The organism is Paenibacillus sp. 276b, from assembly GCF_900107875.1.
GTDB lineage: Bacteria > Bacillota > Bacilli > Paenibacillales > Paenibacillaceae > Paenibacillus > Paenibacillus marchantiae.
Map to the genome: position 1 here is coordinate 634388 of NZ_FNRR01000001.1, position 57671 is coordinate 692058.

General features: G+C 47.4%; 49 protein-coding genes (2 of these 49 running past the window's edge). 31 read left to right on the top strand and 18 right to left on the bottom strand.

Going from position 1 to position 57671, the window contains the following annotated elements; all coding sequences use genetic code 11:
• Window positions 1-775: the 5' portion of a CPBP family intramembrane glutamic endopeptidase gene (locus tag BLV50_RS02915; protein WP_090805751.1), read on the bottom strand. Its footprint begins 35 nt before the window's first position; only the first 775 of its 810 coding nucleotides appear in the window; its start codon is at window positions 773-775; the stop codon falls past the left edge of the window.
• Between the two features lie 487 nt (window positions 776-1262).
• On the opposite strand from BLV50_RS02915, the gene BLV50_RS32400 reads away from it, so the two are divergent.
• The 10 genes from BLV50_RS32400 to BLV50_RS02960 all read left to right on the top strand — a co-directional run bounded on the left by BLV50_RS32400 (window position 1263) and on the right by BLV50_RS02960 (window position 11870).
• Window positions 1263-1403: a hypothetical protein gene (locus BLV50_RS32400; protein ID WP_177031105.1), complete on the top strand. Its 141-nt coding sequence runs from the start codon at window positions 1263-1265 to the stop codon at window positions 1401-1403.
• A 43-nt stretch (window positions 1404-1446) separates the two neighbouring features.
• The gene (locus BLV50_RS02920) at window positions 1447-1905 is read left to right on the top strand and encodes a VanZ family protein (protein WP_090805754.1); all 459 of its coding nucleotides are present in this window, start codon (window positions 1447-1449) and stop codon (window positions 1903-1905) included.
• A 120-nt stretch (window positions 1906-2025) separates the two neighbouring features.
• Window positions 2026-3717, top strand: a complete 1692-nt coding sequence (locus BLV50_RS02925) for a glycoside hydrolase family 13 protein (protein ID WP_063563388.1) — start codon at window positions 2026-2028, stop codon at window positions 3715-3717.
• Between the two features lie 89 nt (window positions 3718-3806).
• On the top strand, window positions 3807-4499 hold the full coding sequence (locus tag BLV50_RS02930) for a metal-dependent hydrolase (protein WP_064638869.1): 693 nt from the start codon (window positions 3807-3809) through the stop codon (window positions 4497-4499).
• A 240-nt stretch (window positions 4500-4739) separates the two neighbouring features.
• Window positions 4740-6092 (top strand): C4-dicarboxylate transporter DctA, encoded by a 1353-nt coding sequence (gene dctA / locus BLV50_RS02935; protein WP_090805756.1) that lies wholly within the window; start codon window positions 4740-4742, stop codon window positions 6090-6092.
• Between the two features lie 312 nt (window positions 6093-6404).
• A complete protein-coding gene (treC, locus tag BLV50_RS02940; protein WP_090805758.1) occupies window positions 6405-8126 on the top strand; it encodes an alpha,alpha-phosphotrehalase in 1722 nt (573 codons plus the stop codon).
• A gap of 29 nt (window positions 8127-8155) precedes the next feature.
• Complete coding sequence (gene treP, locus BLV50_RS02945) at window positions 8156-10168, top strand: PTS system trehalose-specific EIIBC component (protein ID WP_090805761.1); 2013 nt, start codon at window positions 8156-8158, stop codon at window positions 10166-10168.
• A 274-nt stretch (window positions 10169-10442) separates the two neighbouring features.
• Entirely contained in the window at window positions 10443-11297 is an 855-nt protein-coding gene (locus BLV50_RS02950) for a chemotaxis protein (RefSeq protein ID WP_090805763.1), read from the top strand.
• A 29-nt stretch (window positions 11298-11326) separates the two neighbouring features.
• Window positions 11327-11590, top strand: coding sequence for a YkgJ family cysteine cluster protein (locus BLV50_RS02955; RefSeq protein WP_090805765.1), 264 nt, complete (start codon window positions 11327-11329; stop codon window positions 11588-11590).
• 76 nt (window positions 11591-11666) lie between these two features.
• Window positions 11667-11870: a hypothetical protein gene (locus BLV50_RS02960; protein WP_064638863.1), complete on the top strand. Its 204-nt coding sequence runs from the start codon at window positions 11667-11669 to the stop codon at window positions 11868-11870.
• A 74-nt stretch (window positions 11871-11944) separates the two neighbouring features.
• On the opposite strand, the gene BLV50_RS02965 is transcribed toward BLV50_RS02960, so the two are convergent.
• The 3 genes from BLV50_RS02965 to BLV50_RS02975 all read right to left on the bottom strand — a co-directional run bounded on the left by BLV50_RS02965 (window position 11945) and on the right by BLV50_RS02975 (window position 14420).
• Window positions 11945-12280, bottom strand: coding sequence for an AbrB family transcriptional regulator (locus tag BLV50_RS02965; protein ID WP_090805768.1), 336 nt, complete (start codon window positions 12278-12280; stop codon window positions 11945-11947).
• 26 nt (window positions 12281-12306) lie between these two features.
• Window positions 12307-13638 (bottom strand): MFS transporter, encoded by a 1332-nt coding sequence (locus BLV50_RS02970; protein ID WP_090805771.1) that lies wholly within the window; start codon window positions 13636-13638, stop codon window positions 12307-12309.
• 77 nt (window positions 13639-13715) lie between these two features.
• Complete coding sequence (locus tag BLV50_RS02975) at window positions 13716-14420, bottom strand: O-methyltransferase (protein WP_090805774.1); 705 nt, start codon at window positions 14418-14420, stop codon at window positions 13716-13718.
• Window positions 14421-14558: 138 nt separating this feature from the next.
• Here BLV50_RS02975 and BLV50_RS02980 point away from each other — a divergent pair, with 138 nt between their 5' ends.
• The gene (locus BLV50_RS02980) at window positions 14559-15455 is read left to right on the top strand and encodes a LysR family transcriptional regulator (protein WP_072732565.1); all 897 of its coding nucleotides are present in this window, start codon (window positions 14559-14561) and stop codon (window positions 15453-15455) included.
• A 27-nt stretch (window positions 15456-15482) separates the two neighbouring features.
• Here the strand turns inward: BLV50_RS02980 and BLV50_RS02985 are convergent, their stop codons facing one another.
• Both BLV50_RS02985 and BLV50_RS02990 read right to left on the bottom strand, forming a co-directional pair.
• The gene (locus BLV50_RS02985; protein ID WP_256337834.1) at window positions 15483-16208 is read right to left on the bottom strand and encodes a YoaK family protein; all 726 of its coding nucleotides are present in this window, start codon (window positions 16206-16208) and stop codon (window positions 15483-15485) included.
• A gap of 134 nt (window positions 16209-16342) precedes the next feature.
• A complete protein-coding gene (locus BLV50_RS02990; protein ID WP_083584560.1) occupies window positions 16343-17212 on the bottom strand; it encodes an alpha/beta hydrolase family protein in 870 nt (289 codons plus the stop codon).
• Between the two features lie 243 nt (window positions 17213-17455).
• On the opposite strand from BLV50_RS02990, the gene BLV50_RS02995 reads away from it, so the two are divergent.
• Window positions 17456-18202 carry a GTP pyrophosphokinase gene (locus tag BLV50_RS02995; RefSeq protein WP_063563616.1) on the top strand — a complete coding sequence of 249 codons (747 nt, stop codon included), beginning with the start codon at window positions 17456-17458 and terminating at the stop codon, window positions 18200-18202.
• 41 nt (window positions 18203-18243) lie between these two features.
• Complete coding sequence (locus BLV50_RS03000) at window positions 18244-19479, top strand: multidrug effflux MFS transporter (RefSeq protein WP_063563401.1); 1236 nt, start codon at window positions 18244-18246, stop codon at window positions 19477-19479.
• Between the two features lie 131 nt (window positions 19480-19610).
• Here the strand turns inward: BLV50_RS03000 and BLV50_RS03005 are convergent, their stop codons facing one another.
• A complete protein-coding gene (locus BLV50_RS03005; RefSeq protein ID WP_090805777.1) occupies window positions 19611-20204 on the bottom strand; it encodes a hypothetical protein in 594 nt (197 codons plus the stop codon).
• A 259-nt stretch (window positions 20205-20463) separates the two neighbouring features.
• Between BLV50_RS03005 and BLV50_RS03010 the strand changes: the two genes are divergently transcribed.
• From BLV50_RS03010 to BLV50_RS03035, 6 genes are all read left to right on the top strand, one after another.
• Window positions 20464-21459 (top strand): iron-hydroxamate ABC transporter substrate-binding protein, encoded by a 996-nt coding sequence (locus BLV50_RS03010; protein ID WP_244552061.1) that lies wholly within the window; start codon window positions 20464-20466, stop codon window positions 21457-21459.
• A gap of 151 nt (window positions 21460-21610) precedes the next feature.
• Window positions 21611-22231 (top strand): flavin reductase family protein, encoded by a 621-nt coding sequence (locus BLV50_RS03015; protein ID WP_090805780.1) that lies wholly within the window; start codon window positions 21611-21613, stop codon window positions 22229-22231.
• Between the two features lie 212 nt (window positions 22232-22443).
• A complete protein-coding gene (locus tag BLV50_RS03020; RefSeq protein ID WP_090805783.1) occupies window positions 22444-23598 on the top strand; it encodes a type III polyketide synthase in 1155 nt (384 codons plus the stop codon).
• 41 nt (window positions 23599-23639) lie between these two features.
• Window positions 23640-25901 (top strand): MMPL family transporter, encoded by a 2262-nt coding sequence (locus tag BLV50_RS03025; RefSeq protein WP_063563405.1) that lies wholly within the window; start codon window positions 23640-23642, stop codon window positions 25899-25901.
• A gap of 210 nt (window positions 25902-26111) precedes the next feature.
• Window positions 26112-27131 (top strand): alpha/beta hydrolase family protein, encoded by a 1020-nt coding sequence (locus BLV50_RS03030; protein ID WP_063563406.1) that lies wholly within the window; start codon window positions 26112-26114, stop codon window positions 27129-27131.
• A 40-nt stretch (window positions 27132-27171) separates the two neighbouring features.
• A complete protein-coding gene (locus tag BLV50_RS03035) occupies window positions 27172-28344 on the top strand; it encodes a rhamnogalacturonan acetylesterase (RefSeq protein WP_090805786.1) in 1173 nt (390 codons plus the stop codon).
• A gap of 138 nt (window positions 28345-28482) precedes the next feature.
• Here BLV50_RS03035 and mnhG read toward each other — a convergent pair whose 3' ends face one another.
• The 6 genes from mnhG to BLV50_RS03065 are packed head-to-tail and all read right to left on the bottom strand — an operon-like array spanning window position 28483 to window position 34391.
• Window positions 28483-28875, bottom strand: a complete 393-nt coding sequence (gene mnhG / locus BLV50_RS03040; RefSeq protein ID WP_062324636.1) for a monovalent cation/H(+) antiporter subunit G — start codon at window positions 28873-28875, stop codon at window positions 28483-28485.
• The gene (locus BLV50_RS03045; RefSeq protein ID WP_063563408.1) at window positions 28859-29143 is read right to left on the bottom strand and encodes a Na(+)/H(+) antiporter subunit F1; all 285 of its coding nucleotides are present in this window, start codon (window positions 29141-29143) and stop codon (window positions 28859-28861) included. The genes mnhG and BLV50_RS03045 overlap by 17 nt, the downstream gene beginning before the upstream one ends.
• The gene (locus BLV50_RS03050; protein ID WP_063563409.1) at window positions 29143-29619 is read right to left on the bottom strand and encodes a Na+/H+ antiporter subunit E; all 477 of its coding nucleotides are present in this window, start codon (window positions 29617-29619) and stop codon (window positions 29143-29145) included. The genes BLV50_RS03045 and BLV50_RS03050 overlap by 1 nt, the downstream gene beginning before the upstream one ends.
• A gap of 6 nt (window positions 29620-29625) precedes the next feature.
• A complete protein-coding gene (locus BLV50_RS03055) occupies window positions 29626-31104 on the bottom strand; it encodes a Na+/H+ antiporter subunit D (RefSeq protein WP_063563410.1) in 1479 nt (492 codons plus the stop codon).
• Window positions 31097-31435: a Na(+)/H(+) antiporter subunit C gene (locus BLV50_RS03060; protein WP_024631879.1), complete on the bottom strand. Its 339-nt coding sequence runs from the start codon at window positions 31433-31435 to the stop codon at window positions 31097-31099. The genes BLV50_RS03055 and BLV50_RS03060 overlap by 8 nt, the downstream gene beginning before the upstream one ends.
• 1 nt (window position 31436) lies before the next feature.
• Window positions 31437-34391, bottom strand: coding sequence for a Na+/H+ antiporter subunit A (locus BLV50_RS03065; RefSeq protein WP_063563411.1), 2955 nt, complete (start codon window positions 34389-34391; stop codon window positions 31437-31439).
• Between the two features lie 303 nt (window positions 34392-34694).
• On the opposite strand from BLV50_RS03065, the gene BLV50_RS03070 reads away from it, so the two are divergent.
• Both BLV50_RS03070 and BLV50_RS03075 read left to right on the top strand, forming a co-directional pair.
• Complete coding sequence (locus BLV50_RS03070; RefSeq protein WP_090807440.1) at window positions 34695-36341, top strand: sensor domain-containing diguanylate cyclase; 1647 nt, start codon at window positions 34695-34697, stop codon at window positions 36339-36341.
• A 52-nt stretch (window positions 36342-36393) separates the two neighbouring features.
• Window positions 36394-36915, top strand: coding sequence for a hypothetical protein (locus BLV50_RS03075; RefSeq protein ID WP_063563412.1), 522 nt, complete (start codon window positions 36394-36396; stop codon window positions 36913-36915).
• Window positions 36916-37013: 98 nt separating this feature from the next.
• Here BLV50_RS03075 and BLV50_RS03080 read toward each other — a convergent pair whose 3' ends face one another.
• A complete protein-coding gene (locus BLV50_RS03080; RefSeq protein ID WP_090805789.1) occupies window positions 37014-38132 on the bottom strand; it encodes a GGDEF domain-containing protein in 1119 nt (372 codons plus the stop codon).
• A 226-nt stretch (window positions 38133-38358) separates the two neighbouring features.
• Here BLV50_RS03080 and BLV50_RS03085 point away from each other — a divergent pair, with 226 nt between their 5' ends.
• The 4 genes from BLV50_RS03085 (at window position 38359) to BLV50_RS03100 (ending at window position 47402) form a co-directional block, all read left to right on the top strand.
• Window positions 38359-45069, top strand: coding sequence for a DUF7507 domain-containing protein (locus tag BLV50_RS03085; protein WP_090805792.1), 6711 nt, complete (start codon window positions 38359-38361; stop codon window positions 45067-45069).
• Window positions 45066-46760, top strand: coding sequence for a DUF11 domain-containing protein (locus BLV50_RS03090; RefSeq protein ID WP_090805794.1), 1695 nt, complete (start codon window positions 45066-45068; stop codon window positions 46758-46760). Before BLV50_RS03085 ends, BLV50_RS03090 begins: the two co-directional genes overlap by 4 nt.
• 162 nt (window positions 46761-46922) lie before the next feature.
• Window positions 46923-47180 carry a YolD-like family protein gene (locus tag BLV50_RS03095; RefSeq protein ID WP_063563416.1) on the top strand — a complete coding sequence of 86 codons (258 nt, stop codon included), beginning with the start codon at window positions 46923-46925 and terminating at the stop codon, window positions 47178-47180.
• 99 nt (window positions 47181-47279) lie between these two features.
• Window positions 47280-47402: a dihydroorotate dehydrogenase gene (locus BLV50_RS03100; protein WP_090805800.1), complete on the top strand. Its 123-nt coding sequence runs from the start codon at window positions 47280-47282 to the stop codon at window positions 47400-47402.
• Window positions 47403-47457: 55 nt separating this feature from the next.
• On the opposite strand, the gene BLV50_RS03105 is transcribed toward BLV50_RS03100, so the two are convergent.
• Window positions 47458-48720 carry an amino acid permease gene (locus BLV50_RS03105; RefSeq protein WP_063563418.1) on the bottom strand — a complete coding sequence of 421 codons (1263 nt, stop codon included), beginning with the start codon at window positions 48718-48720 and terminating at the stop codon, window positions 47458-47460.
• 174 nt (window positions 48721-48894) lie between these two features.
• Here BLV50_RS03105 and BLV50_RS03110 point away from each other — a divergent pair, with 174 nt between their 5' ends.
• The 3 genes from BLV50_RS03110 (at window position 48895) to BLV50_RS03120 (ending at window position 51503) form a co-directional block, all read left to right on the top strand.
• On the top strand, window positions 48895-49398 hold the full coding sequence (locus BLV50_RS03110) for a ferritin (protein WP_063563419.1): 504 nt from the start codon (window positions 48895-48897) through the stop codon (window positions 49396-49398).
• Window positions 49399-49793: 395 nt separating this feature from the next.
• Window positions 49794-50534 carry a polysaccharide deacetylase family protein gene (locus tag BLV50_RS03115; protein WP_072732576.1) on the top strand — a complete coding sequence of 247 codons (741 nt, stop codon included), beginning with the start codon at window positions 49794-49796 and terminating at the stop codon, window positions 50532-50534.
• A gap of 60 nt (window positions 50535-50594) precedes the next feature.
• Window positions 50595-51503 (top strand): hypothetical protein, encoded by a 909-nt coding sequence (locus tag BLV50_RS03120; RefSeq protein WP_072732577.1) that lies wholly within the window; start codon window positions 50595-50597, stop codon window positions 51501-51503.
• A 147-nt stretch (window positions 51504-51650) separates the two neighbouring features.
• Here BLV50_RS03120 and BLV50_RS03125 read toward each other — a convergent pair whose 3' ends face one another.
• The 3 genes from BLV50_RS03125 to BLV50_RS03135 all read right to left on the bottom strand — a co-directional run bounded on the left by BLV50_RS03125 (window position 51651) and on the right by BLV50_RS03135 (window position 54547).
• Window positions 51651-52250, bottom strand: a complete 600-nt coding sequence (locus BLV50_RS03125; protein WP_063563422.1) for a response regulator transcription factor — start codon at window positions 52248-52250, stop codon at window positions 51651-51653.
• Complete coding sequence (locus BLV50_RS03130; protein ID WP_063563423.1) at window positions 52247-53395, bottom strand: sensor histidine kinase; 1149 nt, start codon at window positions 53393-53395, stop codon at window positions 52247-52249. Before BLV50_RS03130 ends, BLV50_RS03125 begins: the two co-directional genes overlap by 4 nt.
• 93 nt (window positions 53396-53488) lie before the next feature.
• Window positions 53489-54547, bottom strand: a complete 1059-nt coding sequence (locus tag BLV50_RS03135) for a Delta(5) desaturase DesA (protein WP_079694478.1) — start codon at window positions 54545-54547, stop codon at window positions 53489-53491.
• 375 nt (window positions 54548-54922) lie between these two features.
• On the opposite strand from BLV50_RS03135, the gene BLV50_RS03140 reads away from it, so the two are divergent.
• From BLV50_RS03140 to BLV50_RS03150, 3 genes are all read left to right on the top strand, one after another.
• The gene (locus BLV50_RS03140; protein WP_064640909.1) at window positions 54923-55762 is read left to right on the top strand and encodes a YitT family protein; all 840 of its coding nucleotides are present in this window, start codon (window positions 54923-54925) and stop codon (window positions 55760-55762) included.
• A 224-nt stretch (window positions 55763-55986) separates the two neighbouring features.
• Window positions 55987-57183 (top strand): ROK family transcriptional regulator, encoded by a 1197-nt coding sequence (locus BLV50_RS03145; protein WP_090805803.1) that lies wholly within the window; start codon window positions 55987-55989, stop codon window positions 57181-57183.
• A 108-nt stretch (window positions 57184-57291) separates the two neighbouring features.
• Window positions 57292-57671: the 5' end (the start) of a sugar phosphate isomerase/epimerase family protein gene (locus BLV50_RS03150; RefSeq protein ID WP_090805806.1), read on the top strand. 586 nt of this gene lie beyond the right edge of the window; only the first 380 of its 966 coding nucleotides appear in the window; its start codon is at window positions 57292-57294; its stop codon lies beyond the right edge, outside the window.

Here is a 57671-nt window from a genome sequence, read left to right on the forward strand (position 1 = left end):
CGCGCCGCTTTTCACGACGAAGGATGATCGGAACCGTGATCACTGCAGCGATCACCAACAACGGAGCTAGTAAACCAGCGATGGGTAACGCCGATGCGCCATTGGCTGAGAAGACGCTCAAGTCCCAGAACCCGTGCAGGAATATGGAGGCCACGAGTGATCCGGTAGACCGCCGAGCAAGATAGAAGATCGAACCAAGGCCAAAAGCGATCACTACCTGGAACAGGGCACCCGCTCCGATACCCCAGAACATGTTCGGCAGGTGGAAGACTGCGAACAACGCTGTTGAGAGCAGCCAGACCCCGGTTTCGCCGAATCGGCTGCGCAGAGCAACGACTAACTGACCTCGGTTGATCATCTCCTCATTGAAGCCAACCATGATACTGCCGAAAATGAGATACAGCCACATGAGGGGGGTGACACGGCTGAAATCGCCGGTCAGCATGTTCACGATCGCGATGACCATCATGATAATCGGCAGAGTCATTGTCCATCGAGAAAGACGCCGCCTTTCAACCAGGCTAGGACGCCACCAACCGTAGATCGTGACCATTGTGATGGTCAGCACCGCACCGCCGGACAGCGGTGCTATATACCAGAGAAGAAGGGTTCGCTCACTCTCACCCACTCGAGTGTAGTCGATGCCGTTGAGCAAGAAGATCGCGTAAAAAACGGCGCTGTAGAGGAAATATGTGAGAACCGCCCATCCTACGCGGGGACGAACCCGAAGGGCAGGGTCCAAAGTTTCTTGCAGCTTGTCCCTATTAATTGACATGATAAACACTCCCACTATACATTAATATTTTTTTTCATTTGCTCTTGTTTTTTTAAGATTCTAACTTCTATTGAGTCAAGATATAGTCCCGCTAAGTCTTTGGAAACAGTGCCGACAATATTGCGGAGTTTAATACAAAGGTTGCGAACGTCCAGCCGTTCATTCCCCCACTTTCAACGAGCACTTTTATGGTTAGGATCATGCGTCCTCCTTCTCGTAAATTTTATTTTCTCTGTGTTAATTCTTCGAATGATCCAGAAATCCAACGGAAGCTACGGTTACGAGGAACATATTTTCAATGCTGCCTCATTTACAATTCTAGTTGCCCAAGTTAAATAGAAGCTAACGAAATGGATAAAAACCAGCTGAATTTTTACTGCTGTAGTTTAGGTTCTGTTTAGGTAACGATGGGGTAGGATGAGGCAGACAGTTGAAGGGCTTGCTCTAGTAAAAAAAACATATTATATTTCCTCTCTTGATGAACAGCATGGAAAATGACAAAAAAGTACTGAAGCCTAGTTATTTTCCCATTGAAATTCCTGGCGGTTTATATGCCGGGTTCACGATGGATGTATGGAAGTTCAAGCCTGAGCAGCTGGACATGAAGATCTATATCCCTTTAAAATAGACCATACCGCTCCGCAGGAAAAAAGGTTGGAGGAATTCAGACAATGAACGAACGTTCGTGGCTCCACTCCAGGTGGATGCTCACAATCGTCGCATGTATGGCATTGTTATATATGTTGATTATGGGTAACTTGCTCTTTGTCAGCGGGAGAACGCCTGGCGTGAATTATCAATATAATCTGGTACCATTAGAGACAATCAAGCCCCTACTTTTCGAAAAGAACAGATATCATACGGAAGCCTGGGTGAAGAATCTGTTTGGGAACATTGTTTTGTTCATCCCGCTTGGGATATGGATTCCCTGGTTATTCCGCAGGTGCCGAAAGTTTTTACCATTTACAGGTATTGTCGTCTTACTTTTGTTAGCTGTTGAGATTACGCAATTGATTACCCGTGTTGGTTCGTTTGATGTCGATGACATTATTTTGAATACAGTGGGTGCCTGGATTGGATACATAGGGTTTGCCTTATTCATCTTCTCACAGAGAAGGACTCGAAAATGAACTGCGAATAGCAGTTAATGATCGGGTCTTTTTGTGTTCATGGATCTTTTCTGTTTATAAGAGGGACATTTCGGATAAAACATACTAACGGGTTATATAGTAAAGAGTGATGAAAGCGAGGTGGTCTATATCGTTTGGTGGAAAGAGAGTGTGGTGTACCAGATCTATCCCAACAGCTTCAAAGATTCGGATGGGGACGGTCAGGGTGACTTGCAGGGGATATATGACAAGCTCGATTATTTGACTGATCTGGGCGTGGATGTAATTTGGATTTGTCCAATCTACGATTCACCTGGTCATGATAACGGATACGATATCCGTGATTATTACTCCATTTTACGTAAGTATGGCACGATGGAGGATTTTGACCGTTTGCTGGCTGAGGCGCACAAGCGCGGTCTCAAGATCATGATGGATCTGGTACTGAATCATACGTCGGATGAACATGCGTGGTTTGCCGAGTCACGTTCATCGAAAGTGAACCCGAAACGGGACTATTATATTTGGCGTTCAGGCAAAAATGGTCAGGTTCCAAACAACTGGGAGTCTTACTTTGGGGGATCTGTGTGGAAGCTTGATCCGGAGACGAATGAATATTATTTGCATCTCTATACAGAACACCAGCCTGACCTGAATTGGAACAATCCACAGATGGCAGAAGAGATGTATGAGATGGTGCATTGGTGGTTGCAAAAGGGTGTGGATGGTTTCCGTTTCGATGCGGTCGCGCATATCGGCAAGGCGGAGGGGTTACCCAGCGCACATAATCCGGATAATCTGCCGGTCGTTCCTGCGTACCAGCTTTTTTCCAACCTCGAGCAGGTGCATTCGATTCTGAATAAACTTAACGACATGATCCTGAAGCCGTATGGTCCAATGACTGTTGGAGAGACTTCCGGGCTTGGACCGGAACAGGCGCTGGCTTATGTTGGGACAGATCGGAATGAGCTCAATATGGTGTTCCAGTTTGAGCATATGTTTGTGGACGCTCAATCATCTGGAATCGGCAAATGGAACTATCGAGAGTGGAAGCTGCCCGAGCTGAAAGAAATTATGAGCCGCTGGCAAACCGTGCTGCATGACAGAGGCTGGAATGCCAATTATATGGGCAATCATGACCAGCCGCGTCCGGTATCCCGTTTCGGTGATGATGGAAAGTACAGGGTGCGCTCTGCCCAGATGCTGGCTACTTGGATGCTCACCCTTGAGGGTACGCCTTACATTTATCAAGGGGAAGAAATCGGCATGACCAATGTTGCTTTCCCTAATATTGAGGATTATCGGGATATTGAAACGATGAATTATTATCGGCAGCATATTGGACAAGGGCGAGCGAAACATGAAGTCATGCAAGCGATCTGGCGCAAGAGTCGTGATAATGCCCGTACACCGATGCAGTGGGATGATACGAAACATGCCGGATTTACCGATGGTGAGCCATGGATTCAGGTGAATGCGAATTATCCTGAGATTAATGTGGAGGATGCCGAACGTGATCCCCAGTCCATTTTGCATTATTACCGTAAACTAATCGCTCTTCGCAAACAACATAAAGTACTTATCTATGGGGAATACGAGCTGCTTTTGCCCAATGATCCCGATATTTATGCCTATACCCGGACGCTGGATGATGAGCAGATGCTTGTTATTCTGAATTTCCGTGAACATGAGCCTGAGATGCAATGGCCTGAGGGTTGGAACGATGAAAATGCCAAGACGGTCATTAGCAATGTCAGCAGACGATATTCCACCGATAAGGGTGCGATACTTCTTCAGCCATATGAAGCACGGGTTTATCGAATGCAGAGATGAGACATCATTTTGCTTTGGCGAAGAGTTTTGAATTATAATATGGGTTGAAAATCAAACCAAACGAACGCATATGTCAGGAGGATACCAAGTTGTTGAATATTACTTACCACGGACACTCCAGTGTACAACTGGGCACAGAAGAGAAGTCGTTGATCATTGATCCTTTCCTGCGTGGCAATGAACTTGCTGTCACCAAACCGGAAGACATCAAGACCGATGCCGTTTTACTGACACATGCACATATGGATCACATTTTGGATGCTGAACCCATCGCCAAGGCTAACAATGCTAAGGTGGTTGCGATTGTGGAACTGGCTACATATATGTCATGGAAAGGCCTGGACACCCTTGGCATGAACATGGGTGGAACGGTGGATCTTGGCTTTGCGCAAGCCAAAATGATTCAGGCTTTCCATACGTCCGGTATCGTACTGGAAGAGGAACAACGGATCATGTACGCAGGATTGCCTGCAGGATATATTATTAACATTGGTGGCAAAACCGTTTTGCATGCCGGAGATACTAGCCTGTTCGGTGATATGAAAATGATTGGTGACCGCCATGATATCGACGTAGCACTATTGCCTATTGGTGGACATTTCACCATGGGACCGGAGGATGCACTGCAGGCTGCTGAATGGTTCAATGCCAAGCTGACGATTCCGGTGCATTATGATACGTTCCCGGTTATTCGTCAGGATGCCGAGAAGTTTGTGGAGCAGCTTGCTTCCAAAGGTCTGGAAGGCCGTGTGCTGGCACCGGGACAATCCCTTACCCTGTAATGCTCTATTAATCACTGTTCAATCATAAAAGCAATACAAAGCTAAAGACGAATATCACGTCAAGATAACTGACGTGATATTCGTCTTTTTTCGGTTTCAAGTTCAATTTAGTACTCCATAGTTGGTCTGAATGACAAAAACCGTGAAATCCCATTGTTGAAGTTCATGCTCAAATGTTATAAAAAATTACACGGAAACCAAATGGAAATCCGAATTGACCTAAAAACAGGGGGAGCGTTCATGTCATTCGTGAAATCATTGTTTTTTCAAATTATTGTAGCGGTTATCATCGGGATTGGTGTAGGCATTCTGTGGCCTGATCTGGGTAGTCTGCTGCAGCCGCTCGGAACAGGTTTTATCAAGTTGATCAAAATGATCATTGCTCCATTAATCTTTATGGTTATCGTGACAGGCATTGCCAAAATCGGTGATCTGAAATCGGTTGGACGCATTGGATTCAAAGCCATTCTGTGGTTTGAAATCGCAACGACGGTTGCCCTCGTCCTTGGACTTGGCACAGCCAATCTGCTTCGTCCGGGTGCAAGCATGAATGTGGACCCCTCGACCCTTGATGCAAGTGGCATCGAAGCCAAAACCAATGGCTCTGAACTGCCGCATGTGGTCGACTTTATTATGAATATTATTCCAACAAGTGTTGTAGATGCTTTTGCACAAAATGCATTGTTGCAAGTGCTGCTCGTTGCCTGTTTGTTTGGGGTAGCCTTGGCAGCAACGGAAAGTAAGGCGAAGGAGAATGTGCTGACGTTGATTGAAAATGTATTGGGAATCTTGTTCCGCATTATTGGGTACATTATGAAACTGGCACCAATCGGAGCATTCGGCGCCATGGCGTACACGGTTGGAGCATATGGGGCATCCACACTCTCCTCCTTCGGTTTGCTGATTATTGCCTGTTACGGAGCAGCGTTACTGTTTCTGGTGATGCTTGCACTGGCTGCCTGGTGGATCACAGGGCTGAACTTTCTGCAATTTGTAAAATATACACGTTCCGAAGTGATGCTTGCGATTGGTACAGGTTCCTCGGAAGTCGTTATGCCCCGCATGATGGACAAGTTGACCAAGGCAGGATGTGACCGTGCTGTCGTCGGTCTCGTTGTCCCGACAGGGTACTCGTTCAATCTGGACGGAGCCTCGATCTACCTATCGCTAGCGACGGTTTTTCTGGCTCAGGCGGTTGGCATTGATCTGACACTGGGACAAGAGATTACGATTTTACTGGTGTTAATGCTTAGCTCCAAAGGTATGGCGGGTGTACCTGGCTCCGCATTCCTTGCTCTGTCTGCTACAGCTGCAGCCCTGAATGCATTCCCAGTAGCGGCTGTTGCCTTACTGCTAGGTGCAGACCGCTTCATGGATACCATGAGAGTATTCACGAATTTGATGGGCAACTGTGTTGCGGCATTTGTCGTGGCGAAATGGGAAGGGCTGTTGGACCAAAAACGTATGCGGGCGGTGCTTTCCGGGGAGATTAGTGCAGAAGAGCTGGAGAGAGAAGAACAAGCATCCTTGTCCTCGGTGAAGTTGAACAAAAGGGAACAGGGAAAAGGAATGGTTTCAATGGACATACTGTAAGAAACAGGAATTAAACGAGATCCGTATGAATTTTTAACTCATCATATCTTTGAATATGAACCGTCTGTTTACCCGCATGAAATCATGGGATAACAGACGGTTTTTTCGTTTAAGATACAGATATCATGGAGTTCTCGAACGCAAGCTTCAAAATAATTGTTACAGAGGAATCATTAATGGGGAATGTGTAGAAGAGGAAAAAGATAGCATATTGAAGTTTCAACTTGTATATACATGTTTAGTTATGTAATATATAAATGGAGTTAGGCCAAGAGAACCACATAAGCAATACAATTTATTGGAGGCGTTAACATGAGTTCAACCAACACAACTTCATCATCGTGGTGGAAGACTTCCACGGTGTATCAGGTATATCCCAAGAGTTTCAACGATACAACTGGATCGGGTACCGGAGACATTCGGGGATTGACCGAAAAGCTGGATTACTTGCAACATCTCGGTATTGATATCGTGTGGCTGCAGCCCGTATATGTCTCTCCACAGCATGATAACGGTTATGACGTAGCGGACTATTATCGGATTAATCCTGATTTTGGTACGATGGAAGATTTTGACGAACTGCTTAAAGGTCTGAAGGCACGTGGCATGAAGCTGATGATTGATATCGTGGTGAATCACTCTTCTACGGATCATGAGTGGTTCCAGCAATCACGTTCTTCCAAGGATAACCCATATCGCGATTATTATATTTGGAAGGACCCTGCTCCGGATGGTGGTGTGCCGAATAACTGGCAATCCAAGTTCGGCGGACCTGCATGGCAGTATGATGAGCAGACAGGACAATATTTCCTGACGTTGTTTGACAAAACACAGGCTGATTTGAATTGGGAGAACGAGCAGGTACGTAAGGCAGTACGGGACATGATCAAGTTCTGGGCGGAGAAGGGTGTAGATGGTTTCCGTATGGACGTCATCAATCTGATCTCCAAGGACCAGCGTTTCCCCGACGATGATGGTAGCGTTTCCCCAGGCGACGGACGTAAGTTCTACACCGATGGACCACGTGTGCATGAGTACATTACAGAGATGTATGAAGAGGTGTTTGGACCACACAATATGGTAACGGTTGGGGAGATGTCCTCCACTACGCTGGAGCATTGCATCAAATATTCGAACCCTGCTTCCCGGGAATTCTCCATGACGTTTAACTTCCACCATCTGAAAGTGGATTATCCGAATGGACAGAAGTGGGAACTGATGCCTTACGATTTTGAAGCGATGAAACAACTGTTTAGTGAGTGGCAGACAGGTATGCAGGCAGGTGGGGGATGGAATGCGTTGTTCTTGAACAACCATGATCAACCGCGGGCGTTGTCTCGTTTCGCAGATGATGGCGATTACCGTGCTGAGAGTGCCAAAATGCTCGCTACGACCATTCATGGCATGCAGGGAACACCTTACGTATACCAAGGCGAAGAGATCGGGATGCCGAATCCAGTCTGGAATGACGTTAGCGAGTTCCGTGATATTGAATCGACCAATATGTACCGACTGCTTCAGGAAGAACGGGGCAAATCCGCCGAGGAAGCATTCCAAATTGTGAAAGAGCGTTCACGGGATAATTCCCGTACACCGATGCAATGGGATGGAAGCGACAATGCAGGATTTACAACGGGTACACCGTGGATCAAAGTGGACGAACGATATCCGTCGATTCATGTGGCCCAGCAGATGGCTGACCCGAATTCGATCTATTATCATTATCGCAAGCTGATTGCTCTACGGAAACAGGTTGGTGTGCTGACCGACGGTCTGTATGAACGTTTGGACGATGCACACCCAGACGTATTCGCATATGCGCGGACCAATGGAAGCGAGACGCTGCTTGTGGTATCCAACTTCAGCAAGCGGGACGTAAAATTTGCTTTCTCTGAAGCCGTCTGGAATGACCACATTGCGGGTAAATCCGCAGAGCTGCTGATTGGCAATACGGAGGTATCGCCTGCACTTGAGCAAGAAATCTCCCTGAGCCCGTATTCATCCTATATGTGGCTTGTACCGCAACAGGACTAATTCACATTATATAAATGGGAAGTGACAATATGGCAATTGATAAAAAACAGGTTGAGGAGATCGTTCGCGCGGTCGGCGGCAAAGATAATATTGAAGCTGCAACGCATTGTGTCACACGCCTCCGGTTCGCCCTATACGACGAAAGTAAAGTAGATACGGAAAGTCTGGAACAGAACGATCTGGTCAAAGGCCAGTTCTCCTCACAAGGACAATTCCAGGTGGTCATCGGACCTGGGCTTGTGGATAAAGTGTATGATGAAATGATTCAGATTACCGGGGGCGAACGTGCTTCCAAGGATGACGTGAAGGCTGTTGCGGGTAAAAAGCAAAACCCGATTCAGCGTGCGATCAAAACGCTATCGGACATTTTCATCCCGATCCTGCCAGCCATCATCACGGCCGGTCTCTTGCTCGGTATTAATAACATTCTGACAGGACCAGGCATATTCTTTGATGGAAAATCACTGGTGGATGTATATCCGGCATGGAAGGATCTCGCATCTATTATTAATACCATTGCGAGCACAGCCTTTACCTTCCTGCCTGCGTTAATTGGTTGGTCCGCTGTAACAAGGTTCGGCGGCAGTCCGTTGCTTGGGATTGTACTTGGTCTGATCCTGGTACATCCCGATCTGCTGAGTGCTTATGGCTACGCCAATGCAGTCAACGAAGGCACCGTGCCTACGTGGAATCTGTTCGGCTGGCATATTGAGAAGATCGGTTATCAGGGGCAGGTTCTGCCGGTATTGGTATCCGCATATCTGCTTGCTAAGCTGGAGATTTTCCTGAACAAAAGGGTGCATGATTCGATCAAACTGCTTGTAGTTGCACCTGTCACTTTATTGATTACCGGATTCCTAGCATTTACAATCATTGGTCCAGTTACATTTGCCATTGCGAATGGAATTACATCCGGCTTGATCTATATTTACGATTCATATGCGGCTCTGGGCGGTCTGATCTACGGTGGACTGTACGCATTGCTCGTTATTACAGGAATGCACCATACGTTCCTAGCGGTAGACGTACAGCTGATTGGTAGCCAAGGCGGAACGTTCCTGTGGCCGATGCTGGCACTGTCCAATATCGCGCAAGGTTCTGCCGCACTTGCTATGATGCTCGTGCTTCGTGAGAAGAAAATGAGAGGACTTGCGGCAACTTCATCCGTTTCAGCCTTCCTCGGGGTAACCGAGCCGGCGATCTTTGGGGTGAATATCCGTTATCGTTATCCGTTTATTTTCGGTATGGTCGGTTCTGCGATCGGCGGTGTACTGCTTACGATGAATAATGTTCAGGCAACCTCTATCGGTGTAGGTGGCGTACCTGGATTCTTGTCCATTTTCCCGAACAAATGGGGAGTATTCTTCATCGGTATGGCGATTGTACTGGTTGTTCCGTTCGTACTGACTGTTATTTTCGGAAGAGCGAAGTTGAGAAAAGAAGACCGCAACGCAGATCAAGCTACTGTAGCTGGTGGTCAAACAACTTCAGCGAAATCAGCTTCTAGCACAACTACAACAAATGCAGTTGCAGAGCCACGCACACGCAGTGCTGCTCAGGTGGCGGATGAGCCTGTGAATACACTGGAAATCATGGCACCATTAACAGGTAAAGCTGTTCCGCTTGAACAAGTACCTGACCCGGCGTTTGCAGAGAAGCAAATGGGTGAAGGGGTTGCCATTGAACCTTCTGGCAATCAGGTTGTTGCCCCGTTTGATGCTCAGGTTGCCCATGTCATCAAGAGCAAACATGCTGTCATTCTTGAGCACGCGAGTGGCTTGCAGATTCTGATTCATGTCGGGATTAATACGGTATCGCTCAAAGGCGAAGGTTTTAACATGCATGTTGAAACTGGAGAGAAGGTAAGAGCCGGGCAAACGTTGCTTGAATTCGACCGTAAAGTGATTGAAGCTGCGGGATATCCGCTCATAACGCCAATCATTATTCCAGATGGTCAGGACATGGTTGATCGGGTGGAGGTCACTACAGGTGATGTTACATCCAATCAGAACGGTGTGCTTAAGGTTCATTTGAAAGGTTAAGTTTACGAACAAATGGGGAGCTGCGATATTCGCAGCTTCTTTTTTCAGCTTGATACCGAGATCAAGCTGAACGCATACCAATTTGTATGGGTTTACTCTTTATGGATTTCGTTTTTTTTATTGGTTACGTGGTAAACTGTATCTAGGATACATGTGGCAAAATCTCATGTTTGCAACGATCGGAAAGCTTGTTCATTAGGACTATGCATGTTCAGGTTGAAAAGTTCATATGGTTCAAAGAGAGTGGCTAGTCAATGGACGGAGGAGGAGAGCCATGACTCGTGTTGCGGTAATGGTCATTCATGGTCTGGGTATGCAAAAGGAAAATTATGCGGATACACTGATTTCGCGATTGCATAAGGAATTGGATCAGGTTATGGTGTTGCCGGGAGAAGCCAAACAGATGCTGGATATTGAGCCCGTATTTTGGGCTGACGTATTTGAGGATCGGGAAGAGGCGCTGTTTCAGCAGCTTGTCAGCTCTCAGGGATTGAACTATCAAGTGTTGCGTCGATTTGTTATACATTATCTGGCTGATGCCGTCGCGTATCAACCTGTGGAAAATCAAGGGCATAACTATGATGCGGTACATTATACGCTGAATCGGGCGATGCACGCACTTGCACAACGAAATGGGCCAGAAGCTCCACTCTGTATCATTGCACATAGTTTGGGAGCTGTGATTGCAAGTAATTTCTTCTATGATCTGCAATATCCGTCTAGTCGCACGCCCTCCATCGTGGATGTTACTTCCGCCTTGGAACGGGGAGATACCTTAACGAGCTTTTATTCCTTTGGAACGACATTGCCATTATGGAGCTTACGGTATCATGATTTTAGCCGGCCGATTCAGGTACCTTCACCGTTGGCAGGGCAGTACTTTCCTGGGCTTGAAGGGGAATGGATTAACTTTTATGATCGGGATGATATTCTGGGTTACCCACTGCGACCTATTGATCCGGCCTATGAGGCAGCGGTCAACGAAGACGTGGAAATTAACTCTGGCGGTGTAATTGGGAGCTGGAATCCGTTGAGTCATGGTGGATATTTCTCGAATGGAACCATGAATCGGAGAATTGCACAGGGTTTGGCTCGAACGTGGACGTGGGTGAATCGTGGATCAAGTTAAATGTCAGATATGAAGGGAGGACAATAATTATGGAATGCAGGACAGGCTGTGCCGCATGCTGTATCGCGATTTCCATCTCATCGCCGATACCCGGGATGGCTGACGGCAAGCCCGCAGGTGTGCGCTGTGTACAACTGACGGAGGACAATCGCTGCGGAATCTTTGGTCAGAAAGAGCGCCCGGCTGTATGCAACGGATTGCAGGCTTCGGAAGAGATGTGTGGCAGCACGGACCAGGAGGCGTTTGAGCGATTGAGCTGGCTGGAGCAGGAAACTGCCCCGAGTTCAGCGTGACAGAGTTGTTTTGATGGAAAAGGATAATTATACTTAATATGGAAGGGGTTTGAGAAAAGAAAGGGGTATGGGATGAATGGGACTTGCCAAACGGTTTGTAATGGTCGTTGTGAATATGATTGGAGAACTGTGGATGGGATTCTACAGGCGAAACTCAGACTTCTATGACAAGCAGACTTCAGAGTCAAAAAGCAAACTTGGCTATTATGCATTTATTATTGGGGCGGCCGCTGTAACTGTGGGCATTGTGAGTTGGATGTATAGTCGGGTTTATTCATAAAATGAGCAAACAAATAAAAGAGAGTATCCGCAGTCTGGAAATCAGTCGGATACTCTCTTTGGTGTGTCCACTTCCTATTTACTTGACCGAAGAATGGTGCTCGCCCCTTTTTTCCTCAACATATGCATGAGAATCATCTTAAGGAGCGAAGAGACGATAAAGAATATAAATAAGATGCGAAACAACTGATATCCGGACACCACCGATAGGTTGGCATTGACTTCATGGGCCATGATGCTCATCTGATCCATTCCGCCAGGTGCCATGCTCAACAATGATGTAGCGGCCGAGAGAGAGAACATCCTCATTAATATATAGCTCAAGCCAAGCGAACCTGCAATGAGGAGAACACTGCTTGATCCTTGGACGGTGATTGGCTCATTACGAAGCAGGACAGGGAGCTGATTCATCCACTGTCCTGTTGAATGGTTATCATTTATCTGTTCGCGGCAAGAACACGGGCAGATGGCTTCGGTTCTTTGAACATCATATAGTACATCAGCGAGGAAATCACGTATAAACTGCCTGTAATGCTGAACGTGATCGCGTACCCCCAATACGTGCCATAAGTGGTCACGAGGTAGGATTGCACGGGTCCCATGGTGGCCCATCCAATCATAAAGGCGGTCTGCATCAGTGAATTGGCTATTCCACGGCGTTTGTCCGATACTCTGTCTACCAGAATGGCGGATTGAATCGGATTGGCTGCATTCATCAGCGCTTGTCTGAATAAGAAACTCACTGAAGCGATGAGCAGCAGATTCGTAAAGCCAGTCAGCAGCAGGAAGGGCAGTGACATAACCTGGAAGATGACGACAGCTCGAACACTGCCCACCTTGGCCGCAAGTGTAGGTCCAATCAGCATCGATACAATGGTCATGATCTGACCCAATGAAATGAGCAGACTCATGGCACTTAAGGATACCGAAAAACGGTTGGTGAAATAAAGATTCAAATAAGGCACAACCAGTCCAGAACCAAACCCGATTAATAATTGGGTTATGACAAATTGACCGATCAAACGGGAATCTTTCTTTTGGCTAAGAGTAACGTTCTTGCTGCCTTGTACTGCGGAATGAACGACATCCTGTTTGTCATCCGTTGCAGATGTTGCAGATTCAGTGACAGGTTGCGCCGGAGTATCCGCTTGTGGTGCCTTCTTATCCTCGGATACAAACAACATCGGAATAAACGCAACCAGTGTAGCTGCCCCACCTACGAACAATACCGTTTGCAAACCAGTGACTTTGGCAAGGCCAGCCGTATGAAGCAGGTCTGCAAATATGCCACCACCCAAGCTGCCGAGTACCTGAGAAGCGAGTACGAGGCAGGAGTAATAGCTGAACATCTTCAGTCGTTGACTTTTTTTCACATTCTCAGCGAGGAAGGGAATGGCCAGTACCTGAAATACGCCAGCGAAAAGTCCTGAAAATACAGCAAACCAGATCAGTCCGCTGGCAGAATAATCGAAGGAGCGGCCAATCAGAAATATTCCGCTGAACAAGGCGCCGGTAATCAGCAGCCGCTTACGGCTGAAGAAATCGCCGCATAGTCCGATGGGAACAAACATAATCGCTGTCGCAAGTGATTGAATACTTACAATCTGGCCGTTCATTGTATCATTGTAGCCGAGACCCTGAATGTACAGATTGTACAAGACAGAGAACATGCCATTTCCGATCTGATACAAGATGCTTGCCAGAAAAAACAATTGAATATTGCGGGACCAGCCCCGAATTTCAGCATGAATCTGTTGTAGAAGTCTCAAGTGGTTTCCCCCAGTCTGCCTGTGCAGTGATTTTAGTTTAACAGGAATGGGGGATTTGCGGAAGAATTGACCACTGTTTATTTTGCAGTAGGGGATTCCAGCACTCGGGCAATCACGAATCCATCGTAGCCTTTAGTGCCTACAGTTTGCAGTGCGGTAGCTTCAAGACGCGGATTATCGGCAATTAATTTCAGGAATGACTGAACGCCCTGAACTCTGTTGTCCGTACTGTTTGCATTGATAACTTCACCGTCCCTGACGATATTGTCACCAATAATCAGACTTCCCGGACGAGCCAGACGCAGCGCCCATCGCAAATAGTCTGGATTACTCGGTTTGTCAGCATCGATGAAGATGAAATCAAAGGGTTCTCTGTACTCTTCCTGAACGTCGGGAAGAGTAGTCAGGGCAGGACCTACTCGAAGATCAACCTTGTGCATAAGTCCTACACGCGTGATGTTGGTTCGTGCCATCTCTGCATGGCGTGGATCTGCTTCCAGTGTGACGATACGTCCGTTTTCGGGAAGGGCTCTAGCCATCCAGATCGTACTGTATCCGCCAAGCGTCCCGATTTCCAGCACACGAGTTGCGCCTTGTATTTGAAGCAGGAGTTGAAGTAATTTCCCTTGATTAGGTGCTACATCATGAGCGGGCAAGCCGGCTTCCGCATTGGTAAGTAGTGCCTGCTCCAGCAGGAGATCCGAGGGGATTAATAAGGTGTTCAAATAGTTGTCGACTTGACTCCAGGTTTGCTGTTGAGTAGAACCATTCACATTGTTCATCGTTACATGTTCCTTTCCGATTGCATGTATTGGATTTCATACTTCAACTATAAAGGGAAGAAATACATAAATAAAATATATATTATGTATGTTAATATAACTTTAGATTATATACTTCAAGTGAAGAAGGCGTTGCGGTTGAATTTGCACGGATTACGATTGTTTCATGCCATCGTGAGATATGGAGGAGTCACGCGTGCGGCGGAAGAACTCAACATTAGCCAGCCAGCGGTATCCTCTCAGGTGAAGAAGTTTGAGCGGGAATTGGGCATTCAACTATTTGCTTCGGAGGGGAGAAGACTGGTTCTTACCGATGCGGGAATGCAATTAACAGGCTACGCGGAACGTCTGTTCATGCTGGAGCAGGATGTAGAGAACTTTGTGCAGGATTTTCGTGCAGGCAAGAAAGGGATGATTCGTCTTACCGCAACCTATTTGCCCTCGAATTTTCTGCTTCCGGGCTGGATTGCCCGTTTCAAGCAAATGCACGAGGATGTGGAGCTGGTTGTGAGCACAACCAATACTCGGATGGCTTTTGACCAACTGCTGCGTTATGAGGCCGAGATTGCGGTTTATGGTGGAAGTGGCATTACACATTCAGGTGTTCATTGGGACGAATTGTTTGAAGATGAAATGTGGTTTGTGGTACATCCCGATCATCCCTATGCGGGAAAGGAAATTGAGCTTCGGGAGATGGTGGCAGAGCCCTTCATCATGCGTGAAGAAGGCAGCGCTACACGGGAGCGTCTTGTCTCTCTTTGCACAACAAATAACCTGGCCGCTCCCCGCATTGCGCTTCAGTTCAATGGGTTGAACGAAACGATTAGTGCGGTGAAGGCAGGTTATGGAGCCAACTTTATTTCTTCTCTGGTCGTAAAGGAAGATGTACAACAGGGCAGGTTGGCTCGTGTATTCGTTCGAGGTGTACAGTTGAAAAACACCGTAGCCGTCTGTACACGAGCAGGGGAAGTGTTATCTCCTGCTGCACAGCATCTGGTTGAACTCATCAGACAGGAAGCATCATTAATGAAATGAATCTCAATAATGGCATGAGAGCTAACTTTAAATGTCATCCGTCGGCGCTGCTTTGGTTGTTCCTCGGGAGTATAACCGTGCATACAGGGTGACTCCTCCAACGATCAGAACAGGTATCCAGACTGCCATCATGGGTACGCGGTGGAACAACATCGCAGCTAGAATAACGCCGCCCAAATAGATCACAACGGCACCTGCGCGAAGGTATGCATCTGCTGATAGCGCTTTGACCAGCGAGCGGATATTGGCGTGTCGCAGTCGCTGAAGGATGCTTACCGCATCCTCAACCACGGCGGCCAGATTATTGGTAAGCACGGTCGTTGAGATACCGGCAATCCCAATGCGGCGTGCCGCAGTCGTTTGCATCCCCATTGCGGTGGCCAGCATGGCAATCAGCAAATAGGATAGTTGTTCCGAATAAGGACTGATCATAGCGATGGCAAAGAGCAGAAGCAATATACTTTCTACAGTGAACACAGATGTGACCCGGGAAGACCAGCCATTTTTCGTCTGCACATGTCCGATCATGTATGCCGCAATGGCATTACCGGCAATAAAACCAATGAGGGCAAGGATTGCACGCAGCACAACCAATTCCTGAGCACGGGCAATCGCGATCCCCAGTAGCACAATATTACCCGTCATATTGGCTGTAAGCACATGCCCTAGTCCCAGGTATCCGATCACATCAACCATTCCGGCAGACATGCATAACAGCAGCATTGCGTACTTTTGGAGGGTATTTTGATTCATAATCATCCGTCCTTTCAAAAAAACGTAACCCCTCCAGTATACATCCACAACGCATGATCCTTCAAAATGAAGTTTATGATTCAAGCCCAATTTCCCATAGCAGCAAACTTGTTTAAATCATGCCTACTCTGCAGCTAAGGTGCTGCAAGCCAGTCAAACATATTGTTCACTGCCGCCTCATGCATCCTCTCCTGAAAACGATGATCCTGTCCCCCATAAGCATGAAATGTAACGTTGGCACCTCTACGTTTCAGCCAATGATACATCCGGGTTCCATGACTGTAATTCACCTGCGTATCAGACGTGCCATGCATGATCAGCACAGGACAATGGAGTTTGTGTGCCTTCGACAAGGGAGAACGGGCGAGATAAGCTTCCGGAACTGAACGTGGCGAACCGCCAAGCACCCTTTTCAAAGTACGTCTCAAGTCGGTTCGTTCATGATAGGTACGTTCCACATCGGCGACACCGCTCCAAAGCACCAGTTTATGTACCTGCTGAGGTCCTTCATTGTAGGTTGTTGCTGTATGTACGGCATTAATGGCTCCACGCGAAAATCCCATCATTGAAATTCGCTTCGTATCGGCAAAGGGCCACTCTTGCACAAGTCGGTAAGCGGCATGTACATCTTCGGCATCTCGTCCGCCATACTCGTCACGTCCTTCGCCACCTTCGTTACCACGATATGATGGAGCGAACACGATATAACCTTTATGGACAAATTGCTCCAGCCAAGCGGTATTTACCCCACCATAGTTGCCCAACCCACCGCGGCAATAGATCAGAACCGGCCAACGTGCATCAATACCGTCCATGGTGTGTTGTTCTACAGGAGGGTAGCGGCTTGCGAGCTGTTGCATTTGCATGGATTCTTGAGTTACGGTGAAGCCTTGGAAGGCAGGGCTGCTATGAGTGTTTTCTAACGGCGAGAAGGCGGGTAAGAAGCAGCCGTCAGGCAGGCATAAATAGCCTTTTACCCGAAGCGCATCGGACGAATACGTCACATGATAGAGCAGGGGGATCGACCTCTTTCATCGGAAATGGCGTGCCAATTGACCATGATTCTTCTTTAGGATGCGCCTAAACGAGGTTCCCATACCTTTCCTCCAGCAACAGCCGTTCGGTGCGAGAAATTCGTTTATTGGCTCCATATGATTTATAATGGTTCAGGAGACATGTGAATTGACCTCTGTCCTCGTATTTATAAAACTAACTTTAGTGTGCACGAAGAAAGGAAGAAAACCATGATGAACGCTCCACATCCGATTGATCAATTCAAGAAATTTAAATATGAAATTACGAGATTTATGATGATTTATAAATTTGCTTTGGATCAAATGGAGACCAAAATCGAGGTGCTGAAGGAAGAATTTCAGTCCCTGCATGATTACAGCCCGATCGAACATACGAAATCCAGATTAAAGTCACCTGAGAGCATTATGAACAAGATGTTCCGCAAAAATCACGAGTTAACCTTTGAAAGCATCAAGGAAAATATTAAGGATATCGCGGGTGTGCGAATTACCTGCTCTTTTATCTCCGATATCTACCGGATTAAGGATATGCTGTGCAATCAAAGTGACCTGCGTGTGCTAGAAGTGAAAGATTATATCCAGAATCCGAAGCCAAACGGTTACCAGAGCCTTCATCTTCTGGTTGAAGTGCCTGTTTACATGTCTAATGGACAGGAGCGGGCGTGTGTGGAAATCCAGATTCGTACGATTGCGATGGATTTCTGGGCGAGCCTGGAGCATAAAATCTTTTATAAATACAATAAAGATGTTCCCGAGCGTTTAACGAAAGAACTGAAAAGTGCAGCAGACTCTGCAAACGCACTGGATCAACAAATGGAGAGACTGCACCGGGAGATTCAGGAGATCAAGGACGCCGAGAATGAGCGGGATGAAGAAGAACTACGCCGTATTATCATTAACAATCAACAGTTCACGCTACCTTCCAACCTGCTCAAGCTGTTAGGAAACGGGGAACAATAAGGAAACGTGAACTACCGCAGGGAAAGGAATATGTTATTCATATGAAAAGTACACCAGCTTCATTAAGCACCAATTCTACATCCCGTGTACGTATGGCATTGATTCTGGGGACACTGTCGGCCTTTGGGCCGCTGTCCCTGGATATGTATTTGCCAGCACTGCCTACACTGGCCGATGAATTCCAGTCATCCACTTCTTATGCCCAGCTCAGTCTAACGGCATGTATGGTCGGACTGGCCGCAGGGCAGCTGCTGGCTGGACCTCTAAGTGATGTACGTGGTCGTCGTGCGCCGCTTATTGCAGGTCTTATTCTCTATACGATCGCCTCCATACTCTGTCTGGTCAGCCCAACGATGGGCTCTTTTGTTGTGCTGCGTTTCATTCAGGGTGCAGCGGGAGCTGCGGGAATTGTCATCTCGCGTGCAGTGGTGAGGGATGTGTATTCCGGGCCGGAGCTAACACGTTTCTTCTCACTCTTAATGCTGATTAATGGGGTCGCACCCATTGCTGCACCAATTATCGGCGGGCAATTGCTTGCGTATACGTCGTGGCGTGGCGTATTTATTTTGCTGAGTATCATCGGGATTTTGACTTTAGTTGCTGTTGTGGTTGGTCTTGGAGAGACACTGCCTGCAGAGCGACGATCTAGCGGAGGACTGAAGCAGACGCTGATTACATTCCGCAAAATTGCAGGGGATCGCCTGTTCATGGGATATGCTTTAACCCAAGGGTTTGTATCTGCTGGTATGTTTGCCTACATATCGGGTTCGCCGTTCGTGCTTCAAAAAATATATGGCATTTCCCCGCAAATGTTCAGTATCTGCTTCGCCATTAACGGTCTGGGCATCATATTGGCAAGTCAGATTGCCGGAAGACTTGCGGGTAAAGTATCTGAAACTCGTCTGTTAATCGCAGGACTGATAACTGCTGCTCTGGGAGGAACATCGCTGCTCATCGCCATTCTAGCAGGAGGTAATCTGATTTCGGTTCTGATCCCGTTATTTCTCGTGGTATCCAGTGTGGGGCTGGTTAATACGGCTTCCTTCTCACTGGCGATGGCTAATCAAGAGAAATCAGCAGGCAGTGCATCAGCACTTATTGGGGTTATGACGTTCCTATTTGGTGGTATTGTCGCTCCGCTTGTAGGTCTTGGAGGAGAAGGCACAGCTGTGCCAATGGGCATTGTAATCGCTTGTGCGGATCTTGGTGCATTGCTGATTTACGTTGTTATGGTAGGCAAGAACGGTAAACGTCAGGGTGAAAAACGCCTGGCGTGAAATGTATTGCATTGTTGCTGTGATTAGATAAATGCTTGCTGATAATAAGAAATAATGTAGCCATAAAAAAGCGCTCCAATTGGAAGGTTCTGTCCTCCAACTGGGGCGCTTGTTCTATGTGTGAACGTGATCTAACAGAGAGCAAACAAAATCTGTGTATTGAGCAGGATACCTGGAGTCAGGAACGGATAGAAGTAACCAATGACAAAACCGAACAGATTGGTGGATGGCCACATTAAGTAAACGTCATTGTATGTGAATACGAGAGACCAGCGGTTATAACAGAAATTTTGCAGTACACGTTGCTCAGGATCACGAGGCGTAGCTACTCCTGATTGAGCAAATTGCACAGCCTGGGTCAGATTCTGTGGTTGTTGCTGGATAAATAGCGGTAGAAGACCAGGGCTGCTTTTGATCAGGTTATACAGAAAAACCATCTCAGCCGGGGGCTGACCTACTGGGCGTGGATAAGCGCTTAGAAGGGTAGGCAGATTACCTTGTGATAGCTGAGCGGGCACACCCGGTGCCGCACCAGGTACGCCTCCAGGAAAGTAAGGAGGTTGACCGCCACTACCTCCGCCGGGAATGAATGGGGGATAGGAACCTGGTGATCCCGGAAAACCTGGCACAGGCTGACCTCCTGGAGCTCCTCCTGGGAATAGCGGGGGCAATTGAAACGAACGATCCTCATCATATCCTGAATAGGTGTTATAAACGTAATCCATGTACGAACATCCTTCCTGTCATCGTATTCTTGAATTAGCTTATGGCGGCATCCGCCTAAATGTGAATTGTTCGAATGAAGGGCTTTCGATCTTAAAAGGCAAAAGCTGCATTGACAACTTCGTTGATAACAATTATCATTGTCAATGGAATTGGACAAAAGTACATACCAGTATTATATGCATGAATAATGTATAAACGTCTAAGTCTGTCATAACAACTCATTCCATTGAGGTGTTCATATTGAAAGGGGATAGTCACTTGTTTAAGAAAAATAAAAAAATGGTCATGCTTCTGATCACTGTAATGGTCATGTCCATCTGGCTGGCAGCATGCGGATCGAAGCCAGCAGACAACGGTACAGCAGCAGGAGAGAACAATACAGCAACGGAGACAGAGACACAGACAGAAGCTCCGACAGAACGTACATTGACAGATGCAATGGGTCACGAAGTGAAAATCCCTGCAAATCCGGAGCGGATCATCGCTTCGTATCTGGAAGATAATCTGGTTACACTTGGCGTTAAGCCAGTTGCCCAATGGTCCGTAGCCAACGGAATCCAGGAGTATCTGCAAAAAGATCTGGACGGCATTCCAACGATTGCCTTCGATCTTCCTTTCGAAGCGGTAACAAGCTTCAACCCGGATCTGATTATCATCGGTTCCGAAAGTGTGGTTGAAGGCGAGAAATACGCACAATACAGCAAGATCGCGCCTACTTATGTACTTGGCGACGAGGTCAACAGCGACTGGCGCAAAGCGCTGCTGAAAATCGGCGAAATTCTGAATAAAGGCGATGAAGCACAAAAAGCGCTGGATGATTACGAAGTGAAAGCCACAGAAATCAAGGAGAAAATCAATACCGTTACAGGTGGAACGAAATCGGCAGCGGCCATTTGGTTGGTTAGCGGCAAATTCTTCATCGTAAGTGACAATGTATCCAGTGGTGAAGTGATGTACAAGGAACTGGGTCTTGCTGAGCCTGAAGTTGTGAAAGAAATCTCTGCTAATGCGACAGGTAACTGGTCTTCCATCTCGCTGGAAAAATTGGCAGAAATGGATGTAGACTATTTGTTCTTTGTGAATAGTGATGAAGGTACCGGTTCAGAAGCACTGAAAGATCCGGTATGGCAAAGCATCCCGGCAGTGAAAAATGGTAACTTATTCGAATTTACCCGTTCGAGCAGCTGGTTGTATAGTGGAGTTCAAGCGAACCTTCAAATTATGGAAGACATTCAGAACAGTATTGTAAAATAATAGATATCAAATACGAATCCGAATGTGTATACTCCTTGGTGCGATGAGCACCAGGGAGTTTTTTGTGATTTCAACATTTTACGATATATAATAACTAATGAAGTGAAGCTCGTGAGTATCGTTTTACAATTACGGAAGGGGATAGCTAATGATGCATATTTTGGATCCGCGAGAATTGACGGGCAGAGATAACTATAAACTGATGAGTGGTTCGGTGGTACCGCGCCCAATCGCATTTGTGACAACACTTTCTCATGATGGCAGCGTCATTAATGCAGCGCCCTTTAGTTTTTTTAATATAGTCAGCTCTGACCCGCCGATATTATCCATATCCATCGGTCGCAAGGATGGCGTTATGAAAGATACGGCTCGCAATGTGCTTTTCTTGCAAGAACTGGTAGTACATATCTGTGATGAATCGATCGCTCTTGACATGAACGAGACTGCTGCCATGCTGGAACCCCACGAAAGTGAGCTGGAACGGACAAATCTAACGACTGTACCAAGTACGGTGGTCTCCGTACCAGCAATACAGGAAGCACTCATTCGGATGGAGTGTAAGTTGTATCAGCATATACTGATATCGAACGATGAGGGAAAACCTGTGAGTGATTTGCTTCTGGTTCGCATTGTACAATACCATTTCAGTGAGAACGTGTATGATCCTGCCACCAAATATATATTGATGGATCAGCTGAAACCGATTAGCAGACTGGCTGGAAATGACTATGCGAAACTTGGCGATAGATTTACGGTGGTAAGGCCGGAGTAGCAGCGGAGCAGGCTGAACGATCTATTGAAGAATGGGTCCGGATAAGATAATAATAATCGTCGTTTAATAAGGCGGACAACATGTGCGGAATTCGCATATGTTGTCCGCCTTTGCTTGTTTCGTGAACATAAAGGGGGCAAGCCCTGAATAGACTTGTACTATATCCTGCACATGTGACAAGAACCCATTTATATATAAGGAGGTTGGAGCCGATGAACCAACTTGATGGAACCGTAGCCGCAAGTATCATAGGAATTGGAACGGCATTGCCTATTCACCGCATTGAGCAAAAGGATGTGTCTGCTCGGCTCGCACAAGCGCTGGAGCATGAACCGGATTCCAGACGATGGGCCAAGCGAATATTCAACCAGTGCGGTGTCGAGACGCGTTATTCATGTGAGCCGAACCTGCTGGAGCCAGTAGAGTCTTGCCGTTATCTGCCCTTTACCCAGGCGGAGAACGTTCCGACCACAGCCGAACGTATGGCCAAATATAAGGAAGCAGCCGTTCCGCTTGGAATCCAGGCAGCGCGTCAGGCACTCGAGGATGCCATCGTTTCGACTTCAGAGATTACACATCTCATTACCGTCAGTTGCACAGGGCAATTCCTGCCCGGTCTCGATGTTCGGCTGATTCAGCAGCTTGAACTATCGCCGCGTATTAACCGGATTCCGCTTGTGTTCCAGGGATGCGCCGCTGGTCTGAAAGCTGTACAGTTGGCAAATTCAATTGTGACGAGTGAGAAAGACGCTACAGTTCTTATCGTATGTGTGGAGCTGTGCACCCTTCATTTTCAGCCTTCCGCTAAGCGGGATGACCTGTTCGCAGCGTCCTTCTTCGGTGATGGCGCATCTGCCTGTGTTGTGGGCCTGTCCGGAACAGGACGCAAAGAACTGTTCAGATTGGGTAGCGGGCATTCCGTGTTGCTGCCAGACTGTTCGGAAGAGATGATCTGGGAAGTGGGCAATACCGGCTTCGATCTGTATCTCTCGCCACAGATTCCGAAGCTGCTGGGTTTACATCTTGGTCCAGAGGTTGAACGATTACTGAACGGCAGCGATCTACCAGAAATCTGGGCGATCCACCCCGGAGGCAGAGGTATTGTGGATGCGGTGCAGAAGCTGTACCAGCTGTCAGATGAACAGGTCGCTTACAGCCGAAACATTTTACGGGATTATGGAAATCTATCCTCTGTGACGATTTTGTTTGTTTTACAAGCCATCCGCGATGATTATCGTAAAAATGAAGAAGCTTCCAGCGGAATAGCACTTGCATTTGGACCGGGTTTAACAGCCGAATTGCTTCCTTTTACTTATGTTCCTGCATCCGTTGAAGAAAGAGAAACAGTGAATCAAGGCGCAATTTAAAAGAATCGGAATTACCAATCTGATAGCAGAGGAGCTTGGGTATGGGTTATCGCAGCCTTGCTGTCCTCATTAGCCGATATCCGCGGTTCATCATTCTCTGCTGGGTGTTTGTCATCGGGATGTCAGCCATCTGGGCATGGAAATTGCCTGGTATTGTTCAGGATCATGGATTGAACTTGAACCAGGGAGATGCTCATGCTGTAGAGCTTATTCTGGAGAAAGAGTTCCATGTTCCTGCTGATCCGGTTATTCTTCTATTTGAAAAAAAGACAGGCACTACCCCCGTCGAATTCCGGGGCTGGATTAAAAATCGTCTGCAACAGGTGAGTACACTGTCAAGTGTAACGTCCATAATCTCTCCGCTTGAATCACGTGGAAGCCGGATGCTGCGGGGGGATGTGGCCTATGCTTTGCTGGCGTTTGATGTACCGCCTCACAAGATGGGTCCGCCGCTTGAACAGCTGCGTTCCGTGCTTACAACAGACGGTACGGGAACGATCCAAATAACAGGGAAATCCGTTGTACAGCAGGATGTAAATCGTCTCAGTTTTCGCGATTTGGAACGGGCAGAGATTGTGGGATTGCCGCTTGCCTTCGTCATTTTGTGTTTTGCATTCAGAGGTCTTTATGCAGCGCTAATTGCAGTCATTATGGGAGTGTCCGGCGTCATAACGGCAATGGGAGTTACATCCCTAATGGGTTACCATCTGGCGCTCTCCAACTTTGTGATCAATGTTATTCCGATGGTGGGAATGGCGCTCAGCATAGACTTTGCTCTGATAATTCTCAGCAGATACCGTGAGGAACTCCAGCGAGGTCAGAATAGCGAAGAAACAGGTTCGAGGGCCGAGGAAGTTCTCCAGAGAATGCTGCGAACAGCAGGCAGAGCCGTATTCTTTTCTGCTGCTTGTGTGCTGTTAGGGCTGCTCGGTCTGCTCTGGATTAGACTGCCGATGTTTCTGAGTGTATCCCTGGGAGCCATTGTCGTGCTCGTCATATCGGTCCTGCTGAATATAACACTGCTGCCAGCCATTCTATCCCTCTATTCTGTGCGAATCTTTAGACAACATTCCGGGCATTCCATCTCTTCAAAGCAGGGCCAGCATCAACAATCATTGCCTTCACGTTCGATCTGGTCATTCTGGTCAGGCATCATTATGAAACGGCCGGTTCGGATGGCCTTGCTTGGAACGGGTGCGCTGCTTCTCTTTGTTCTACCGGTTGCCCGGTTAGAGATCGCCATTCCGGATGCTTCTTCCTTGCCTGGCAGAATGGAGTCTCGTCAAGCGACTGAGCAGATCCAGAGTATTTTTGGACAAAAGAATGTATCTGCTGTAGAGATTGTAATTGGTGGAACGGGAGAGCCGTTGACCACATTTCATTGGCGAATGGCGTTGAGTAAAATGCAAGAGCTTCAGCAGGATTCGAATGTGGTGGCTGTTGAGTCCGCGTGGGGGATCATGCTGCCGGACAAGCTCTCAGGCCAATCTCAATCTTATATTCAATCTCAAATGAACATTTTATCATCATCTTTGCGTGAGGCACTGAAAGAAACCACATCTCAGCCGCCTGCATGGCTGCGTTCATATGTGTCCGACTACTCTATTCGTATTGTGGCTACCATTCACGGAGCACCGGGTTCCGATGAGGCTGCATCCTGGCTCGAACAGATGAGGGCCAAGGACAGCGCTAACTCCATTCCCTTCATACCTCTGCGTTATGGGGGAGAAGCAGTCATGCAACATGAAATCATGCAAGAAGTTTCAGGTCAACTGCCCAAAGTGCTGGTGTTTGTTGTGGTATCGAATTATCTCGTATTACTCGCAGCATTCCGGTCACTGCTCATTCCAATCAAAGCCATTCTGATGAATCTGCTCAGCTTGGCTGCTTCATTCGGCGTGCTCGTACTGGTCTTTAATCAGGGCCATTTTGGCATGGAGCCATCTGCCATTGCCATTATGATTCCCGTGTTCATTGCTGGGCTTGTCTTTGGTATTTCGATGGACTATGGCGTATTTATGCTGACCCGCATCCAGGAGGTATACAGACGAACAGGGGATAGTGATCTGGCCGTACAGCAAGGACTGGCTTCAACCGGACGTCTGATTACATCGGCGGCGGCGATTCTACTGGCAGTGACTGTGCCTTTTGCGTTTGCTGACGTGGCGGGTGTCAAACAGCTGGGAATCGGAATTACAGCGGCGGTGTTCATTGATGTAACCATTATCCGCCTGGTGCTGGTACCTGCACTTATGAAACTGATGGGCAGATGGAACTGGTGGCTACCAGGGCACAGGGAATAAAAGGCCGGATTAAGAAGGATGTTCTCGGAGCCTGAAGATCAGGTATGCGAGGATATCCTTTTTTTCATCAAAATAGTGTGAATTCAGCCCAAAACAGGCAATAATGTTCAATTCACCGACTGTACCGTGATTTATAATAGACTGGACAAGTCCAACATATATTTTCTTACATACGTCTATCATTTGAATCCACAGGAGGGATGAACGGTAATGTCGGATATTGAATCTTATCTGCAAAAACAAACAAGCCCGCGTGGACGCTCTGCGTACCAGACGGGTCAATCTCTTGAGCAATGGCGCAGCCAGTTGCGAGCACGGATTATAGATCGGCTGGGCGGCTTCCCATCCGTGGTGTCGGAGCTGAATCCCGTATTGCTCGAACGCACCTCATGTGATGGCTACATTCGTGAGCGGGTTGAGATTACGACCTACGCGGGGTTGCGCATGCCTATCTATATGCTGATACCGAATTTGGTAAGCGCTACCAAAGAATCACGCCCAGCCATTATAGCCTGCCATGGACACGGGTATGGTAGCCGGGAGATCTCCGGCATGGAACCCGACGGTTCACCGCGTAGAGGAGTGCCTGGCTTGCATAAAGACTTCGCCGTCGCCCTTGTACAGCGTGGATATGTGGTTGCCGCTCCTGAAATGCTTGGATTTGGTGACCGAAGGTTGGAGGAGGATCGGGATGCACCACCCGGCGCTAGCTCCTGTACCAAAATTGCCGCCCATCTGCTCATGACTGGGCAGACCCTGGCCGGGCACCGAATCTATGAAACGATGCGTGTGCTGGATTACGTAACTACCCGTCCTGAAGCTGATCCAGTGCGGATCGGCAGCATGGGCATCTCGGGTGGTGGACTCGTGACAGCATTCACTGCTGCATTGGATGAACGGTGCCGTGCGGCTGTGGTGAGCGGTTACGCTAGTACTTTCCAGGGCAGCATATTGGACAGAAATCATTGCCTCGACAATTATATTCCAGGAATTCTGCGGGAAGCAGAGCTGCCGGATATCATAGGTCTGATCGCACCCAGGCCGCTATTTATTGAAACTGGAAGTGAAGATCAGGTATTTCCGCTGCCAATAGCAAAAGAAGCCTATGCACGTTTGACAGAGATCTATGAACAGGCGGGAGCACAGAAATGGCTCGATGCAGACTTTTTTACAGGAGGCCATGAGATCAGCGGAGCGAAAGCCTATGACTGGCTTGATAACGTTCTGTAAGGCAATCATACAAATGAACCTTTGAGAGGAGAGTTTAGTTATGAAATGGTCAAAATCCGTGCGGTATTTGCTCTGTCTTACCCTGTTTACTAGTCTGATTGGAGGTGCTCTGGCAGCTAATGGCGGACAGATCGCCCAAGCTGCGGCGAATGAGTACAAATTTGATTTTGGTGCTGGTGCAGTTGAGAATGGTTACACTGGTGTATCAGCAACGGAGGCCTACAATTCAGCAAAAGGTTATGGATTCAATACACCTGCTAATATGCGTAATGTATCTGCATCTGGAACGGGCGTTGCAAGTGATGCCGTTCAGTTTGTCACCTTTGGCACGAAGAGTACGAATACGTTTAATGTGGATCTGTCCAATGGTCTCTATGAGGTCAAAGTGGTCCTGGGTAATACTGCAAGATCGAGTGTGGCGGCAGAAGGTGTATACCAGATCATTAATATGACGGGGAATGGGGCGACCGATCAATTTCAAATTCCGGTGACGGATGGACAGTTAAATCTACTGGTAACAGAAGGGAAGGAAGGCACGGCATTTACACTCAGCGCACTTGAAATCCGGAAAATATCGAATCAGACGGTGACGAACCGTACGATCTATATTGGTGGCGATTCGACGGTCTGCAATTACTATCCACTCAGCAGCAGTGTACAGGGTGGCTGGGGGCAGCTTTTTCCTTCCTACGTGAATACCAGTACATTTCAAGTTCGCAATATGGCCTCTAGTGGTCAATTTGCAAGAGGTTTCCGCGATGATGGACAGATGGAAGCAATTTTGAAGTATATTAAGCCAGGAGACTACTTTATTTTGCAATTAGGGATTAACGATACCAATGCCAAGAACAATACAACCGAAGCAGAGTTCAAGGAGATCATGCGTGACATGGTCCGTCAGGTCAAAAATAAAGGAGCCACCGTCATTCTATCGACACCTCAGGGTCGGGCAACTGATTTCAATTCAGCCAATGTGCATACTGCGGAGAATCGCTGGTACAATGCATCTACACGTGCACTGGCTCAGGAAGAGGGCGTGACGCTTGTAGAACTGAACAAACTCAGTTCGGCTTATTTCACTTCCATTGGACCGGCTGCAACACTGGCCTTGTATATGACAGGAGACACGCTGCATTCGAATCGTGATGGTGCTGCTCAGCTTGCACGAATCGTTGCTGCTGATCTGAGAAGACAGGGACTGAATGGATTTTGATCCGGTTAAAATAAAGCTTCGTTCCGCTGCTCCTCGAACATAGATTGGACTTAACTGAATCGTATAGCCAAAAATCCCCCCGGGACAGCCAAGTAATATACGGCATGTTCCGGGGGGATTTGATTGTTAACCAAGTGACTATTCCATCATATCCTTGGCCTCGTGGTTGACCTTTTTACCTTTCAAAAGTGGCTCAAGTTCATCCTGTACACTCTGTTCCCATAGAGGTACGTCTGTGCGATAGGCAGCCCGTCCGTTCAGATGTCCGGCTACCGGTGCTGTGATAAATACAAACACAATGCCAAGCAATACCCGAGCACTGATATAGTTATCGAAATACCAGAAGAAGAGAAACGTTCCGCTCAGTACACAAAGTACACCGAGTGTAGTACTTTTGGTGGCGGCATGTGCCCGTAAATAGACATCTGGCAGTCGGATCAGTCCGAATGCACTAAATGCGCTCAGTAATGCTCCCAGCAAGACAATGAGCCCAATGACAATTCCGGCGGTTCCATCAACGATCTCCTTCATTTTTGAATACCGCCCCCCGTTCAATGTATCGTGCAAATGCAACTGTGCTTAGAAAAGCGAGAATGCCAATCAGCAGAATAATATCCAGATAAGCTTGGGTATGAAGCATCATGGATAGAACTGCCACGATGGCAATGACGTTAATACCGATCGTATCCAGTGCCGTAATCCGGTCGGCCATCGAGGGTCCCCGTAGCACCCGGTACAGACAACCCAGGATTGCGAGGGAGAGAATAAGCAAGGATATGAACAACATTGAGGATAACATTATCGTGTCACCTCCATAATGGCTTTTTCGAACGTATTTTTGATATCATCACTCATTTTCTGTTCGTCTTTGATATCCAGCGCGTGTATAAATAATTTGCGTTGATTCCCTGAAATTTCAAGTGGGAGGGAGCCTGGCGTCAGTGAGATGAGCAGACACAGAAGTGTAACTTCCCAGTCAGAGGACAGCTGTGTCTGATAGGTAAATATGCCGGGCCGAATATCAAGCTTCGGCTTCACGATCTGGCGAATAACTTCAATACTGGCCCGTACCAGTTCCTTGAACAGCAGGGCAATCAGCTTGATGATCGCCCAGACACGAACAATATAGAAGCGTTGCGGAAAGAAACGTCGCATACTCCCAATCAATAGCAGACCCAGCAGATAACCCGTGAGAAAGCCAACCCCATTCCACTCATTATTCAGAAACATCCATACAAAGCCAATGATCAAATTAAGTACAATCTGAAAGGCCATACGCATCTACTCCTTCAAGACTGCATCAATATAAACATTGGGATGCAGCAGAATGTCGCCTGCGCGGGAGGTCAGTTGGAACATGCCCTCAGCCCCCACACCCATCGCGATGATGAACACAAACAGAATTCCGGCAGGGATGAGCAGGCCGTTCACGGCGTAAGGTCTTCTCACTGCGCCTGCCGGCGGTTCACCCCAGAACGCCTGGATGAAAATGCGAAGAACCGAATACAACATCAGCAGGCTGGAAAGGACGGCAATGCCTGTCAGTCCGTAGAGACCTGCCTGCAACCCGCCTTCAAATAACAACAATTTCCCAGGAAATCCACTGAACGGAGGAATACCTGCCAGCGCAAGTGCACTGATGAAGAACATCCAACCAAGCAGTGGGTAGCGGTGGATCAGCCCGCCCATATTGTCGAGTTTGGAGGTGCCTGCGACCGCGATCAGAGCGCCTCCGAGCAGGAATAGCAGTGTTTTGATGAGCATATCATGCAGCATGTAGAAGAGTAGACCTTCCAGTGCAGGACGGCTGGCAGCAGCCATCCCGAAGGCTACAAATCCCACCCCTGCGATCACGTTGTAGATCAGTATTTTATTGACGTCACGATAGGAAATCGCCCCGATTACTCCGAGTACCATGGTCGCTCCAGCCATCCAGCCGATAAGGGCATGGAAGAAATCCGGATCATGATAGAAAATCAGTGTGAATGTTCGCACAATGGCGTACAGGCCAACTTTGGTCAGCAAACCGGCGAATAGGGCGGTGACCACTGCCGGAGGGGCTGCGTAAGAGCCGGATAACCAGAAGAACAGGAACAGTCCAGCCTTGATACTGAATACGATCAGGAACAGGACAGCGATCAGGGTAATGACTCCACTCTGTCCAACTTCGGCGATCCGATTGGACAAGTCGGCCATGTTTAATGTGCCTGTAATAGAGTAAAGAAAACCAATAGAGGCAACAAATAGTGCAGAAGAGACAATGTTAATCAACACATACTTGATCGTTTCTCGTAGTTGTCTTTCCGTACCTCCCAATACGATTAGTGCATAAGAAGAGATGAGCATCAGTTCAAAGCAGACAAACAGGTTAAACAGGTCTCCGGTAAGAAAGGAACCGTTCACGCCTGCAATCAGGAAATGAAAGAACGGGTAAAAATGATGTTCTTCCCGTTCCTTATTCACACTGCGGAAGGCATAGAGCAGACACGCCAGTGCAATAATCGAAGCGGCCACGACAAGCAAGGCCGATACCATATCTGCAACAAGTACAATACCGTAGGGTGGTTCCCAGCCTCCCATATTGAGCGTCTGTATGCCGGACTGTGTCACTTGGGTAATCAGGACAGTTGAAGCGGCTGCGGTCAGCAAAAGGCCAATAACACTCACAACCCGCTGGATGTTTACCCGCCGGAAGAATAGAAGGGCTATAACCCCTGTAATCAGTGGCAGTAGAATGGGCAGAACAACGAGATTATTCATAAGGACGCCCCCTTACTTCTTCCATATCGTCTGTTTTCAGCTTCAGATAGGAACGATAGGAAAGTACAAAGAAAAAGGCGGTAAGTCCGAAATTAATAACAATGGATGTCAATATCAGCGCCTGGGGAAGTGGATCAACGTAGCGTTCAGCCTGCTCCCCAAGCAGCGGTGGTGCTCCAGTTTTGAGGCGGGACATCGTAATCAGCAGTAGATGCACCCCGTGAGTGAGTATGGACATGCCAAGCACGATCCGGAGCAGGCTCCGCGATAAGATTAAAAAGACGGCGACTGCAAACAAAATGCCAACGGCCACACACATCAATATTTCCATATCAGCGATCCTCCCCGATCTGTAGAATGATATTCATGGTGACTCCCAGGACGGCGAGATATACGCCGAGGTCAAACAGCATCGCGGTTGCAAGTTCTGTTTCTCCGAGTATTGGAAGATCGAAATAACCAAAGGTCTGACTCAGGAAGGGTACGCCGAACAAAAACGAGCCTGCTCCAGTCAATAAGGCAATGCCCAGCCCGATGGCTGTCAAGGTGCGAAAATCGATAGGTAACGCTTTACGTACAGTATCTGTACTGAACGCCAGCGCAATTAACACGAGACCAGCGGCGGTCACCAGACCGCCAATGAACCCGCCACCCGGGTTATGATGTCCTGCGAAGAACAGATGCAGCGCGAAGGTCAGAATGATAAAGACAACAACCTTGGTCGTTGTTTGCAACAACACATCGTTGCTTTGCAGTGGTACGGTATCCCAGGTTGATGAGCTACGTTCACGGTTGCCATACTTTTTCGTATTGTCCGCTTTGTCATCCGTATCTTCATCGGTTTCTTCAGTCTGTTCTTTCTTGCGGAATTTCAGTCTTGCGCCAAGGTCCCTCGCTTCAAGATTCAGATTAATCATGGAGTAGATGGACAACGAAGCTACCCCAAGTACCATAATCTCCAGTAAGGTATCAAAACCACGGAAGTCCACCAGCAACACGTTGACGACATTTTTGCCGCCAGCCAGATTGTAACTTTCCTGAATGAAAAATTCCGAAATGCTCTCGAGTGACGCGGTTCCGCTCGCAGCTAATGCAACAAAGGTCATGACCACGCCTACGGCAATGGCAACAATCATATTTACACTAAGATAGCTGCGGCTTGATTTGCCTCGTTGTAGTTCAGGCAGATGATAGAAGCAGAGCAGAAACAGTGCAACGGATACCGTTTCGACAATCATCTGGGTCAATGCCAGATCCGGCGCTCGGAACAGCACGAACAGTAATGTGACGAGGTAACCCACTGCGCCTGTCATAATGACTGCGGATAGTCTGTTCTTGGCAAAAGGGATCGAAACCGCTGATGCAATCAGTGCGACGAGCAGTACTGCTTCATAGAAAGAAAAAGGGGCGTTGCCCTTGAAATTCCAGGTGATATTTTCCCCTGAGCGGAAAAAAGCATAAACCAGCAATGCAACGGTGAACGAGAAAATGTATACCAGGTAGTTACGAACCGAGCCATTCATATAGGCTTCCGTCCATTTGCGTGCATAATGCTGAAGGTTATCGAGTACGACATGGTACATATTGTTTATCGTTAACCCTTGTGGGTAATGCTCATAAATCGTTCTCCAGCGCGGCAGCAGTTTGTACAATGTAATACCGAGGGCGATTACACCAATGGTCATGATTAATTCTGGTGTGATGCCATGCCATAGAGAGAAATGAACATCAAAGTGTTCATTTCCGTTCAACAGTGATGGAAGTACAGCAGCCATCGCTGGTTCAATTAATGATCCAGCCAGCAGATTCGGGAATAGACCGAATATGATCACGAGTATCCCGAGAATAACCGGAGGAATTAACATGCCAACGGGAGCTTCATGCAGCTTCTCGGCAGGAATCTCGCTGCGGGTGCGACCAAGGAACGTTTTGAACACAATAATAAGCGCATAGATCAGAGTGAACACACTTGCGAGCCAGGCGAACACAGGCAAGAGTATGCTCCATGATCCGAGTCCAAAGATGCGGAGGTGTGTTACTTCCACCATAGCCTGGAAGAACAGCTCCTTGCTCAGAAATCCGTTAAACGGCGGAATTCCGGCCATGGCGAGTGCTCCGACGAGCGCTACCGTAAAGGTCACAGGCATAAATGAAGCAAGTCCGCCGAGTTTCCTTATATCCCGCGTGCCTGTCTCATGATCCACAATGCCTACGACCATGAACAGTGCCGCTTTGAAGGTAGCGTGATTGAACAGATGAAGCAGTGCTGCCGTAATGGCAACCGTGTACATCGCGGAGGATTCGCCATATCCGAAATAGATGGCCGCCGAGCCAACGCCGAGCAGGGACATGATTAAACCAAGCTGTGAGATGGTAGAGTAGGCCAGGATCGCCTTAAGGTCATTTTTTTTCACGGCAAGGAATGATCCATAACACAGGGTGAGCAGTCCAACCCCGGTGACAAGCCAGAACCATAATCCCTGTCCACCAAAGATGGGTGTAAACCGGGCGACGACATACAGTCCCGCCTTGACCATGGTTGCCGAATGCAGATAGGCGCTAACCGGTGTTGGAGCTTCCATGGCGTCAGGCAGCCATATGTGGAACGGGAACTGCGCCGATTTCGTAAAAGCACCGATCAGAATCAGCACAAGAGCGGGCAAGAATAGTGCACTGTCCTGAATCTGTCCCCATTCCGTAATGGTTGCACGAATGCTGAACGTGCCTGTCATGAGATACATCAGCATGAATCCGGCAAGCATGGCGAATCCGCCAAATACAGTAATGAGGAACGATTTCTGTGCGCCTGAGGTGGATTCTTTACGTTTGTAGTGAAAAGCGATCAGGAGAAAGGACGTAATACTGGTCAACTCCCAGAATCCATACAACACAATCATATTGTCTGACAGCACCACGCCAAGCATGGCTCCCATAAACATCAGTAGATACAAATAAAAGCGGTTTAAGGCTTCTTTGGTATCCATGTAGAAAATGGAGTAGAGCACCACCAGTGTTCCTACACCGGTGATTAACAATGTCAGCAGCAAACTTAGACCATCAAGATATAGATTAAATCCAATGTCCAGTGACGGAATCCAGGGGATATACCCAGATACCGTATTGCGCTGAGACACGGCGGGTACGAGGCTCGCAAAATAAACAAATAATAGGGCCGGGACAAGTAAAACCAGCCATCCCATATGTATTTTACGGAAGAAACGATGCAGCATGGCAAGTACAATACCAGCGGCAAAAGGCAGAATCACAGCAACATGAAGCAGGCTCAACATTACACCCCCAATGACTGAATTTCTAATGCTCTTTGTTGTGGCAAACCGTGCTCATATGGCTCTGTGAGCATGCTTGCTCTCTATATTCATAACCCAAGTATGTATATACAGAATCGTGACTATTCTTTGAATGGAAGAAACACGATGCGAATAGCGTTCCCATATTGTATGGAAATGTATAATGAAAAAAGACATTATTTCCGATAAAGATGAAAACGAATAGGTGACATCCCGTAGTTCTTAACAGCATGAATGATGTTGAAAAAAGCAAGCTGGTTTCACCGTTTATTGGAGGAAGTTATGTCATTCAAGCTTAAAACTGTTCTCACCATGACCTTCGCTGTGTTATCCCTGTTGGTTACACTCACGATTGGTTATATTCTAAGTCAAAAATCATCCATAGCTGTCGAAACGGAGATTGGTCATGCCCTCATCAGCACGGCTTCTCAGACTTCAGACAAGCTGGATCGCTTCATGTGGTCGCGTTCAGGAGAATTGGATCTTCTGGGCCGAATGATTGCTCTAGAGGACCGCTTCGAGCCTGCCGAAATGCAGATGCTGCTGAATCAGCTTCAAGATAGCTTTCCCACATTCTCATGGGTTGGATTCATGAATCCCGAAGGAAAAGTGCTGGCTTCCACAGAAGGCATATTGCGTGGTGAAAATTTATCGGAACGACCTGTGTATCATGAGGGAATCAAGGGTAAATTTATCGGAGATGTCCATGATGCAGTCCTTCTGGCGAAGCTGCTTCCGAACCCAACCGGCGAACCACTGCAATTTGTTGATATCAGCTTCCCGGTGAAATACAAGAACGGAGAGATTGCTGGCGTGCTTGCCGCACATTTGAGCTGGGCCTGGGCGAAGGAAATGGAGGAAAGTGTCCTGGAGCCGCTGAAACATGAGGAAAAGGACATCGAGATGTTTATTGTCAGTCAAAAGGAAAATACGGTGCTGCTTGGTCCAAAAGAATGGATTGGTCGTCCTTTAAAGCTATCGGGCATTGAAGGGGCAAGACTGAACAAAAGCAGCTGGTCCATAGAAGAATGGCCGGATGGAAAAGAATATGTAACAGGATTTGCTACTAGCCAAGGGCATTTGGACTATCCGGGTCTGGGGTGGACGGTGGTTATTCGTCAGCTCAAGTCAGCGGCGTTTGCTTCCGTGACCGACATGCTTTGGTTCAATGTGTGGGCAGGGCTCTCGGTTACGGTGCTATTTGCACTGATTGGCTGGCTGATCTCCCGCCAGATCTCGGCCCCGATTGCACGGCTAACTCAAGTGGCGAATCGGCTTGGTGCTGGAGAGCAAGTACAGATTCCAGAAAATCGAGGCTTTAGGGAAATCGAAGTACTGTCACGTTCACTGGGAGATATGTTGACTTCGCTAACGAATAAAGATTCGGAACTGGTTGTTATGCAGAATCTGGCCCATTACGACCAATTGACCGGACTGCCAAACCGAACAGCACTCGAATTCTATCTGGAAGAATCCTTGGAGATGGAAAGTGAGAATCACACGTTAACGTTCCTTTACCTTGATCTGGATGGATTCAAAAGTGTGAATGATACGCTTGGGCATCAGACCGGAGATATTCTGCTAAAGAAAGTGGCTCAGCGTTTGACCAGTCTCAGTCATGAAAAGGGCATCACGGTAAGGCTTGGTGGAGATGAGTTCCTCATTGTGCTCCGCTCTGTGGGAAGCAATCCAAGAGAAGAAGCTCGTACCTATGCAGAAGATATCATCCAGAGCCTGAATAAGCCGTTTATTATTGAATATGAGCGAATTCATATTGGATGCAGCATTGGAGGAGCTGAGTATCCTACGAACAGTGGCAATCCGAGTGAAATTATCCGCATGGCAGATGAGGCGCTGTATGAATCGAAACGTGCGGGCAAAAATAGAATGACATTCTATCCAGAATTGAAGAACACAGTTAGAGAATAATATAATATAAAGTAAGAGTTAACTGATCCGCATACAGGCAAGGAGCGATGAGATGTCTGGAAAATATACCAATGTACCCTATGGTTATGAACCGCCCCCGGCTACCCGGAAAGGCACGCTGATTTTCTATGATTCATTTGAACACGTAACGGATCAACAGCTTGAACGCGCCGCTGCTATTGCGGACAAACGTTCTTTTGTGCAACTTGTGCTCTATCCGCTGCATGAGAATACAGTGAAGCGGATGAGCAAGGATGGTGTGCAGCCTTTTTACAAAAGGGAAGATCGTCTTCATGACTGGAGAAGGGAGTATGCATCCTCCCGCATACGGGTGGAAGGCTGGGAAGGCAAGAGAAAGAAGTATACGCCGATCGAAGCAGCCCTGCGTCATATGGCAGAAGAATATCCCGCTCCCCATTTCCTGTACCTCACTGTAGAGATGGCGAATCAGTTCGCATCATTTGATTCGTTCAAAGATTGGATTAAGGAAGTACGTCTGATTATTGATGGAGATGCCGTTAAGCTCCACCCGAAGCTGGAGCAAAATGCACATCGCTGGGAATGGGCAGAGTGAACCAATATATTCGGAGTGACGATTAGCGTTAAAAAAAGTAGTGCTGTACAGCCGGATTCCCGGTGAACAGCACTACTTTTTTGCGTTTTTTTGGAGGATTAAACCAGATCAAGGGACGTCATCGTTTTATTTTTCCCCGTTCGTTTGGCGGCATAGAGACATGCATCCACTTCCTCAAACAGCTTGTCCTTGGACAGATGAGCGCTGTAGCTTTTAAGTCCGACACTTACCGTAATATATTGCCCTTCAAGCTCCAGATGAACGAGACGAGCAATTTTCTTGCGAATCTGCTCCACCAAGGCATAAGCCTGCTCGAAGGGTTGCTCAAACATTAACAGTGCAAATTCTTCTCCACCATAACGCGCCGCGATATCGCTTGATGTGATGTTCTCCTGAATGATCAGAGAGACTCTCTCCAGAATGGTGTCTCCCACCCGATGCCCATATGTATCATTAATTGACTTGAAGTTGTCAATATCAATCAGAGCTAAATGTAGACTCATGCCATTATTGGCATACTCAAACGCTTTTTCATAGTAGTCCTTAAAGGAGCTTTGATTATACAGATTGGTTAACCCGTCTGTCTTGGACTGTTTGCTCATAATTGCGTTTCGCACAATCAGATCCTGCTTGGCAAGCATACTGGCCTGAAGATCATCCAGTACCTCGACGCCGCTCGTAACAATCAATTGTGCAACATATGTACCTACAATGAGAAAAGCCGGAATGGAAACCATATCAAACGAAGATAAGTACAGCCGATAGGCTGGGTCGCAGAGTACGATGACATAGCCAATCATCTGCATGAGGCATACCGTCCATACTCTTTTTTTGCTGAAGAACAGAACCGAAGCAAAGATTGGCAACAGACAAATGGCCAGAATGATCCGAATATCGTAATTGACATGAATGATAGTCCAGGCAATGACTGTGCTGGCCATGGACATGGAATAGAAGGAAAATGAACTGAAACGGCGTTCTACCCAACTGGCGATCAGAATAGCGAAAGCGCTGGCTAACGTAGGCCAAAATAAAACGTAGATCATGAAATCTTCTGGAGTGCGATCATAATCGAGAAACAGAAAGCAGCCTATTTGAATGACAACATGCGTTAATACGACGACCCAGTAAGCGCGAAGCATTTTTTTGATCCATTTGGAATGCTTGAATTCGTACTCGGTTGGGATATGGTTGCTATGTAAGTTGGGACTCTTCAATATATCACCGCTGACTGCATCATAATAATACGACAGGCATTGCTCTCGTATGTTTTAATTATAAAACACATTGCACGAAACGCAAATCATTTAATTTTAATATGGAAACAAAGCTTACATAAAAGCGCATAAAGTTCTTATAGAGGACAAACAAAAATCTGAAATAGGCTCATAGACTGTGTAAGAAGGCTCCAATTCATATGATTCCAATTAAGATGAAGGGGAGGTGAGATCAATTCCTCTTGTCGTTCGTTCAACCGTTAATGCTACGGGAGCAATTACATTTACAGGTAACACGCTTGGACTGAGTCGTTCGGACACAGCCGGAGTACCCGGAACACAGGACAGTATTGGAGCTTTTACGACAACCAACGCTTCCGTCCAGTACGGAACCTATCCGCTAGGAACCACGAGCCTGTATCAGAGCAACAGTTCAGCGGCAATACTCGTTCTTCCTGCTGGCAGCACTGTCTTGTATGCAGAATTGATCTGGGGTGGAAGTTACATCAATGGGACAGTCAATCTGAGTGCTGCAATCAATAATCCGGTTACGTTTACTACACCAGCAGGTACATCCAGTGTTACTCCTGATCCAGCTACTTATAATCAATTTGATCTGGGGAACGGCGCTGCCGGCTATGTGCGTTCAGCCAATGTTACTTCGCTTGTACAAAATGGGGGAGCGGGTACATATACCACCGGAGCAGTTGTAGGAACGATTGTCATCACTAATGATGCTACAGCCAATCATGCAGGCTGGACACTTGGAGTCATTTATCAGAACCCCAGCCTGCCCTTTCGCAACATGTCCTTACGTGCAGGTGGAGTACTCGTCCAGTCTACATCGGCGCCAGTTGTTACCACACTGACTGGATTTGCTACTCCGCTTTCGGGTGCATTGGGAGGCAGAGCCCTGTTCAGTGCACAGGAAGGGGACGCGAACCGGACCGGGGATCAGGCATTATTCGGGCCAACCTCGGCAACTTCGGTTGCCTTGTCCGGACCAAACAATCTGGCTGCAAACTTTTTTGCTTCTCAAATCAACGGCGATACAGGAACCCTTAATACAACAGGGACTTTCGGAACGCGGAACCAGACGAACGGGGCTCCGGGCACCAATATTATCGGCGGACGTCAAGGCTGGGATATTACTAATGTGGATGTGTCAGCGAGACTAATCAATAACCAGTCTTCTGCGGTGTTGACGTTAACGACCTCCGGGGATGCATACATTGTCAATGCCAATGCGATTCAGGTTGATATCAATGCACCCAAAATTACAGTGGCCAAAGCATCCGTTGCCTCTGGTGCGGTAGCGGGGGATAGCATTCTTTATACCGTTACTGTCAGCAATGCAGGTACAGCCAGTGCGGCCAGCGTTGTTCTATCCGATTCATTGCCTGTAGGGCTCACCTTCATTCCAGGGAGTGTAACGGTCGCTGGTGTGTCCCGCCCAACACTCGATGTGACCGCCGGCATTCCACTTGGTTCATTAAATCTATCCAACAGTATCGTTGTAACCTATCGTGCGCTCATTGGCCAGGATGCAAGCATACTGCAATTGGTGAATTCAGCGAATGCCGCCTTTACGTTCCAAAGTGTGGCAGGGGGCTCAGTGATTACGGGAGTCATTCCGTCCAATAACTCTACACTTCCTGTCTATTCACCAAACCTGTCCATTGTGAAGTCGGCGAGCACAACCAACGCCACAGTAGGTGACCAGGTCACGTATACGCTTCAGGTGAACAATGGGGGGAATGTTTCTGCCAACGTTACATTAACGGATAACATCCCGAGCGGCAGCTCGTACGTAGCGGGCAGCTTCCGACTAAATGGAAATGTGATTGCTGGTGCTAATCCTGCGACTGGCGTTAATCTGGGGAGCCTCGCGGCAGGAAGTACAAATACCGTAATCTTCCAGGTACTCGTAACAAGCTTGCCTACGCCTCCAACCCTTGTGGATCAAGCCACGGCCACCTATTTCTTTAACTCTCCTGATGGTCGGACTATTAACGGCACAGTAGCTTCGAACACCTTGACGATTCCCGTCACATTGCCCAATGTAACCACGGTAAAATCGGCATCGGTCACGGATGTTGCAGTTGGGGAGACGTTTACGTACACCATCGTTACTACCAACAGTGGTATCCAAGTGATTAACAATGTGGTGCTCACGGATGCTATCCCTGTTGGAACCACATTTGTAGCGGGCAGTGTGATCGTCAGAGGAACTGTCGTACCATCAGCCAATCCGAGCAGTGGAATTTCGCTAGGAACGTTGGCAGCAGGAAGTTCCGCGTCGGTGACGTTTCAGGTTAATGTGCAGTCCCTGCCTGCTTCAAGTTCGTTAGTTAACCGTGCCGTAGTGTCTTATAGCTCGGGTTCGTTCACGGGGATTTCCAACTCCAATTCCATTACAACCCCTGTATACCAGGCGGCAATCGGCATTAACAAGTTGGCGAGCGAAACCAATGCGACACTAGGGGATCAGATTTCATACACACTTGTGGTAACGAACAACGGAACCATAGCGACTCAAGTAAATGTAACCGATACGATACCATCAGGCCTGACATTTAACCCGGATTCGGTAACCGTGAATGGTACTGCGCGTCCTGGGACCAATCCATTAACCGGAATAACGTTGGGGGGTCTGCTGCCAGGAGCAACATCAACGATTGTGTTCCGAACTTCACTCACTACACTCCCATCACCGCCAACACTAGAGAATCAGGGGGCCGCTAGTTACACGTACCAGCTTCCGAGTGGACGAAATCTTTCAGGAAGCAGTTTGTCCAATGTCGTTCGTATACCTGCATCAAGCCCCAATATATTGATTAGCAAAACAGTAAGTACGCCGGACGCTACCGTAGGGGATGTACTTACCTATACGGTTGTTGCAACAAATGCTGGGAGCAGTGCGGTACAAAATCTGGTGATCTCGGATACGCCAACCGGTTCGGAATTCGTCTCCGGCAGTGTCACTATTAATGGAGCTGCTGCAAGGAATGCAAGTCCGCTTTCGGGCATTGCTGTCGGTGCATTGAACAGTTCAAGTAGCGTTACGGTGACCTATCAAACAAGAGTGACATCCGTTCCGTCCACAGGTTCAGTCAGCAACCGGGCAAGTGCAGCATTTACGTCAGGCAGTTTTAATGGCGTTTCTTCGTCTGTCACGGTGAATACACCCATATATCAACCAGTCATCCAAGTAGCTAAAACAGCTAGCACCTCGAATTTGACAGTAGGGGATTCCTTTAATTACTCCATTCAGGTCAACAATTCAGGCAATATTGCCGCAACGGTTACCTTGACGGATCCGATTCATGCGGGAGCTGTATTCAGTACGAATAGTGTCATTATTAATGGCGTACCAACACCAGGTGTTAGCCCGGTAACAGGAATTAATTTGGGGCCGATCGCTGCAGGCTCGAACGTAACGGTCACTTTTGTTGCCATGGTCACAAGTTTGCCTGATTCAAGGCAGTTGACTAACCAAGCAGTTGCATCATTTGCCTACACTCTTCCAAGTGGGAGAACAGTTGCCGGTTCTTCGTTATCGAACACCATTAACATTCCCGTATCCTTGCCCAATGTAACGATAGTAAACAGTGACAATGTAGAGTATGGCGTGGTCGGGGATGTCATTCGATACACATCTGTTATTCGTAACAACGGAACAGTAGCCGTTAACAATGTGGTATATGTCAACCCTCTTCCTCCGAATACCCCATTTGTACCCGGAAGCGTCATTGTGAACGGGACTTCATTCCCGCTCTCCAATCCGACCGCCGGCATTCCAATCGGTACGTTGGCTCCAGGAGCTGAGGTTACCGTAACTTTTGAGGTGACGATTACTATGCCGATCCCTTCACAGATTAACAATCAGTCGACGGTCAGCTTCACATCCGGTTCATTTTCGGGGTCATCATCATCCAATACAACACAGACTCCGGTCATACAACCGCAAATTTCACTCATCAAAACAGCAAATACAGTTAATGCGACCGTAGGCGACACGGTTATATATACAGTAACTGTCAGTAACACAGGCAATCTGGAGGCAAACGTTACAGTGACAGATACGATTCCTACTGTCACAACTTTTGTACCCAATAGCCTCGTGGTATCTGGTGTACCACAGCCTGGAGCAACACCAGGAACGGGTATTCCTGTAGGCATTGTGGCAGCGGGAGCGACAGCTGTTGTTACATTTGCCGTTGTTGTGGATTCACTTCCATCTCCGCAGCAACTTAGCAATTTTGCGACGTCATCTTTTACTTTCACACCTCCTGACGGGCGAACGTTAACAGGGACAGCCACCTCAAATACACTGACGTTTCCAGTCTCGTCGCCAAACGTTGCCGTAGTTAAAAGTACAGTTTCTACTGCGGCTGCCGTAGGGGATACTGTTACTTACTCCATTTTGGTAACTAACAGCGGAATAGCACCGGTAAATAATATTCAGTTTTCGGATCCAATTCCTACGGGGGCCTCTTTTGTTGCAGGAAGTGTCACTATAAATGGGGTAGTGCAGACCGCTTCCAATCCGGCAGGGGGGATATCACTAGGTACGCTCGCTCCCGGAACGTCTGCAACTGTGACTTTCAGTATCAATGTCAATGCGATCCCACCAAGTGGACAATTAAGCAATCGATCCACAGTGAGTTTTACCTCGGGGACATTCTCAAGCACAACGTTCTCCAATACTGTGGTTACACCGGTATTTCAGCCCATTCTATCAGCACAAAAAACGGCGAGTACACGAAATGCTACCGTTGGGGATACCGTCAGTTACACGATTACCGTCAACAATCAGGGTAACTATGGTGCCCAGATTAACCTAACGGACAATATTCCTACAGGAACCATACTTGTTCCGAACAGTGTGATTGTAAATGGTCAGCCTTTACCTGCAGCCAATCCTGCAACAGGCATTCCGGCAGGCACTGTTGCTGCTGGGGCAACAACAACGGTTACCTTTTCCGTAGTTATTGATACTTTGCCGACCCCGCAACAGCTGGTGAATCAGGCTTCGGTTGCTCTTTCCTTTACGCTGCCTGACGGACGCAACATCACGGGTTCTGTTTTGTCTAATATACTTACCATTTCAGTGTCGGCTCCCGATGTCGATGTGGTGAAATCTACGACATCTACGTCTGTATCTGTTGGTGATGTCGTGACGTACAGCATTGCAGTAACTAATAACGGAATAGCGACTGTCAGCAATGTGGTCTTTACGGATGCATTGCCGGCAAGTACTGTTCTTACAGCAAACAGCGTGTTTATTGATGGAGTTCCTCGACCGGGTGTCAATCCTTCAACCGGAATAACGCTTGGTTCCATCGCGCCTGGAGTTACCGTGACCGTTGTGTTTAGTGTGCAGGTTACAGCACTCCCATCTAGTGCAGTATTAAACAATCAGTCTACAGTGAGCTTTACATCAGGTGTTTTTTCAGCTACCACATTTTCTAATACGGTCACTACCCCGGTATACCAACCGATTCTGTCGGCAGTCAAAACGGGAGACCAGGCTATAGCAACGGTAGGGGATACGGTCGTTTACAGCATCGCGATTACCAATGCAGGGAACTTTGGGGCATCTGTCACGTTAACGGATACCATTCCGGCAGGAACAGAACTTGTGCCAAATAGCGTCATTATTAATGGAGCTTCAGCACCAGGAGCCGATCCGGCTTCAGGGATTCCACTGGGTGTAGTCTCCACAACAACTGTAATCATGTTCTCGGTCGTGATCATCACCCTACCTTTAAGCCAGGCCATAACCAATCAGGCCTCAGCAACCTATTCCTACACGCTGCCGGATGGAAGAACACTGGGAGGCAGCCTTTCGTCCAATTCTCTCAATATTCAGGTGTCTGCTCCGAATGTCAGTGTCGTCAAGACGACACCAGTAATTGATGCTGTAGTGGGTGATACGATTGTATATGAGATGGTCGTAACCAATAATGGGATTGATCCTGTCAACAATGTCGTGTTAACCGATCCAATCAGTTCGGCTGTTACTTTTGTCACAGGCAGTGTCCTGGTTGACGGCGTTCCACGTCTCACGGCTAACCCGACACTGGGTATAGCGCTTGGTTCTTTGGCACCTGGAGCATCTGTATCCGTTTCGTATGCGGTTCGGGTCAACACGCTGCCTGCACCACCGCAAGTGAGTAGTCAGTCATCGGTAAGTTTCACATCGGGTGTATTCTCGGGAGCGGCCTATTCAAATACCGTGGTAACACCAATTTATCAGCCGATTATTGCTGTAACCAAAACAGCGAGTACGTCCAATGCCACCATCGGAGACATCATTACCTATTCTTTTACCATTTCCAACAGTGGGAATTTAGCAGCCAATTTGACACTTACGGATAACATTCCGAATGGAGCAGTACTGCTTCCCAACAGCGTCCTGATTGATGGTGTTCCACAGCCAGGTGCAAATCCGGAATCAGGGATTGTTGTTGGGACGATACCTCCAGGAGGGTCCGTTAATGTAACGGTCACTCTGGAAGTTACCGTGGATTCATTGCCGCAGAATCAGCAGCTGGTCAATCAGGCGGTAGCCAATTATACATTTAGTCCGCCGGATGGACGTCAGTTGACGGGTACAGTATCCTCCAACGTTCTGGTGATTCCTGTATCTGCACCAAATGTCGTTGTGATCAAAAGCACAAGTGCAGTTGATGCTGTTGTCGGCGATGTGATCACCTATACAGTTGTGGTAACCAATAGTGGCATCGAGGTAGTCAATAGCGTGGTTATGGTAGACCCTGTACCAACAGGCACCGTATTTGTAGCGGGAAGTGTTACGGTGGATGGCGTGGCAAGGCCTACGGGGAATCCGAATACAGGGATAACACTCGGTTCAATTGCCGCCGGTGCTTCAGTTACCGTTACATTCAGAGTGGAGGTTGTGGTGATATGAGCCAATCTTCCGGTCCGTTGTCCCACACGCTACAGAATCAGTCACTGGTTCGATTCAGCTCGGGTACGACTGAACTGGAACAGGTGGCCTATTCAAATACGGTAGTTACACCATGGATCGGCCCCAGGCTGGAGGTTTACAAGTTTTGCAACGTTGCTGAGGCTGCTCTGGGGCAGACACTGACCTATCTGATTGAAATTTTGAATTCGGGTAATTGTGCTGCCATGGTCCATGTATTGGATTCGCTCTCGTCGGAAACTTCACTTCTCCCCAATAGTGTACTCCTGGATGGAACTCCGCTGCCAGGAGTATCACCGGAGAGAGGGATTCCTGCGCAGGAAATCGTACCTGGAGCGACGTTGCGTATTCATTTTCAGGTGATCATCGTCGGTCTTCCTCAGGACTTGAAACTGGTGAATCAAGCGAAGATACGTTATACATTTGTGACGCCGGAAGGACGAATGGTTGAGGGAGAAGAGCAATCCAACGTGGTAGAAGTAAATCTGGTCTCGTCAAGTCTGTCGTTGGTTTTGAATGCAGATCGTGTGCAAACCTTTGTCGGAGATATCGTCACTTACAACCTTTTGGTGAGTAACCCGGGTTTTATAATAGGAAACGATGCCAGGGTAACGATCCCATTACCCAAAGGGATTGAATTTCTTCCGGGAAGTGTCATTGTGAATGAGATTTTTGTTCCCGAGACGACGCCTGACTCCGGGATTATGATAGGCGAGGTACTACCCGAAGAATCTGTTCCAATTCAATTTCGAGTACAGGTCACGGGAGGAAGCATAGCTGAGAATTTAACAATTCAGGCAGTACTAGAGTACGTTTCAGGTGACACATTGGAGAATGTATACTCGAACGTAGCAACTTTACAAATCATTCAACCTCGGATTTCGATTGCGAAAAGTGTGAGTCCACCCATCGCTACTCCTGGGGATACCGTTCAATACCAAATAACGGTACACAATGAAGGTTCTTTTGCAGTAGATGCTATCGTGACGGATTTTCTTCCGCCAGGTATGCGCTATGTTGAGGGGAGCCTGGGGTGGAACGGTGTGAAACGGCTTGGAACAAATCCAGTCAAAGGCATCAATCTGGGAACGTTGACTGCACGTTCCGTGGTTAATATCCAATTTGAAGTGCATCTCACAGAGCAGGAGCGGGGTGTACCTGCAGTCTTCGAACTGATGAATCAGGCTCGCCTGATCTATACATTTCGCTTGCCAGATTCGCGTTCTGTGCAACGAATAATTTCCTCCAATACGGCTGTCATTCAGTTGAAGTTTCCTATCATCTCGGTTCATGTGGAAGTGAAGCCAGACTTGATCGAAAGGGGAGGAAATGTAACCTTTCATGTACATGTGACCAACACAGGGGCCTGGCCCGCGCGGGTGCAGTTGGCTGATGTGCTCCCTCCAGGTGCCAAATGGATTGGGGAAGCAGAAGTACGGGATCGAGCGATCATTTCAGAGTATTCATCACCAAGATTTTTACATTTGGGTGAGATGGAACCTGGAGCGGAGAAATGGGTCACTTACATTGCACAAATATCCTCCGCTGAACAACTGGGAATCCAGCAGGGTACCGTAACTGCAATGTATACCTACGAGTGGAACGGTCAGAGGCATTCAGGACAGTCCATTTCGAATGTATACACCATTATTGTTGAAGATGGCGATGAATGAAGGGGGATACTAGCCTTTATCTGTAAATGTAAGGGATTTTTTGCTTCGTTATGGAGTCATGACATTACACGAACGTGAATGAATGGTATACTAATTAAATATGACCTCGGCAAATAACCCGTGGATTCGGGTGTCGGATTAGCTATAGAGGAGGCCGCTACATTGGCAAAAGCAAAAGTTGCAAAAAGACCTACCCGGGATGAGTTTGAACTGGAAGAGCTGGGGAACCAACTGGTTGAGGCGTATCAAGAACGTTCGGAAGTGTTGCTGACCGTATGGGGCAAGGAAGATCAGGTTCATGGGGTGATTGTGAAGTTGGACTCACGTACCCGGCTAGTGCATGTGGAGTATACAGAGGAAGAATTTACGGCCAAAGTGCCGTTCCTGGATATTATGCGCATTGATTCTCCACGGTTTTGAAAAAGATGATAAACAGGATCTGAATCAGGGCATCCGCCCTGTCAAATCCATTCTCCCTGCATAAGATAACCCATACCTGTTGCAGAGGAGGTACGGTCAATGAGCGAAGTATTAGGTGGAGAAGCAAGAGGAGGCTACGGATACGGAGGTTTTACTTCTGTAGGTGCCATTCTGGTTTTGTTTATCCTGTTGGTTATCATCTCCAAAGCATTCCTGGTATAATTATTATTCCAGATGAATAAAGGAAGCTCTGCCATCGCGGCAGAGCTTTTTTTGTTTATATTTTGTGTTGTCGTTTGCGGCTGAGAAGTCCGTACAGAACGACGATCACCACAGGGTAGAGAACGGCCCACCCGGCAAAAGGGAACACAATGGCTGTCGCCACAAAGGAAATCCAACTGATGGTTACCCCAGTACGACTTCCCTTGAGTAAGCGTATTCCGGCTGCGCATCCACCAAGATAGGTGAGAATGAACGTTGCATTAGGCAACTGAATAAGTGTGGTGAGTGACACCAGACCTGATCCGTATATGCCTAACACGAGAGTGAAGCAGATGGCCAGGAAGCCGATTGCAGCAATTGGTGTATGGTACCGACTGGATAAGCGGGACATCCATTGCGGGGCGGATCCTTGTCTTGCCAGTGCATAGGCGACACGGGATGCGGCACCAGCATACGCAATGACCGTAGCGGTGCAAATGAATATGCCAGTTAGCCCAGCAAGTAATCCACCCCAGGAACCGAGAGCCTGACTAATGATCCATACGAGAGAGACATCAGCTCCGCCATGAAGATAGCTTTGGGTTCCGACTGTCGCCAGTGCAGTCAGGAAATAGAGCACACCTACAATGATGGCAGCAATGGTTACGCCTTTGATAGCTGCCTTGCGTGGATCAGTAAATTCTTCAGACAGGTGAGATACAGCTTCCCAACCGATAAAACACCAGAACAGAATGGCCCCAGCCTGACCCACGCTGACCCAACCACTTGGCATAAATGGTGTGAAATGTATGGATTGCATATTCGGAATAGCAAATACAAATGCCATGACTAGCACGATAATAATCGCTAGCACAACGCCAATCTGTACCTTTCCGGCAACCTGCATGCCCACGATGTTAATGATCAGTCCAGCCGCCAGCATGAGGGCGGCAATCGCTGTTCTATATCCTTCCCCGAGTCCCAGCGCAGCCGTCATGTAGCCTGCACCTGTAAGGGCAGCCACGGGAGCACCGATGGGAACGGACATTAGAAAGAACCATCCAACCACGGCTCCTGCCCGTTGTCCGAAAGCGAGGGTGACGAAATGGGATACACCGCCTGCGTCCGGGTATCGGGCTGAGAGTAATCCCATGGATAGGGCGAGTGGGAGAATCAGCAGCACCATGCCTCCCCAGGCGAGAAGTGAAGCTGGTCCTGCAAGTTCGGCAGCAAGTCCGGGTACAATCAGGACACCTGAACCGAGAACTGCACTTATATAAAGCGCAACAGCTTGCGGCATACCTATCGTTTTTTTGAGCTGCGAAGAAGATGTGTTCATGAAATAAAATGGCCTGCCTTCCAGAATAAAATGATTTTAGAGCGAGAACTATGTAATTATATAGGAAGAGAGGCAATCAGTCATTGGCGAATTTTGTAGAAATTTCGATATCGGTCGTGCGGACGTTATGATAAAATAAAACTATCCCTAGAGAAAGATTGAGGTGTATCCCTAATGAGTAAAGAGTTGACAGAAGCTTTGAACGAACAGATGAACTTCGAATTTTATTCGGCTCACGTATATCAGGCGATGGCCGCATACTGTTCCAGCGAAAGCTTGGACGGATTTGCCAACTTCTTCATCGTACAAGCAGAGGAAGAGCGGTTCCACGCCATGAAAATATACAAATTCCTGAATGACCGCGGACAACGCGCTACTCTTGCTGCATTGCCAGAGCCGAAGAATGAATATTCTTCAATGCTGGATGTGTTTGAACACGGATATGCACACGAGCAGCAAAACACGAAGAAATTCTACAATCTGGCTGACATTGCCCTGAATGAGCGTGAACATGCCACGATGTATTTCCTGAAGTGGTTCATCGATGAGCAAGTCGAAGAGGAAGCTCTGTTTGATAATATCATCCAGAAGTTGCGCCGTATCGAAAAAGATAGCAATGCTTTCTACATGCTGGACGCCGAATTTGGTAAACGTTCATTCACAGCTCCTGCGGAGTAAGAGGGGACTAAGCAAAGCAACAGGATTGATCCGAACGACAAGTAAATCGATCTACATATGAAAAGTCTGCTCTCGGGCAGGCTTTTTTGTTATACCATTTTAAGCTTCTTTGCTCTCTTCATATAAATTCCAGAAATGAATCTATCAGAAACCACAATTTGGGTTAATAGAATATATGTCAACATTGATCTATCCCGACGGATGTTCTTTTTCGAGCAAATCTATCAAATTCGTTTTATTTTTTTGGGTAATCTGACAAAAGTGTAACTCGAACGTAGCATTTGAAGCGAGAATGGGACGCACTCTTTTTGATAGTATTAGGATTATCGCCAAGGGCTGCACTGAGAGAAACATAGACACCCGGGGAAATACAAGACATAAGGGAGACTTTTATTATGCTACATATTCGTAAAACATTCATCACCGCACTTGCTATTCTATTGATCATTCCATTGCTATTGCCGCAGTCGGCTTCAGCTACATCATCCGCATCCAAGAATGCTGGAAATAAAGCGAGCTCCAAAATCATATATCTAACTTTCGATGATGGGCCGACCGCCCATACGGGACAATTACTGGATATTCTGGATCAGTACAATGCCAAGGCGACATTCTTCATGCTTGGACCTCAGATGGAGAAGTTTCAGAAGGCCACCAAGCGTATTGTTGCAGATGGACATGGACTGGGCTTGCATGGCGTAACGCATGTTCCCAGTAAATTTTATAAATCCGCATACAGCGGCTTGAAAGAAATGCAGCAGGCCAATGAAAGCTTGAATAAAGTGGCAGGTGTCAAAACCAGTCTCGTTCGTACTCCATACGGCAGCAAACCGTATCTCAAACCGGCATATCGCAATGTTCTACTAGGTCAGGGTGGATTCCATCTGTGGGATTGGAATGTCGACTCCGAAGATTGGAAATACAAGAAGGATCATCAGAAAGTTTACAACAGCGTGATGAAGCAGATCCATAATGTTCAAAAGAGCGGAACCACCCCTGTGGTCCTGATGCATGACCAGGAAGCGACATTGAAAGTACTTCCGCAAGTGTTAAAAACACTGAAAGCAGAAGGCTACCAGTTTGAAGTGCTGACCAAGAAAGTGCAGCCCGTGAATTTCTGGAATGACAAACGTTAAAATTCAGGCGAGACAACAATGTAAGCTGATTCCAATAACGGCTTCAAGGAGGACAACAACATGAGCAAACCTAAATTATGGATGACGATTCCTGTGACAACAGCAGTGCTGCTTGCTCTTGCGGGGTGTGGTGGTCAGGATACCAAACCATCATCAGTGGACAACATGTCCCCCGCGGCTGGCGAACAGGCTCAGTCAGGCAGTGGAGGAGCCGATTTCTCCAATGGAACGAAAGATAGCGGAACAGATACAACGGAAACAACGGGGACGGAAGGTTCTGCGGGAAGCGGGACATCAAATTCGGAAACGGGCAGTAACGATCAAACCCAGCAAAGTGCGAACGATGTCATTAAGGACATTCGCAGTCAGCTGAAGATGAAGAACGCTTCGTTACCTACTTCATTTCCCTTGGAAAAGGGAAAACATCTGACTGCAGCGATCACATCGAATACTTCAGATGCGTTCCACATTAACTTTTATTCCACTGACCAGTCTGTTGCGGTTAACGATGCTTCGTTGACGGCCTCTGGCAGCAAGGTACCTGTTCTGGCATCCTATGAAGTGAAGACGTATAAAGACCCGAACAGTACGGATATTTTCCCTGAGACAGATTTGAAAGACATTCCTGAGGACATGACGGTGGATCTGGGACATGACATCAAGGGTGTGGCTGAAGGCGCGGCGGGCAGTCAGTATCTGACATGGACAGAAGGTAGATGGACGCTTCAAATTCGATCCGTTTCCCAAGATAACATGAATAATCCGGGGATTGCGAAGAGAATGGTGGAATACTTGGAATCCCATACACTGCCTGCACCAAAGGATAAAGGATTCGTGAACGTGCAGTACCCAAGCGGTGGTAAAAGCGTTAATGTAACGATCTCCTGGCAAGATGGCAAGCAGATTCATCAGCTCCAGACCGAGCAGGTGCCACTGGAAGCTTTGGGCATGGTTGTTTCTGTGAAATAGTATAGTATGGAACTAAAATAGGTTCCAAAAGGAAATAGGCTGGACCGGAGTGAGTACTCCAGGCCAGCCTATCCTTGTATAAGCAAGGTGCACCGATGGGAAGGTGTACCTTGCTTATTTATGTTTCATTGGGTTAAAGCGGTACTTTCATTTAAACCACCCTTTTTCTTTGGAACGAGTGATGGCTTCAATGCGGTTACTTGCATTTAACTTGTTGAGGATAATAGAGATGTAATTTCGCACCGTACCGGTAGTAATAAATAAATGTCCGGCTATTTCCTTTGTATTTTTACCGTCTGCCATCAGGCCGAGAACGGCATTTTCACGTTCGGTCAGCGGGTTCTCCTGTACATAAGCCTCGTCCACCAGATCGGGTGCAAAAATACGTCTCCCATTCATGACCTGACGGATTGATTCGGCTAGTTCCTCGATCGGGCTATCCTTTAACAGATAACCGCGTACACCGCCTTTCAAAGCACGTTCAAAATATCCGGTCCGGGCAAAGGTTGTCAAAATAATGACTTTACAGCTCATACCTTTCAGTTCCTCAGCGGCCTCCAGGCCACTTTTGACGGGCATTTCAATGTCCATCAGACAGATGTCTGGTGTAAGCTCCCTGACGAGAGAAAGAGCTTCCTGTCCATTGCTTGCACGACCTACCACTTCCATATCCTCTTCCAGATTGAGTAGGGAAGACAAGGCCCCCAGCATCATACGCTGGTCTTCGGCGATTACGATCCTGATCATTGTTCAACCTCCTTTATCGGTTTGCGGACCAGCTTGGGAACATGGATGACAATGCCTGTACCTTCCATGTTTGCTCCGGAACGAATATCCAGACAACCGTTCACAAATTCAAGTCGTTCTTTCATTCCCAAGATTCCGGTACCGCGCCGTTCTTGCTTGCGGGTACGTTCGATTCCAACTCCGTTATCCTGAACCGTTACTATATTATCGGACAGTGTTTCCTCGATTCGGATGGTGCATACCGTTGCCTGACTGTGTTTTACGACATTCGTAACGGCTTCTTTCAGACACATGCCGAGTACATTTTCATTTAGTTGTGACGTATCCTGCAACTTCGGATTGCCTTCCAGTACAAATTCAATGGAAGCGGCCTTCAAAATCTGTTCGGCACGGAACAGTTCATCCACCAGCTGTGTGCCACGCATGGTCGTTACCATTTCCCGGACTTCCTTCAGGGCCGTACTTGCCGTCTGTCTCAGATCGTTCAGCTCAATCTCGGCTTGATCAGGATTCATGCGGAGCAGACGCTTCGCTAGATCGGTTTTCAGACCGATGAGAGAGAGTTTTTGTCCAAGTGTATCGTGCAGATCGCGTGCGATACGTTGCCGCTCTTCCATTTTCACCAGATCATCCAGCCGTTTGTTGGCATTCTCTAGCTGGCCTTCCAACTGTTCACGCTTATTTTTGTTATACGTACTGATCGGAAGCAGAATGGATGCCATGAGACTAATGAATACAAACGGAAACTGACTGAGCAGTAGGGTGCTCTGCTTGATGAAGCTATAATTAATGGTTAGAAAACTGGCTGCCAGGTTCACCGAATAGAGGGTGAAAAAGCCGGCTTTATTTTTAATATTCCCAATAAAAAAAGCAAGAAACAATGAGAAATAGGCATAATCATAAGCGATGGTCATCGTAATTGATATGGCGATCAGCAGCCCAATCCACATATACACCTGCCAGCCCTTTGTGATGAAGGCAAGCAGATAGCAAACAAAGAAGAACAGAATGATGAAGATTCCCGCAACCATGGGCCACAATTTGGAATATTGTGAAATATAATAGAAGGGCAGGATGAAAAAGACGAGCCATACATATGGATTTAAACCTGTATTTTTATAAAAGAGCTGCATCCACTTTTGAATGAAAATTCTCCTCCTCGGACTTGCATTGTACTCAAACTTAGCCTGACTGTAGCATGACTTTAGCCTGAATACAAGAAAACGAATCCGACAGAGTTAAGGCTTCTCTGTCAGACCCGCTTGGTTGTTTACTCGAATAGGCGGTTGAACGTAAGGCTTGCGGGATAACGTTTTGATCTCGCCGAAGCTAATAAAACGCTTGGATTCTTCGTCCCATAGACGGAAGCGCAGGGCAGCCAGACTGGAACGTAGCGTAATCGTTGTTGCATTCTGCAATGGTGGTGTTGCATTATGTGCTTCTTCCAAGTAATAGTTAGGTACACGTGGGCTCAAGTGATGCACATGGTGGAACCCGATATTGCCGCTGATCCACTGCAACAGTTTAGGCAATTTGTAATATGAACTACCTTCAACAGCAGCCTTCACATAACTCCATTCATCTTCATTCTCAAAGTACGTATCTTCAAATTGATGCTGTACGTAGAACAGCCAGATGCCGAAGAAGCCAGAGAAGAAAAAGACGGGTGCCTGCACCAGGACAAAAGCCTGCCAGCCGATTAACCAGCACATGGAGGCATAAAGAGCTACGATCAACACTGTAGTCAGGTGAGTATTCATGCGTTCTTTGCGTCTTGCACCTTTACGGTTAAAACGGTAGGCGAACAGGAATACATAAATGGGTCCAATACCGAACATGACAAACGGATTACGATAAATACGGTAGAAGAGACGGCCCCAAGGGGAAGCGGCTTTATATTCCTCAACCGTCATCACCCAGATATCGCCAACTCCACGTTTATCCAGATTGCCGCTGGTGGCGTGATGAATGGAATGCTCATTTTTCCATTGCAGGTAAGGCGTCAGGGTTAATACACCTGTAATCGTACCGAGAATGTCGTTGGCACGTTTGCTTTTGAAGAATGAACCATGACAGCAGTCGTGGAAGATGATAAACGTTCTAAGTACAAACCCCGAGGCTACGAGGGCAATCGGAAATGTCAGCCAGTAGGACACGGACAGGCTATAGTACGCTGCGGCCCATAATAATAATAGTGGTAGTATGGAATTCACTAATTGTTGGATACTCAGGCGAAGATTATTTTTCTCATAAGGGGTCACTTCTTTTTTAAGGGCCATTTCTTTGGTTCTGCTCATAGACTTACGTCCTCCTTCAATGGTCAATAACTGTAATCAGTTCTAACCTAACGCTTCCTGGGAAGATGTCTCCAAGTGAGGCGTTTTTATCATTGTATAAGAATGCGTCCAGTGCAGTAAGTCATAAACGTCAGTACACTGTAATGATGAATATCAATGATGACCCATGACATTTGTCATGGGTGGATGAAGCAAACCTGCTTTGTAGAGCCTGAAAAACAGTATTTTTAGATTCCTTTGTACAATTTGCGCAACAATTTGTATTATGTATACAAATTTTGTGCCGGGCATGGTAGAATCTATCATTGAGTGGTTATGACAACTTATGAAATTGGTTGATAGGTTGATTTTCTGATGGATTGGATGGAGTGCATGATGAAGAAAAGAATAACGGATATTCTATTTATTATGGCGGGTGCATTTCTGTTTGCACTTGCAGTAAACCTGTTCGTCATCCCGAATGATTTGGCTGAAGGCGGCGTTACAGGGATTACAATTATTTTGTATTACCTCTTTGAATGGTCTCCTGGACTGATGAACTTGCTCCTGAATGGTATTTTGCTACTTGTGGGGTACAAATTTCTGGACAGAACGACAACGGTGTATACCATTATTGCGGTGGTATTTAACTCGCTGTTCCTGCACCTAACCGAGAGCTGGACGATCGCATCGGACGAGCTCTGGATCAATACTATTTTTGGTGGATTATTTGCCGGTCTGGGTATCGGCATGATTGTTAGAGTAGGCGGCACAACGGCGGGCACCGTTATTCTGGCCCGGCTTGCCAATAAATATCTGGATTGGAACATCAGTTATGGACTGTTATTCTTCGATCTGATCGTGGCGTTCTCGTCTTTCTTCATTATAGGGCCGCAAGGTTTGATGTGTACGATTGTCATGTTGTTCGTCGGAACCAAAACGATGGAGTTTATTATTGAAGGGCTCAATCCGAAAAAAGCAGTTACGATTATATCTACCAAACAGGATGCCATTGCTCAACAGGTCATTGAGAAGATGGATCGGGGAGTCACCGTCTTGTCTGGTCATGGCTACTATACGAAGAACCCGAAAGAGATCTTATATATTGTCATTAGCAAACAAGAAGTTCCAATGCTGAAGAAGATTGTACGAGCGGAGGACGAAATTGCTTTCATAACGATCCATGATGTGCGCGACGTCTTTGGTGAAGGATTCATTGAATTGTCCAAATCGTAATGAAACGTATATATAACGAAGTAAGGAGCTGCGGTGTTTATCACTGCGGCTTTTTTTGATTTACATAATGTAAAGTCGAAATTGAATGATTACGATGAGATCAGGCCTTGATTTTGAAATCATATCATCCGATACAGACAAAAAGCTGTACACGTTTTAAAGCCGATGATATATTAAATTTAATTCGTTAAGAAACTTAACTAACTATAAAAGGAGGCGATAAAATGGCTGGCACACCGCAGTATATCCGCAATCTGAACGAGAATTTGATTATGGATGCGCTGATCGCAACTGGTGCGATGTCCAGGGCAGATATCAGTCGTCAGACCGGACTCAGCAAACCTACGGTGTCGTCGGCGATTGAACATCTGATTGAACGAAATCTGGTGCTGGAAACCGGCAGAGCCGACAATGCCCAGGGTCGCAAAGCAACACTCATTCGATTCAATGAAACAGCTTATTATCTCTGTGGCATCGATATTGGGGCAACCCGAATTCGGATTGCACTCTCTGATCTGAATGGTGAGATTATGGATTACAGAACGTATCCAACATTATCGGTCCAAAGCGGTGATCGAGCAGGGACGGCAATCCTTGATGTGCTTCGAAGCCATATGGATGAATTACTGACGGAAAATCAATTGAATTGGGATCAGATCCAATGTATTGGTTTTGGCATTCCAGGTGTTGTACTGCCGGACTCTGGTGATATTGATCGAATCGTTGCCCCGTTAGAGGGATTGGAAAAGTTGCTCTCGCTTGAATCATTGTCGGGAGCCTTCCCATGTGAAGTGATCCTGGAGAACGATGTGAACCTGGCTGCACTGGGGGAGTACAGGGGTGGAGCAGCAGCGGATTCCAATCTGTTTGTTTTTTTCTCCATCGGTACTGGAACAGGTGCAGGCATCATGGTGAATGGGCAATTGCTACGAGGCATGGGCGGGGTGACAGGCGAGCTCGCGGAGATGTTGTTGGAAGAGGGGCGTCGATTGGAGGATGTTTTGTCAGCGGAAGGTCTGATGGAACTGGCCAAGCGTCAGTTGGATGCCAGTCTTCTTGAGGGTCCTGATTCTGGTATAGAATACCTTCGTGAACACCTGACTCCTGAGAAACTGTTTGAAGCTACCCGAGGTGGAGAATCGCAGGCTGTGCAGATTCTGAAACAATACAGCCAAATGATAGCTTCGGCTCTGCGGAATATCTGTGTCGTGCTTGCTCCCCATCTCATTGTACTTGGCGGAGGTATCGGGGGAAATGGGGATGTGTTATTGCCGTTTCTCAGACAGATCGTATCTGATCAATTCCCGGCGAAGCCTGAACTGATCTGTTCAGAGCTGGGCGAGCGGGCCGTAGTGACTGGAGCAGTGCAGGTAGCCTTGCAACAGACGATGTTGAATCTTCAGCATGAGGCATTGGAATAAAAGCGTCAAAATGAGATTTGAATTAAACATCAGCTAGGCTGATTTAAAAATAGAGAAGATTCATCAGACATTGAACGGGTTGAACATCGCATATAGGAGGACAAAGCTATGTTTACCGACAAAAAGGAATATTCATTTTCAACTTGCTGGAACATCAAACGTCACACTACGGGTCAGGGCATGATTGAGGAGATCAAATCCCTAGGCTTCAGACAGGTGGAGCTAAACTATAACGTGACGGACGAATTGCTTCAAACGATTGAACCAATGATTGAACGGGGAGAAATCGGCATATCCAGTGTGCACAATACATTTCCACATGTAGCTGATCCAGATTATGGAACCGACTCGGTTCTGCTCGGTTTCGACGATGAGCCTCGTCGAAAGCGCGCCATTGAACTGCTGCTCCGTTCAGCTGAATATGCACACCGGTATGGTGCGAAGGCAGTCGTCGTGCATCCAGGCGAGGTGCCGTTTGAATATAATAT

Coding starts and splice junctions, on each gene's coding strand:
- BLV50_RS32400 (WP_177031105.1), top strand. CDS start 1,263: ATGGAAAATGACAAAAAAGTACTGAAGCCTAGTTATTTTCCCATTGAA.
- BLV50_RS02920 (WP_090805754.1), top strand. CDS start 1,447: ATGAACGAACGTTCGTGGCTCCACTCCAGGTGGATGCTCACAATCGTC.
- dctA (WP_090805756.1), top strand. CDS start 4,740: ATGTCATTCGTGAAATCATTGTTTTTTCAAATTATTGTAGCGGTTATC.
- treC (WP_090805758.1), top strand. CDS start 6,405: ATGAGTTCAACCAACACAACTTCATCATCGTGGTGGAAGACTTCCACG.
- treP (WP_090805761.1), top strand. CDS start 8,156: ATGGCAATTGATAAAAAACAGGTTGAGGAGATCGTTCGCGCGGTCGGC.
- BLV50_RS02950 (WP_090805763.1), top strand. CDS start 10,443: ATGACTCGTGTTGCGGTAATGGTCATTCATGGTCTGGGTATGCAAAAG.
- BLV50_RS02955 (WP_090805765.1), top strand. CDS start 11,327: ATGGAATGCAGGACAGGCTGTGCCGCATGCTGTATCGCGATTTCCATC.
- BLV50_RS02960 (WP_064638863.1), top strand. CDS start 11,667: ATGGGACTTGCCAAACGGTTTGTAATGGTCGTTGTGAATATGATTGGA.
- BLV50_RS02965 (WP_090805768.1), bottom strand. CDS start 12,280: ATGAATCAGCTCCCTGTCCTGCTTCGTAATGAGCCAATCACCGTCCAA.
- BLV50_RS02975 (WP_090805774.1), bottom strand. CDS start 14,420: ATGAACAATGTGAATGGTTCTACTCAACAGCAAACCTGGAGTCAAGTC.
- BLV50_RS02985 (WP_256337834.1), bottom strand. CDS start 16,208: ATGAATCAAAATACCCTCCAAAAGTACGCAATGCTGCTGTTATGCATG.
- BLV50_RS02995 (WP_063563616.1), top strand. CDS start 17,456: ATGAACGCTCCACATCCGATTGATCAATTCAAGAAATTTAAATATGAA.
- BLV50_RS03000 (WP_063563401.1), top strand. CDS start 18,244: ATGAAAAGTACACCAGCTTCATTAAGCACCAATTCTACATCCCGTGTA.
- BLV50_RS03005 (WP_090805777.1), bottom strand. CDS start 20,204: ATGGATTACGTTTATAACACCTATTCAGGATATGATGAGGATCGTTCG.
- BLV50_RS03015 (WP_090805780.1), top strand. CDS start 21,611: ATGCATATTTTGGATCCGCGAGAATTGACGGGCAGAGATAACTATAAA.
- BLV50_RS03020 (WP_090805783.1), top strand. CDS start 22,444: ATGAACCAACTTGATGGAACCGTAGCCGCAAGTATCATAGGAATTGGA.
- BLV50_RS03025 (WP_063563405.1), top strand. CDS start 23,640: ATGGGTTATCGCAGCCTTGCTGTCCTCATTAGCCGATATCCGCGGTTC.
- BLV50_RS03030 (WP_063563406.1), top strand. CDS start 26,112: ATGTCGGATATTGAATCTTATCTGCAAAAACAAACAAGCCCGCGTGGA.
- BLV50_RS03035 (WP_090805786.1), top strand. CDS start 27,172: ATGAAATGGTCAAAATCCGTGCGGTATTTGCTCTGTCTTACCCTGTTT.
- mnhG (WP_062324636.1), bottom strand. CDS start 28,875: ATGAAGGAGATCGTTGATGGAACCGCCGGAATTGTCATTGGGCTCATT.
- BLV50_RS03045 (WP_063563408.1), bottom strand. CDS start 29,143: ATGTTATCCTCAATGTTGTTCATATCCTTGCTTATTCTCTCCCTCGCA.
- BLV50_RS03050 (WP_063563409.1), bottom strand. CDS start 29,619: ATGGCCTTTCAGATTGTACTTAATTTGATCATTGGCTTTGTATGGATG.
- BLV50_RS03055 (WP_063563410.1), bottom strand. CDS start 31,104: ATGAATAATCTCGTTGTTCTGCCCATTCTACTGCCACTGATTACAGGG.
- BLV50_RS03060 (WP_024631879.1), bottom strand. CDS start 31,435: ATGGAAATATTGATGTGTGTGGCCGTTGGCATTTTGTTTGCAGTCGCC.
- BLV50_RS03070 (WP_090807440.1), top strand. CDS start 34,695: ATGTCATTCAAGCTTAAAACTGTTCTCACCATGACCTTCGCTGTGTTA.
- BLV50_RS03075 (WP_063563412.1), top strand. CDS start 36,394: ATGTCTGGAAAATATACCAATGTACCCTATGGTTATGAACCGCCCCCG.
- BLV50_RS03090 (WP_090805794.1), top strand. CDS start 45,066: ATGAGCCAATCTTCCGGTCCGTTGTCCCACACGCTACAGAATCAGTCA.
- BLV50_RS03100 (WP_090805800.1), top strand. CDS start 47,280: ATGAGCGAAGTATTAGGTGGAGAAGCAAGAGGAGGCTACGGATACGGA.
- BLV50_RS03105 (WP_063563418.1), bottom strand. CDS start 48,720: ATGAACACATCTTCTTCGCAGCTCAAAAAAACGATAGGTATGCCGCAA.
- BLV50_RS03110 (WP_063563419.1), top strand. CDS start 48,895: ATGAGTAAAGAGTTGACAGAAGCTTTGAACGAACAGATGAACTTCGAA.
- BLV50_RS03115 (WP_072732576.1), top strand. CDS start 49,794: ATGCTACATATTCGTAAAACATTCATCACCGCACTTGCTATTCTATTG.
- BLV50_RS03120 (WP_072732577.1), top strand. CDS start 50,595: ATGAGCAAACCTAAATTATGGATGACGATTCCTGTGACAACAGCAGTG.
- BLV50_RS03125 (WP_063563422.1), bottom strand. CDS start 52,250: ATGATCAGGATCGTAATCGCCGAAGACCAGCGTATGATGCTGGGGGCC.
- BLV50_RS03135 (WP_079694478.1), bottom strand. CDS start 54,547: ATGAGCAGAACCAAAGAAATGGCCCTTAAAAAAGAAGTGACCCCTTAT.
- BLV50_RS03140 (WP_064640909.1), top strand. CDS start 54,923: ATGAAGAAAAGAATAACGGATATTCTATTTATTATGGCGGGTGCATTT.
- BLV50_RS03145 (WP_090805803.1), top strand. CDS start 55,987: ATGGCTGGCACACCGCAGTATATCCGCAATCTGAACGAGAATTTGATT.